At 68.2% G+C, this 57671-nt stretch carries 46 protein-coding genes and 1 pseudogene (2 of these 47 cut by a window edge); 35 read left to right on the top strand and 12 right to left on the bottom strand.

Annotated elements, in window-relative coordinates; all coding sequences use genetic code 11:
• The 3 genes in view from IR212_RS15440 to IR212_RS15430 are tightly spaced (at most 46 nt apart) and all read left to right on the top strand, a layout consistent with a single transcriptional unit that may run on beyond the window.
• Positions 1–22, top strand: the 3' portion of a protein-coding gene (locus IR212_RS15440) for an enoyl-CoA hydratase/isomerase family protein (RefSeq protein WP_194396735.1). The gene continues 755 nt to the left of window position 1, outside the view; only the last 22 of its 777 coding nucleotides appear in the window; its start codon lies off the left edge, out of view; it ends in the stop codon at positions 20–22.
• Positions 23–38: 16 nt separating this feature from the next.
• Complete coding sequence (locus IR212_RS15435; RefSeq protein WP_194396734.1) at positions 39–878, top strand: SDR family oxidoreductase; 840 nt, start codon at positions 39–41, stop codon at positions 876–878.
• Between the two features lie 46 nt (positions 879–924).
• Positions 925–1335: a VOC family protein gene (locus IR212_RS15430; RefSeq protein WP_194396733.1), complete on the top strand. Its 411-nt coding sequence runs from the start codon at positions 925–927 to the stop codon at positions 1333–1335.
• A 39-nt stretch (positions 1336–1374) separates the two neighbouring features.
• On the opposite strand, the gene IR212_RS15425 is transcribed toward IR212_RS15430, so the two are convergent.
• The 3 genes from IR212_RS15425 to IR212_RS15415 are packed head-to-tail and all read right to left on the bottom strand — an operon-like array spanning position 1375 to position 3420.
• The gene (locus IR212_RS15425) at positions 1375–2265 is read right to left on the bottom strand and encodes a Cof-type HAD-IIB family hydrolase (RefSeq protein ID WP_194396732.1); all 891 of its coding nucleotides are present in this window, start codon (positions 2263–2265) and stop codon (positions 1375–1377) included.
• Between the two features lies 1 nt (position 2266).
• Positions 2267–2905, bottom strand: a complete 639-nt coding sequence (locus IR212_RS15420; RefSeq protein WP_194396731.1) for a LysE family translocator — start codon at positions 2903–2905, stop codon at positions 2267–2269.
• A gap of 44 nt (positions 2906–2949) precedes the next feature.
• Positions 2950–3420, bottom strand: a complete 471-nt coding sequence (locus IR212_RS15415; protein ID WP_194396730.1) for a GNAT family N-acetyltransferase — start codon at positions 3418–3420, stop codon at positions 2950–2952.
• A 213-nt stretch (positions 3421–3633) separates the two neighbouring features.
• On the opposite strand from IR212_RS15415, the gene rlmN reads away from it, so the two are divergent.
• The 6 genes from rlmN to IR212_RS15385 all read left to right on the top strand — a co-directional run bounded on the left by rlmN (position 3634) and on the right by IR212_RS15385 (position 12174).
• Positions 3634–4875: a dual-specificity RNA methyltransferase RlmN gene (gene rlmN / locus IR212_RS15410; RefSeq protein ID WP_194396729.1), complete on the top strand. Its 1242-nt coding sequence runs from the start codon at positions 3634–3636 to the stop codon at positions 4873–4875.
• Between the two features lie 87 nt (positions 4876–4962).
• A complete protein-coding gene (locus IR212_RS15405; protein WP_194396728.1) occupies positions 4963–6573 on the top strand; it encodes a DUF4407 domain-containing protein in 1611 nt (536 codons plus the stop codon).
• Between the two features lie 154 nt (positions 6574–6727).
• Positions 6728–8461, top strand: a complete 1734-nt coding sequence (locus tag IR212_RS15400) for an ABC transporter ATP-binding protein (RefSeq protein WP_194396727.1) — start codon at positions 6728–6730, stop codon at positions 8459–8461.
• Complete coding sequence (locus IR212_RS15395; protein WP_194396726.1) at positions 8458–10572, top strand: ABC transporter ATP-binding protein; 2115 nt, start codon at positions 8458–8460, stop codon at positions 10570–10572. Before IR212_RS15400 ends, IR212_RS15395 begins: the two co-directional genes overlap by 4 nt.
• A 94-nt stretch (positions 10573–10666) precedes the next feature.
• Positions 10667–11677 (top strand): aldo/keto reductase family protein, encoded by a 1011-nt coding sequence (locus IR212_RS15390; protein WP_194396725.1) that lies wholly within the window; start codon positions 10667–10669, stop codon positions 11675–11677.
• A gap of 17 nt (positions 11678–11694) precedes the next feature.
• Positions 11695–12174: an NUDIX hydrolase gene (locus IR212_RS15385; RefSeq protein ID WP_194396724.1), complete on the top strand. Its 480-nt coding sequence runs from the start codon at positions 11695–11697 to the stop codon at positions 12172–12174.
• A 33-nt stretch (positions 12175–12207) separates the two neighbouring features.
• Here IR212_RS15385 and IR212_RS15380 read toward each other — a convergent pair whose 3' ends face one another.
• The 4 genes and pseudogenes from IR212_RS15380 to IR212_RS15365 form a co-directional block, all read right to left on the bottom strand.
• Positions 12208–12738 (bottom strand): ribonuclease H family protein, encoded by a 531-nt coding sequence (locus IR212_RS15380; protein WP_194396723.1) that lies wholly within the window; start codon positions 12736–12738, stop codon positions 12208–12210.
• A 160-nt stretch (positions 12739–12898) separates the two neighbouring features.
• Positions 12899–13081, bottom strand: a pseudogene (locus IR212_RS15375) (ATP-binding cassette domain-containing protein); the annotation flags it as partial.
• 65 nt (positions 13082–13146) lie between these two features.
• Positions 13147–14970 (bottom strand): glycoside hydrolase family 2 protein, encoded by a 1824-nt coding sequence (locus IR212_RS15370; protein WP_194396722.1) that lies wholly within the window; start codon positions 14968–14970, stop codon positions 13147–13149.
• Positions 14971–15048: 78 nt separating this feature from the next.
• Positions 15049–16038, bottom strand: coding sequence for a LacI family DNA-binding transcriptional regulator (locus tag IR212_RS15365; RefSeq protein ID WP_228479367.1), 990 nt, complete (start codon positions 16036–16038; stop codon positions 15049–15051).
• A 153-nt stretch (positions 16039–16191) separates the two neighbouring features.
• Here IR212_RS15365 and IR212_RS15360 point away from each other — a divergent pair, with 153 nt between their 5' ends.
• The 8 genes from IR212_RS15360 (at position 16192) to IR212_RS15325 (ending at position 24427) form a co-directional block, all read left to right on the top strand.
• Positions 16192–17502 carry an ABC transporter substrate-binding protein gene (locus IR212_RS15360; RefSeq protein WP_194396720.1) on the top strand — a complete coding sequence of 437 codons (1311 nt, stop codon included), beginning with the start codon at positions 16192–16194 and terminating at the stop codon, positions 17500–17502.
• Between the two features lies 1 nt (position 17503).
• Entirely contained in the window at positions 17504–18508 is a 1005-nt protein-coding gene (locus IR212_RS15355) for a carbohydrate ABC transporter permease (RefSeq protein WP_194396719.1), read from the top strand.
• Positions 18505–19410, top strand: a complete 906-nt coding sequence (locus tag IR212_RS15350; protein WP_194396718.1) for a carbohydrate ABC transporter permease — start codon at positions 18505–18507, stop codon at positions 19408–19410. The genes IR212_RS15355 and IR212_RS15350 overlap by 4 nt, the downstream gene beginning before the upstream one ends.
• 164 nt (positions 19411–19574) lie before the next feature.
• Complete coding sequence (locus IR212_RS15345) at positions 19575–20210, top strand: GntR family transcriptional regulator (RefSeq protein ID WP_194398719.1); 636 nt, start codon at positions 19575–19577, stop codon at positions 20208–20210.
• A gap of 16 nt (positions 20211–20226) precedes the next feature.
• Entirely contained in the window at positions 20227–21753 is a 1527-nt protein-coding gene (locus IR212_RS15340; RefSeq protein ID WP_194396717.1) for an MmgE/PrpD family protein, read from the top strand.
• Positions 21754–21865: 112 nt separating this feature from the next.
• Positions 21866–22765 (top strand): methylisocitrate lyase, encoded by a 900-nt coding sequence (prpB, locus tag IR212_RS15335; protein ID WP_194396716.1) that lies wholly within the window; start codon positions 21866–21868, stop codon positions 22763–22765.
• A gap of 22 nt (positions 22766–22787) precedes the next feature.
• Positions 22788–23978: a bifunctional 2-methylcitrate synthase/citrate synthase gene (locus tag IR212_RS15330; RefSeq protein WP_194396715.1), complete on the top strand. Its 1191-nt coding sequence runs from the start codon at positions 22788–22790 to the stop codon at positions 23976–23978.
• The gene (locus IR212_RS15325) at positions 23975–24427 is read left to right on the top strand and encodes a hotdog fold thioesterase (RefSeq protein WP_194396714.1); all 453 of its coding nucleotides are present in this window, start codon (positions 23975–23977) and stop codon (positions 24425–24427) included. Before IR212_RS15330 ends, IR212_RS15325 begins: the two co-directional genes overlap by 4 nt.
• A 191-nt stretch (positions 24428–24618) precedes the next feature.
• Here IR212_RS15325 and IR212_RS15320 read toward each other — a convergent pair whose 3' ends face one another.
• Positions 24619–25425, bottom strand: coding sequence for a hypothetical protein (locus IR212_RS15320; protein ID WP_194396713.1), 807 nt, complete (start codon positions 25423–25425; stop codon positions 24619–24621).
• Positions 25426–25625: 200 nt separating this feature from the next.
• Between IR212_RS15320 and IR212_RS15315 the strand changes: the two genes are divergently transcribed.
• Complete coding sequence (locus IR212_RS15315; RefSeq protein WP_194396712.1) at positions 25626–26804, top strand: thiolase family protein; 1179 nt, start codon at positions 25626–25628, stop codon at positions 26802–26804.
• A gap of 10 nt (positions 26805–26814) precedes the next feature.
• On the opposite strand, the gene IR212_RS15310 is transcribed toward IR212_RS15315, so the two are convergent.
• Entirely contained in the window at positions 26815–27450 is a 636-nt protein-coding gene (locus IR212_RS15310; protein WP_194396711.1) for a type I restriction-modification enzyme R subunit C-terminal domain-containing protein, read from the bottom strand.
• Positions 27451–28002: 552 nt separating this feature from the next.
• Here IR212_RS15310 and IR212_RS15305 point away from each other — a divergent pair.
• Complete coding sequence (locus tag IR212_RS15305; RefSeq protein ID WP_194396710.1) at positions 28003–29442, top strand: HNH endonuclease signature motif containing protein; 1440 nt, start codon at positions 28003–28005, stop codon at positions 29440–29442.
• Positions 29443–29575: 133 nt separating this feature from the next.
• A complete protein-coding gene (locus IR212_RS15300; RefSeq protein ID WP_194396709.1) occupies positions 29576–30472 on the top strand; it encodes an Ltp family lipoprotein in 897 nt (298 codons plus the stop codon).
• 391 nt (positions 30473–30863) lie between these two features.
• On the opposite strand, the gene IR212_RS15295 is transcribed toward IR212_RS15300, so the two are convergent.
• The gene (locus tag IR212_RS15295) at positions 30864–31766 is read right to left on the bottom strand and encodes an HsdM family class I SAM-dependent methyltransferase (RefSeq protein ID WP_228479580.1); all 903 of its coding nucleotides are present in this window, start codon (positions 31764–31766) and stop codon (positions 30864–30866) included.
• Positions 31767–31819: 53 nt separating this feature from the next.
• Here IR212_RS15295 and IR212_RS15290 point away from each other — a divergent pair, with 53 nt between their 5' ends.
• From IR212_RS15290 to IR212_RS15275, 4 genes are read left to right on the top strand one after another with little or no spacing between them, the layout of a single operon-like run.
• On the top strand, positions 31820–33232 hold the full coding sequence (locus IR212_RS15290; protein WP_194396708.1) for a tyrosine-type recombinase/integrase: 1413 nt from the start codon (positions 31820–31822) through the stop codon (positions 33230–33232).
• Positions 33229–35043: a hypothetical protein gene (locus IR212_RS15285; protein ID WP_194396707.1), complete on the top strand. Its 1815-nt coding sequence runs from the start codon at positions 33229–33231 to the stop codon at positions 35041–35043. The genes IR212_RS15290 and IR212_RS15285 overlap by 4 nt, the downstream gene beginning before the upstream one ends.
• Complete coding sequence (locus IR212_RS15280; RefSeq protein WP_194396706.1) at positions 35040–37145, top strand: hypothetical protein; 2106 nt, start codon at positions 35040–35042, stop codon at positions 37143–37145. Before IR212_RS15285 ends, IR212_RS15280 begins: the two co-directional genes overlap by 4 nt.
• On the top strand, positions 37138–37554 hold the full coding sequence (locus tag IR212_RS15275; RefSeq protein WP_194396705.1) for a hypothetical protein: 417 nt from the start codon (positions 37138–37140) through the stop codon (positions 37552–37554). Before IR212_RS15280 ends, IR212_RS15275 begins: the two co-directional genes overlap by 8 nt.
• Before the next feature lie 21 nt (positions 37555–37575).
• Here the strand turns inward: IR212_RS15275 and IR212_RS15270 are convergent, their stop codons facing one another.
• A complete protein-coding gene (locus tag IR212_RS15270; RefSeq protein WP_228479366.1) occupies positions 37576–38217 on the bottom strand; it encodes an NYN domain-containing protein in 642 nt (213 codons plus the stop codon).
• 200 nt (positions 38218–38417) lie between these two features.
• On the opposite strand from IR212_RS15270, the gene IR212_RS15265 reads away from it, so the two are divergent.
• The 10 genes from IR212_RS15265 to IR212_RS15220 all read left to right on the top strand — a co-directional run bounded on the left by IR212_RS15265 (position 38418) and on the right by IR212_RS15220 (position 53091).
• Positions 38418–38699: a helix-turn-helix domain-containing protein gene (locus IR212_RS15265; RefSeq protein ID WP_194396704.1), complete on the top strand. Its 282-nt coding sequence runs from the start codon at positions 38418–38420 to the stop codon at positions 38697–38699.
• A 95-nt stretch (positions 38700–38794) separates the two neighbouring features.
• Complete coding sequence (locus IR212_RS15260) at positions 38795–39169, top strand: hypothetical protein (RefSeq protein ID WP_194396703.1); 375 nt, start codon at positions 38795–38797, stop codon at positions 39167–39169.
• A gap of 46 nt (positions 39170–39215) precedes the next feature.
• Positions 39216–39623, top strand: a complete 408-nt coding sequence (locus IR212_RS15255; protein WP_194396702.1) for a hypothetical protein — start codon at positions 39216–39218, stop codon at positions 39621–39623.
• Between the two features lie 34 nt (positions 39624–39657).
• The gene (locus IR212_RS15250; protein ID WP_194396701.1) at positions 39658–40425 is read left to right on the top strand and encodes a metallophosphoesterase family protein; all 768 of its coding nucleotides are present in this window, start codon (positions 39658–39660) and stop codon (positions 40423–40425) included.
• 49 nt (positions 40426–40474) lie between these two features.
• Positions 40475–40657 carry a helix-turn-helix domain-containing protein gene (locus IR212_RS15245; protein WP_194396700.1) on the top strand — a complete coding sequence of 61 codons (183 nt, stop codon included), beginning with the start codon at positions 40475–40477 and terminating at the stop codon, positions 40655–40657.
• 70 nt (positions 40658–40727) lie between these two features.
• A complete protein-coding gene (locus IR212_RS15240; protein WP_228479365.1) occupies positions 40728–44327 on the top strand; it encodes a helicase-related protein in 3600 nt (1199 codons plus the stop codon).
• Entirely contained in the window at positions 44293–47154 is a 2862-nt protein-coding gene (locus IR212_RS15235; protein ID WP_228479364.1) for a DUF1156 domain-containing protein, read from the top strand. The genes IR212_RS15240 and IR212_RS15235 overlap by 35 nt, the downstream gene beginning before the upstream one ends.
• Before the next feature lie 6 nt (positions 47155–47160).
• Positions 47161–50553 (top strand): DUF499 domain-containing protein, encoded by a 3393-nt coding sequence (locus IR212_RS15230; RefSeq protein ID WP_194396698.1) that lies wholly within the window; start codon positions 47161–47163, stop codon positions 50551–50553.
• 67 nt (positions 50554–50620) lie between these two features.
• Positions 50621–52639, top strand: a complete 2019-nt coding sequence (locus IR212_RS15225; protein ID WP_194396697.1) for an AAA family ATPase — start codon at positions 50621–50623, stop codon at positions 52637–52639.
• A 23-nt stretch (positions 52640–52662) separates the two neighbouring features.
• Positions 52663–53091 carry a hypothetical protein gene (locus IR212_RS15220; protein WP_228479363.1) on the top strand — a complete coding sequence of 143 codons (429 nt, stop codon included), beginning with the start codon at positions 52663–52665 and terminating at the stop codon, positions 53089–53091.
• Between the two features lie 40 nt (positions 53092–53131).
• Here IR212_RS15220 and IR212_RS15215 read toward each other — a convergent pair whose 3' ends face one another.
• Positions 53132–53794 carry a type I restriction-modification system subunit M N-terminal domain-containing protein gene (locus IR212_RS15215; RefSeq protein WP_228479362.1) on the bottom strand — a complete coding sequence of 221 codons (663 nt, stop codon included), beginning with the start codon at positions 53792–53794 and terminating at the stop codon, positions 53132–53134.
• Between the two features lie 245 nt (positions 53795–54039).
• Between IR212_RS15215 and pulA the strand changes: the two genes are divergently transcribed.
• On the top strand, positions 54040–57671 hold the 5' portion of the coding sequence (gene pulA / locus IR212_RS15210) for a pullulanase-type alpha-1,6-glucosidase (protein WP_194396696.1). It continues 2083 nt past the right edge of the window; 3632 of the gene's 5715 nt are visible here — the first part of the coding sequence; it begins with the start codon at positions 54040–54042; the stop codon falls past the right edge of the window.

The following is a 57671-nucleotide window of genomic DNA, read 5'->3' as shown; positions in this document are numbered from 1 at the left end:
CTCCGCCAAGTCCCGAGCCTGAGCAAGAGGAGACCCCCATGAGTGACAAGCCCCTCGCCGGCAAGACCATCCTGATGTCGGGCGGCAGCCGCGGCATCGGCCTCGCCATAGCCCTGCGCGCCGCCCGCGACGGCGCGAACGTGGCGCTGCTGGCGAAGACCGACACCCCCCACCCGAAGCTCGAGGGCACCGTGCACTCGGCCGCGGAGCAGATCCGCGAGGCGGGCGGGCAGGCGCTGCCCATCGTCGGCGACGTCCGCAACGACGACGACGTCACCGAGGCGGTCCTCAAGACCCAGGGGGAGTTCGGCGGCATCGACATCGTCGTGAACAACGCCTCGGTCATCGACCTGTCGCGATCGCTCGATCTCGACGCGAAGAAGTACGACCTCATGCAGGACGTGAACGTCCGGGGCACCTTCATGCTCACGCGCGCCGCAGTGCCGATCCTGAAGGATGCCGCCAACCCGCACATCCTCTCGCTCTCACCGCCGCTCAACCTGTCGCCGCGGTGGCTGGGCGGGCACACCGGCTACACGCTGGCGAAGTACGGGATGACGATGGCGACGCTGGGCTTCGCCGCCGAGTTCGCCGAGGCGGGGATCGCCGCCAACACGCTGTGGCCGCGCACGACCATCGCGACGGCGGCCGTGAAGTTCGCCCTGGGCGGGGACCGCATGATGAAGGTCAGCCGCACCCCCGAGATCTACGCCGACGCCGCGTACGAGATCCTCACCCGGCCCGCGCGCGGGTACACCGGCCAGACGCTCATCGTCGAGGACGTGCTCGAGGCGGCAGGCGTCACCGACTTCTCGGGGTACGCCGCCGTCCCCGGCACCCCCGACTCCGAGCTCTTCCCCGACATCTTCCTCGACTGACCCGGCGCTTCCCCGCGGGCGGGAGGAGCGGCGTAGCCTGGCGGCCATGACCGTGCGCTCGCTGTTCCCGATCCTCGCCACCCCCGGTCTCGCGCGCCTCGCCGGCTTCTACGAGGCGGCGCTCGGCGCGACGCTGGCGTACCGGTACCCCGCCGAGGACGGCAGCGGCGACGTGTACGTGTCGCTCGCCCTCGGCGGCGGCGCATCGCTGGGTATCGGGCTCGACCCCGAGGTATCCGTGCCTGCGGCCCACGACCGCGTGGCCCTCTGGTTCTACGTCGACGACGTCGACGCCGCCTTCCGGGATGCCCTCGCCGCCGGGGGCACGGCCGAGCGGGAGCCCACCGACATGCCGTGGGGCGAGCGTGTCGCGCAGGTGCGCGATGTCGACGGCAACCTCGTCAATCTCGGCGCCGAGCCGCCCGAGCCGTCGGCGCCGCCGGCGCCGCCGAGTTGACCCGGCCGCCCGACGGCGCCGCCGAGCTGACCCGGCCGCTCAGATGAGGCCGAGCCGGCGGAACGCGTTCGCGATGCCGTCGTCGAGCACGTCGGTCGTGACGAAGTCGGCGAGGGCCTTCAGCTCGGCGTGCGCGTTGCCCATCGCGACCGCGACACCGCACACCTGGAACATCTCGATGTCGTTCCAGCTGTCGCCCACGGCGATCGCGTCGGCGACGTCGATGCCGAGGTGGTCCAGCAGCAGCTGGATCGCGGAGCCCTTCGTCGTGTCGCGCTCGTTGATCTCGCCGTTCGAGCCGCCCGGCAGGGGCACGCTGCCTGGCACGACGAGGAACGCGTCGCCGAGGTCGGTCCGCAGCTGCTCCAGCCCGTCCTCGTGGTCGCTGACGAACACGGCCTTGTCGATGCGGCTCAGGTCGGCCTCCTCGACCGGGGGGAACGTGCGCTGCGCGAGCCCCACGAGCGAGTCCTCCGGGCGCACCTCCTCTCCCGCCGCCTCGCGGGCCTGCACGACGGCGGCATAGTCGCGCATCAGCTCGGCCATGTCGTCGCTCGCGTAGACCCCGTCGCGGGTCTGCAGGAAGAAGCGGATGCCGCGACCGCGCATCGCTGCGAGCAGCCGCTCTGTCGCCTCGCGGGGGAGCGGGCGCTCGATGACGACCTCGTCGCCGGCGACCACCAGCGCGCCGGAGTTCGTGATCGCGCCGTCGAAGCCGATGTCGGCCACGTTCGGATGGATGTCGGCGGCGGAGCGCCCCGTGCTGAGGTAGACGAGGTGGCCCGCGGCCCGAGCGGCCCGCACGGCCTCGCCGGTCGACGGGGCGACGTGGGATCCGTGCTCGACGATGGTGCCGTCGACGTCGAGGAAGACGATCCGCCGCCTCTGTGCGGACCGCGTCGTCGCTGCGCCTGTCGTGTGGTCTGTCATCTCAGTGCTCGTTCCCGGTGAAGAGGAGGAGGCCGCCGAGCCCGATCATCAGCCCGCCGCCGGTGGCCGTCAGCGTCGCGATGCGCTTCGGGGAGCGGCCGAACCACTCGCGGGCGCCGGCTGCCACCAGCGCCCAGACGGCGTCGGACACCAGGGCGATGGCGAAGAACACGAGCCCGAGCTGGATCATCTGCCAGGGCACGGCGCCGGCGCCGAGGTCGACGAACTGCGGCAGCACGGCCACGAAGAAGGCGATGGTCTTGGGGTTGGTCACGCCCACGACGAAGCCCTCGCCGAGCTGCCGCCACGCCGAGCGCGGCAGCCCCGCGCCGGTCGCCTGCGCGGCGGCCCGGTTGCGGTGGCGGATGGCCTGGACGCCGAGGTACATCAGGTAGAGGGCGCCGGCCACCTTGAGGATCGTGAACAGCACGGCCGACCTCGCCACGAAGCCGCCGACGCCGAGGGCGACCAGGCCGATGACCGGCAGCAGCCCCAGCGCGTTGCCGAGCACGCTCAGCAGGCCCCCCATGCGCCCGAGAGCGAGCGCGCGCCCGATCGTGAAGAGCACGCTGGGGCCCGGGATCACGATCAGCACGACCGAGGCCAGCGTGAAGGCGAGGAGGTTGTCGAGCGGGACCACGGAGCAACCCTAGTCGCGGCATCCGTCGTCCCGGGCGGTCGGGCTCACCCCAGCGTCTTGCGCAGGAACACCTGCTCGATCCCGTCGTCGCCGCGCACCCGCTCGGACTCGACGTAGCCCTCGCGCTCGTACAGGCGCAGATTGGCCTCGCTGAGCGATCCGGTGAACAGCTCCGCCTCGGTCGCACCGGCCTCGGCGCCGCGTCGCTCGACCGCCGCAAGCAGCGTCGTGCCGATGCCCTCGCCGGCGCGGTCGGGGGCGATCGCGAGGCGTCCGACGAGCAGCAGCGACCCGTCCAGCCGGGCGCGCACGACGCCGACCATGCGCGAACCGTCCAGCGCGACGCAGCCGAGGTTCTCGTGCAGCTCCGACTCGACCTCTTCGAGGGTCTGGGTCAGCGGCGGCATGTCGGGGGTGCCGTAGATGAGCGCCTCCTGCACGAACGCCGCCCGCTGCAGCGTCATCACCTCGCCGGCGTCGTCGGGACGGATGGGGCGGACGGTGACCTCGCTCATGACGCCACGGTAGCCGTGCGCCCCCGCCCGCGCTCCGGGTTGACCACGGTGCGTCCTGCATGCTCGATCGCGGCGACACGCCGGTGACGGATGCCGCGCCCCGGCGTGTCGCGTCGCCGACCAGGTTTCCTTGCCCGGCGGGGCGAAGCGGTCCCCGAAGAGCGGCGCCGGGCCACGGCATCCGTCCAGCCGCCGGCGCGTACCCTGGAATCCATGACCGATTCGCCTGTGCGCGCCACGAAACCCCGCCAGGTGCGTCCGGCGACCGAGGGCTGGACCCAGAAGAAGGATGCCGAGGGCCGACCCCTCCTCCAGTTCGCCAGCCCCAAGCGCGGCAAGCCGCCGGTCCACATGGCGGACCTCAGCCCCCAGGAGCGCGTCGCGAGGGTCACCGAGCTCGGGATGCCGGGCTTCCGCGCGAAGCAGCTCGAGAAGCACTATTTCCAGCACTGGACGCACGACCCCGCCGACATGACCGACCTCCCCGCGGCGGGCCGCGAGGACTTCGTGCACGGCATGGTCCCGTCCCTGCTGACCGAGGTGCGCCGCCTCGAGACCGACCGCGGCGACACCATCAAGTTCCTGTGGAAGCTGCACGACGGCGCCCTCGTGGAGTCGGTGCTCATGCGCTACCCGGGCCGCATCACCCTGTGCGTGTCGAGTCAGGCCGGCTGCGGCATGAACTGCCCGTTCTGCGCCACCGGCCAGGCCGGCCTCACGCGCAACATGTCGGCGGCCGAGATCGTCGAGCAGGTCGTGCGCGCCAACCGCCTCATCGCGAACGGCGGCCTCGGCGGCAAGCGCAAGGGCGACCACTCGGCCGAGCGCGTGTCGAACATCGTGTTCATGGGCATGGGCGAGCCGCTCGCCAACTATGCGCGCCTCATGCAGGCGGTCCGCGTCATGGTCGACAAGGAGCACGGCCTGGGCATGAGCGCCCGCGGCATCACCGTCTCGAGCGTCGGCCTGGTTCCGGCGATCACCAAGCTCGCGAACGAGGACATCCCGGTCACGTTCGCGCTGTCGCTGCACGCGCCCGACGACAAGCTGCGCGACGAGCTCATCCCGGTCAACTCCCGCTGGAAGGTCGACGAGGCGCTCGACGCCGCGCGCGCCTACTTCGACAGGACCGGTCGCCGGGTCTCGATCGAGTATGCCCTGATCAAGGACATGAACGACCACGCCTGGCGCGCGGATCTCCTCGCCGAGAAGCTCAACGCCCGCGGCCGCGGCTGGGTGCACGTGAACCCCATCCCGCTGAACCCGACGCCCGGCTCGATCTGGACGGCGTCCGACGTCGACGTGCAGAACGAGTTCGTGCGCCGGCTCAACGACGCCGGCATCCCGACCACCCTCCGCGACACCCGCGGCAAGGAGATCGACGGCGCGTGCGGGCAGCTGGTGGCCACCGAGGAGGACGCGGCCGTCGCCGCGGTGACCCCGCTCGAGGTCTGACGATCACGGATGCCGCGGCCCGCGGCATCCGCTCTCCGCCGCCGTCCACCCACCAGTCGCTCAGCTTGCGTTGTCTAGGGTGTCGGGATGTCTTTCTCCGCTCACCGGCCGGGCCGGTTCGGCTCCGACGGACGCATCGAGTTCGACGCGCCGGCCGATCAGGCCGAGGAGCTGTACCTCGACGACGTACGCGCGCAGCAGGCGGCCGGCGAGCCGACCGACGGGCGTCGCGACGACGGCCCCGCCGACCCGTTCCCCGAGACGCGGCTGCTCGAGGACGCCTTCGCCCTGGATGCCACCGAGCCGGTGCGCGTCGCGTCGGCGCCGGAGGAGCAGCCCGCCGTCGGCGAGTGGGGAGCCGTGCAGGAGCCGGCGTCCGACGAGGCTTCCGCGCCGCGCGACGCCGAGGCCGAGGAGCCGGTCACGACCGAGCCGGCCGCGCCGGAGCCCGCTCCCGCCCCTCGGCCGAAGCGCGCCGAGCGCCGCCGTGAGCGGGCGTCGGCCACACGGCGCCTCGCCGTGCTGGGCGGAGCCGAGGGCTCGGTGCTCGACGAGGTCCCCACCGAGACCCCGCGGTTCGTGCAGATGTTCTTCGTGCTCGCCGGGACGGCGCTGGTCTCGGCCATCTCGATGTACTTCGCGCTCGTGACCGGGGTGCGGATCGCCGCCTTCGTCGCGGTGCCGCTCGCACTGGTGTGGGCGCTCATCATCTTCAACCTCGACCGCTTCCTCACCTCGACGATGCGCTCGACGCACAACGTGTGGCGGCTGATCGGGCTCGCGATCCCTCGTGTGATCATGGCGGCGGTGATCGGCATCGTCGTGGCCGAGCCCCTCGTGCTGCAGATCTTCCAGAACGACATCGCACGCGAGGTGAACGCGACCAACATCACGCAGGCGCAGTCGGATCAGGATGCCGTCACCTCGGGCCCGGAGAGGCAGGCGCTCGACGCCGCGAGCGAGCGGGTCGCCGCGTTGGAGAGCCAGGCGGCGACCGGCGTCGTCGACGGCGCCGAGACGACGACCGCGTCCGCCGCGGCGGCGCAGGCGTCCGTCGACGACCTCACCGCCAAGCTCGCCGAGCAGCAGCAGGTGATCGACCAGGCGCGGGCGATCTACCAGTGCGAGATCAACGGCCAGGGCGCCGGCGAGGTCGAGGGCTGCAGCGGCGTCGCCGGCGAGGGGGCGAGCTCCGAGGCCGCCGAGGCGCAGCTGGCCGCCGCGCAGGCATCCTACGACGACCTCGCCGCGAAGCTGCGGTCGGCCCAGGCCGACCTCGCCGACGCCCAGGCGTCGGGCACGGCCGCCGCGAGCGCGTCGGAGGAGCAGAACAAGCAGCAGGCGCGCGACGAGCTGCCGGCCGCCCGCGAGCAGTACCAGGCGGCGCTCGCCGCGTACGACGCCCGGGCGGCGGAGATCGCGAGCGGCAACGCCGGCGCGGTCGGCCTGCTGAGCCAGATCGGCGCCCTGGAGCGGCTGGGGGAGCGCGAGCCGACGCTGAAGTGGGCGCACCTGCTCATCTCCGTGCTGTTCTTCATGATCGAGCTGCTGCCCGTGATCGTGAAGGTGCTCACCAGCTACGGCGATCCGTCGCTCTACGAGAAGGCCGACGCGCTGCGCCGGCAGGTGGCCCTCGACCGGGTCACGGCGCGCAGCTGGCGCGAGCGAGCCGGCATCGCGCAGGGCGCGGAGGCCTGAGCGCCGCGGCGCGCGATCCGGCGGGCCCGTTCCGCTCTCGGTGAACGCGAATGCGCGATGTCGGCGGCCCGTGCCAGGGTGGGAGCCGCATCCATCCATCGCATGAGCCGGGCTTCGCCATGCCCTGCCGTGCCGCCGCATCCGGGAGACCTCCGTGCTGGCCAAGCTCCTCGTCCGCTACCTGAAGTCATCCGGGTGGCTGCTGCTGGGCGTGCTGGTGTTCCAGTTCGCCTCCGCTCTGGCATCGCTCTACCTGCCGAGCCTCAACGCCGACATCATCGACAACGGCGTCTCCCAGGGCGACACCGACTACATCTGGCGCACCGGCGTCGTCATGCTGACGATCTCGCTCGGCCAGATCGTCGCCGCCATCATCGCGACGTACTTCGCGGCCCGCGCGGCGATGAAGCTCGGCCGCGACATGCGCGACGACATCTTCGAGCGCGTGTCGGCCTTCTCCGAGCGCGAGGTCACCGGCTTCGGCGCGGGCTCCCTCATCACCCGCAACACCAACGACGTGCAGCAGGTGCAGATGCTCACGATGATGGGCGCGACCTTCCTCGTCTCCGCGCCGCTCCTCGCCGTCGGCGGGATCATCCTGGCGATCGACCAGGCGGCGAGCCTCGCCTGGATCCTCGCCATCGCGGTCCCCGTGCTGCTGCTGGTCGCCGGCGTCGTGATCGCCCGCATGGTTCCGCTGTTCCGCAGCCTCCAGGGCAAGCTCGACGGCGTCAACCGCATCATGCGCGAGCAGCTGACCGGCATCCGCGTCATCCGGGCGTTCGTGCGAGAGCCCATCGAAGAGGAGCGCTTCCGCGTCGCGAACACCGACATCATGGTGGTCGGCCGCAAGGTGGGCTCGCTGTTCGTGCTGCTGTTCCCGGCCGTGATGCTCATCCTCAACGTCACGGTCATCGGCGTGATCTGGTTCGGCGGCATGCAGGTCGACAGCGGCGAGATCCAGATCGGCACGCTCTTCGCCTTCATGCAGTACGCCATGATCATCCTCTCGGGCGTCCTCATGGCGAGCTTCATGACGCTGATGATCCCGCGCGCGGCCGTCTCGGCCGAGCGCATCGGCGAAGTCCTCGACACGCGCTCCACGCTGGTGCGCCCGGCGGACGCCGTCGCCGCGTTCCCCGAGCCGGGGGCGGTCGAGTTCCGCGGCGTCACCTTCACCTATCCCGGCGCCGAGCACCCCATCCTCGCGGACGTCACGTTCCGAGCGGATCCGGGTGAGACGGTCGCCGTCGTCGGCTCCACGGGTGCGGGCAAGACGACCCTGGTCTCGCTCATCCCGCGGCTGTTCGACGTCACCGACGGCGCGGTGCTCGTGGGCGGCGTCGACGTCCGGCGGGCAGACCTCGACGCCCTGTGGCGGACGATCGGCCTCGTGCCGCAGCGCCCGTTCCTGTTCACCGGCACCGTCGGCTCCAACCTGCGGTTCGGGCGGGAGGATGCCACCGACGCCGAGCTCTGGCGGGCGCTCGAGATCGCCCAGGCCAGCGACTTCGTCAGCCAGATGGACGGCGGGCTCGACGCGCGCATCGCGCAGGGCGGCACGAACGTGTCGGGCGGCCAGCGCCAGCGCCTCGCGATCGCGCGGGCGATCGTCCACGACCCGCGCGTGCTCGTGTTCGACGACTCGTTCTCGGCGCTCGACCTCACGACGGACGCGAGGCTGAGGCAGGCACTGTGGCGGGAGCTGCCGCACGTCACGAAGATCGTCGTCGCGCAGCGCGTCTCGACGATCATCGACGCCGACCGCATCGTCGTGCTCGACGACGGCGGCGTGGTCGGGCTCGGCACGCACGAGGAGCTGCTCGAGAGCAGCCAGACGTACCGCGAGATCGTCGAATCCCAGCTCGGAGCGGAGGTCGCCCGATGAGCGAGCAGCAGCCCAGGTCCCGCCGCCGCGTTCAGGACGCCGTCGCGGAGCTCAGCGCCGAGGAGAAGGCCGAGATCGAGCTCGGCGAGCAGGCGCGCATCGCCGCAGACGACTGGAGCGGCGCGGTCGCCCCCGGCAAGGCCGCCCACTTCGGTCCGTCGTTCCGTCGCCTGCTCGGGCTGCTCAAGCCGCACGCGGTCGCGTTCACGCTGGCGACGGTCCTCGGCGCGGCGGGCGTCGTGCTCGCCGTGCTGTCGCCGAAGGTGCTCGGCGAGGCGACGAACATCCTCTTCGAGGGCGTCGTGTCGTCGATGACACCGGCGGGCACCACGAAGGAGCAGGTGGTCGCCGGCCTCGAGGCGCAGGGACAGCAGGATCTCGCGAACATCGTCCAGGCGATGCAGCACTTCGTGCCGGGCGCCGGCGTCGACTTCCTGGCGCTGAGCCGCGTGCTGCTGATCGTGCTCGCACTCTACTTCGCGTCGGCGCTGCTGATGTGGCTGCAGGGCTACGTCATGAACGTCATCATGGTGCGCCTCATCTGGCGCCTCCGCGAAGACGTCGAGGCGAAGGTCAACCGCCTTCCGCTGCGGTACTTCGACCGGGTGCAGCGCGGCGAGCTCATCTCCCGGGTCACCAACGACATCGACAACATCACCCAGATGATGCAGCAGTCGCTGTCGCAGGCGCTCACCGCGGTGCTGACGGTCGTCGGCGTGCTCATCATGATGCTGTCGATCTCGTGGCAGCTGACGCTCGTGGTGCTGGTGAGCTTCCCGCTCATGGGCGTGCTCTTCGGCGTCATCGGGCCGCGCTCGCAGAAGGCGTTCGGCACGCAGTGGCGCAAGGTCGGGCGCCTCAACGCGCGCGTGGAGGAGTCGTTCTCGGGGCACGCGCTGGTCAAGGTGTACGGCCGCGAGCAGAGCTCGCGCGAGGCGTTCCGGGCCGAGAACGAAGAGCTGTACCAGGCGTCGTTCATGGCGCAGTTCCTCTCGAACACGATGATGCCCGCCATGATGTTCATCGGGAACCTCACCTACGTGGGCATCGCGGTCTTCGGAGCGCTCATGGTCGCCGGCGGCCAGCTCCGGCTGGGCGACGTGCAGGCGTTCATCCAGTACTCGCAGCAGTTCACCCAGCCGCTGTCGCAGCTCGGCGGCATGGCTGCCGTGGTGCAATCCGGCACCGCATCCGCGGAGCGGGTCTTCCAGATCCTCGACGAGCCCGAGCAGGAGCCGGATGCCTCCGACGCGCCGGCGCCGGTGGACGGCGACGGGACGATCGAGTTCCAGGACGTGGCGTTCTCCTACTCGGCCGACCACCCGCTCATCCACGACCTGTCGTTCCGCGTCGAGCCCGGGCAGACGGTGGCGATCGTCGGCCCCACGGGTGCCGGCAAAACGACGCTGGTCAACCTGCTCATGCGGTTCTACGAGCTGGACAGCGGGCGCATCCTGCTCAACGGGCAGGACATCTCGCTGCTCACCCGGCGCGACATGCGGGCGAAGACGGGCATGGTGCTCCAGGATCCGTGGCTGTTCGCCGGGACGATCCGCGAGAACATCCGCTATGGCCGTGCCGACGCCACCGACGACGAGATCCTCGCCGCCGCCCGCGCGACGTACGTCGAGCGGTTCGTGCACTCGCTGCCCGACGGCTACGACACGCTCCTCGACGAGGAGGCGTCCAACATCTCGGCGGGCGAGAAGCAGCTGATCACGATCGCGCGCGCGTTCGTGGCGCAGCCGTCCGTGCTGATCCTCGACGAGGCGACGAGCTCGGTCGACACCCGCACCGAGCTGCTGCTGCAGCACGCGATGGCGGCGCTGCGAGAGGGCCGCACGTCGTTCGTGATCGCACACCGCCTGTCGACCATCCGCGACGCCGACCTCATCCTCGTGATGGAGAACGGCGGGATCGTCGAGCAGGGCACGCACGACGAGCTCATCGCCGTCAAGGGCGCGTACTTCCGGCTGTACAACTCGCAGTTCCAGCAGGCCGCGACCGACGTCGACGACGAGGCGCCCGCCCTCGCCGACGCCGGCCAGCCCGATGCGGCGCGCGTCGTGCCGGACGACGCGACCGAAGGGGAGACGGCCTCGGTGAGCTGAGACCGCGGGGTCGACAGCAGTCGAGCCCTCGGCATCCGTTCGCAAACGGACGCGCGCGCGCCGACTGCATGGCGCGGGCGGGTAGCGTTTTCTCATGGTCAATTACCGGTACCTCGGAAACAGCGGTCTCAAGGTCAGCGAGATCACCTACGGCAACTGGGTCACCCACGGCTCGCAGGTCGACGACTCCGCTGCGATCGACACCGTGCACGCGGCGCTCGACGCCGGCATCTCGACGTTCGACACGGCGGACACCTACGCCAACACCCTCGCCGAGGAGGTGCTGGGCAAGGCGCTGAGCGGGCAGCGCCGCGAGTCGCTCGAGATCTTCACCAAGGTGTACTGGCCGACCGGCCCCAAGGGGCCGAACGACACCGGGCTCAGCCGCAAGCACATCCTCGAGTCGATCAACGGCTCGCTCAAGCGGCTCGGCACCGACTACGTCGACCTCTACCAGGCGCACCGCTACGACTACGAGACCCCGATCGAGGAGACGTTCCAGGCGTTCGCCGACATCGTCCGTCAGGGCAAGGCGCTCTACATCGGCGTCTCGGAGTGGACGGCGGAGCAGCTGCGCGAGGGTCACGCGCTGGCCAGGAGCTACGGCATCCAGCTCATCTCCAACCAGCCGCAGTACTCCGCGCTGTGGCGCGTGATCGAGGGGAAGGTCGTTCCCGCCTCGGAGGAGCTCGGCATCTCGCAGATCGTCTGGTCGCCGATGGCGCAGGGCGTGCTGTCGGGCAAGTACCTGCCCGGTCAGCCGCTGCCGGAGGGCTCGCGCGCGACCGACGACAAGAGCGGCGCGCAGTTCATTCAGCGCTTCCTCCGCGACGAGGTGCTCGAGGCCGTGCAGCGGCTCAAGCCGGTGGCCGAGCAGGCGGGGCTGAGCCTGCCGCAGCTCGCGATCGCGTGGGTGCTGCAGAACCGCAACGTCGCCTCCGCGATCGTCGGCGCCTCCCGCCCGCAGCAGCTCGCCGACACCGTCAAGGCGTCGGGGGTCGTGCTCGACGCCGACACCATGTCGGCGATCGACACCGCGCTGTCGGGTGTGGTCTACGACGACCCGGAGGACACCTACACCGTCTCCCCGAAGTCCCGGGTCTGACCCGCGGGAGAGCGGAGATGGTGACGACCAGCGCCGGCATCCTGCTGTACCGGATGCAGCCTCGACCCGAAGTGCTCATCGCGCACATGGGCGGGCCGTTCTGGGCGGGCAAGGATGCCGGCGCGTGGTCGATCCCCAAGGGCGAGTTCACCGCAGGCGAGGAGGGCGCGCTCGACGCCGCGCGCCGCGAGTTCCGCGAGGAGCTCGGCATCGAGCCGCCCGAGCCGCCGTACGCCGAGCTCGGCACATTCGCCTACTCGTCCGGCAAGCGCGTCACGGTGTTCGTCGCCGACGGTGCCGGGCTGTCCCTCGACGGCCTGGAGTTCGGCGAGTTCGAGCTGGAGTGGCCGCCCCGCTCCGGGCGGACGGCCCGGTTCCCCGAGGTCGACCGTGCCGAGTGGATGTCGTTGGATGCCGCGCGCGAACGTCTCGTGAAGGGCCAGCGTCCTGCCGTCGATGCGCTGGAGCAGCACCTGGTCGAGGCCGCGTCGGACTGACCGGCGATCCGGCACGCAGGGGACCGCGCCGGATCAGCGGCCGTTCTTCGGGGGCGAGGAGACGTCGATCCGCTCCTGGGCGCCCAGCGACGACCACGCGCTCGCGGTGCCCTTGGCCGCATGCTCCGACGCGCGCACGGCGCGCTCGTCCGCCCACGCGTTCAGCACATGCCCGGAGTGGCCGCGCACGTGCTCGAGCACGACGTCCGGCAGGCCGGCGGAACGGCGGGCGTCGCGCGCCGCGATCAACTGCTCGAGGATGTCGACGTTCTTCGTCGGGGCCCCGGTCGAGGTCTTCCAGCCGCGCCGGCGGTGGCCGTCCATCCACTTCGTATAGGTGTCGATGGCGTACTTCGAATCGGCCTGCACGACGAGGTGCGGGACGTCGGCGTGGTCCTCGATGGCTTTCAGCAGCCCGGTGAGCTCCCCGATGTTGTTGGTGCCGAGGGGGATCGAGCCGGCGGCCCAGTGCCCGTCCTCGCCCACCCACGCCCAGCCCGTCGGCCCGGGGTTGCCCTTGCAGGCGCCGTCGGTGGCAACGATGTAGCGGGGGGCGTCGGTCACTCGGGCAAGGCTACCCGGCCGCGGCCCCGCGATCGTCCGCGGCGGGGCCGGGTGCGGCTCGGCCGGCTCGCCATTCGACGGCGAGCTGCGGCATCCGCTCCGCCAGGTACCGCAGGAAGTCGGCCGTCTCGTGCGCCCGGGCGGCGGAGAGCGGCGCACCGGCGTTGTCGTCCGTCTTGCGCGCAAGTCCGAGCAGGATGCGGATCGTGGTGGACTTTCCGGCGCCGTTGGGGCCGAGGAAGCCGTGGACCTGTCCCTCCTCGACGGTGAGATCCAGGCCGTCGAGAGCGTGGACGCGGCCGTAGTGCTTGGCGAGGCCGCGGATGCGGATGCCGCTGGTCATGGCGCCGACGGCACGCTTGTTTCACAGTTCTGTGAAGATTCCTCACGCTTTCCTCATGGCACGGATCAGCCGCAGCCGGTCGATCCCGTGACGATCGCGCGGATGCGCTCGATGGGGATCTTCGGACGCCGGTGCTCGTCGGTGAGGCCGTTGGTCTCCTGCTCGGTGTCGGTGAGCTGGGTGTAGCAGAAGCCGGCCAGCCCGCCCGCGTCGCGGACAGCGCCGATCACGTCGTCGAGCCGTCGTTCGAAGTCCTCCTCCGAGTCCGCGACGCTGTATCCCCAGGAGTCCGCGGGCGCTCCGGGCGCGAACGAGATCCCGCCGAACTCCGTGACGAGGATCGGAAGCGTCCTGGTGTTCGTCGGCAGCAGCGTCAGGCGACGGCCGGCCGGGCCGATCTCGTCCGCGATGGTGTCCAGGGCGTCGGCGGCGTACCGGTCGGCCAGCACGGCCCCCGAGTCGGCGTAGTCGTGGATCGTCAGCAGATCCGTGTCGGCGTGCTCCCATCCGTCGTTCGAGACCGTCAGACGGGTCGGGTCCAGCGCCTTCGTCAGGTGATAGAGCGCCTGCACGTAGTGGCGCTGCGACGGATCGTGCGCGACGTGCTGAACGCCCCAGCTCTCGTTGACGGGGACCCACGTGACGATGGACGGATGCGACGCATCGCGCGCGATGATGTCCATCCACTCGCGCACTGTGCGCTCCACGGCGCGGGGCGCGAACTCGAACGCGCTCGCGATCTCGCTCCACACCAGCACGCCGAGCCGGTCGGTCCAGTACAGCAGGCGGGGGTCCTCCGCCTTCTCGTGGAGTCGCACCGAGTTGAATCCCAGCGCGCGGATCAGCTCCACTTCGGCTCTCAGCGCCTCGGCGCTGGGCGCGGCGAGGTGGCTCTCGGGCCAGTACCCCTGCTCGAGGACCGAGCGCAGCACGACGGGGCGGTCGTTCAGCAGAAGGGAACGGCCGGACGTCGCGATCGATCTGAGGCCGAGGTACGAGCCCACCTCGTCGAGCACGCGCCCCGCCCCGTCGACGAGCCGCACCACCGCGTCGATGAGCCGCGGGTGATCGGGCGACCACAGCAGACCCTCGTACGACTGGCCGTTGCGCTGGCGCGCGAGGTGCAGGGTGACCGTCTGCTCGAGGTCGGCGGCGGGCACCGACGCGGACGCCAGCGGTGCGCCGTCGTAGGTCAGCTCCACCTGGAGCTGCATCGTGTCCACGGGCCGGCGGGCGAAGCGCACCGTCAGATCTACGGTGGCCCCCGGCACGTCGGTGCGCCAGGTCAGGCGCTCGAGGCGATCCGGTGCGACCGCCTCCAGCCACACGGGCTGCCAGATTCCGGTGGTGCGGTGGTACCAGATGACGTGCGGGTCTTCGAGCCAGTCCTGCTTGCCCCGCGGCTGGGCGACGTCGGCGGGATCGTCCTGGACGCGCACGACGATCGCGACCTCAGGGCGCGCAGCGAGGTCGGCGGGCAGCTCGAAGGCGAACGGGGTCTGGCCCCCTTCGTGGCGGCCGAGCAGGCGCCCGTCGGCCCACACCTGCGCGCTGTAGTCCACGGCGCCGAAGCGAAGCACCACGAGGCCGCGCTCGTCGGACCGGCCGGTGGCGTCGAGCTCTGCCTGTGAGATGACGCGGCGGTACCACGCGACGTGGTGGAACCCGGGATCGCCGATCCCCGACGCCCGCGACTCCGGCGGGAACGGGAGCTGGATCTCTTGTGCGAGGGCGGTGGCCCCCAGATGCCAGCCGGCTTCCAGACCCCGGTCCTCGTCGTCGAAGGCGAACTCCCAGCGGTCGGTCACATCCACCCAGTGGGAGCGCACGAGCTGAGGCCGCGGGTACGTGCCGTCCTGCTGGGAGGCGCGCGTCAACGAAATCTGCATGTAGGGATCATCGCGCATTCTTACAGCGCTGTAAACCCACCGGAAGAGATTTCCCGCCGGCCCGCTTCGGGCACCGGCCTACGGGGCGCTTTCGCGCACGGTCACGCCGTGGCCGACGACCAGGTGACGGCCGGGCCCGTGGTAGCCCGACATCCGCTCCTCGAGGAGCTGCCAGGCGCGGGTGGCGAGCTCGCGCTTGTCGGGCGCGATGGAGCTCAGCGTCGGCGTGGTGTAGCCGGTGACAACCGTGTCGTCCCAGCCCATGACCGCCACATCGCCCGGCACCGACAGGCCGGCCCGCCGCAGCGCCCGCAGCGCCCCGACGGCGAATCGGTCGTCGCGGCACAGGATCGCATCGAACCGGACGCCGCGCTCGAGGGCGCCGGCGACCGACGCCTCCGCGTCGGCAGCCGCGAACCCCTGGCATTCCAGCACGAGCTCCGGTCGCAGCGGGAGGTGCGCGTCCAGCAGCGCCTCCTGGTAGCCGAGCAGTCGCCGCCGGTTCGTCGAGGTGATGTCGCCCGACACCAGCCCCACGAACGCCACCTTCTCGCGCCCGAGCGCCAGCAGGTGCGCGACGCCGTCCGCGGCGGCGGCGACGTTGTCGATCATCACGTGGTCGGTCGTCACCGGGGCTTCCACCTCGCCGAGCAGCACGAGGGGCTGGTCGTCGTGGAGCCGCGCGATGTCGAGGGTGGCGATCCGGGTCGGCTGGAAGATGACGCCGTCGACGAGGCCCGCCTCGCGATCCCTCAGCACCGCCTGCTCGGCCGTGGGGTCGCTGAGGGTCTGCTCGATGATCACGCGATAGCCGGCCTCGGCTGCGATGTCGGCCAGATGGCTGGACATCTCCGAGAAGTAGGGGTGGTCGATCTCGGGCATGGCGAGCGCCACCATGCCGGTCCTGCCGGTCGCGAGGCGGCGTGCCGTGAGGTTGGGGCGGTACCCCAGCTCGTCGATCGCCTGCTGCACCCGGGCCCGCAGCGCCGGCTGGACGTGCACGTAGTCGTTCACCACGTTCGAGACCGTCTTGAGCGAGACGCCCGCGCGCTCCGCGACGTCGACCATGCGAATCCGAGCCATGCGACCCTCCCGCCAGTGAGTGTAGACCGCGAGAAGGGGGATGGACATCTGCTTTACAGCGCTGTACATTCGATCCAGCGCGCACTCAGCAGCGCCGACGCCGGCTCGGGCCGGTCGTTTTCAACGAGGAGGACGCAAGTGAGCAAGAGGCTTCGGTTCACGCGAGGATTTGCAGCCGCGGCGGTCATCACCGCCGGCGCGCTGGCCTTGACGGCATGCGGCGGGAATTCCGGCGGCGGCGACGCCGGCGGGGAGTTCACCGGCGAGTACGACGGCCCGGAGGTCACCCTGCAGTACTGGAACGGCTTCACCGGCGGTGACGGTCCGTTCATGCAGTCGATGGTCGACCAGTTCATGGAAGAGCACGACAACATCAAGATCGAGAACACCACACAGGAGTGGAGCGACTTCTACCAGAAGCTCCCTGCCGCCGTGACCGCCGGTGAAGGGCCGGACGTGGGCGTGATGCATCTCGACCAGCTCGCGAGCATGGCGGCGCGCAACGTCATCATGCCGCTGGACGACCTGGCCGACGAGCTGGAGCTGTCAGCCGGCGACTTCACCGAAGAGGTGTGGGACGCGGGAGTGTACAACGACGCGCGATATGGCATCCCGCTGGACGTGCACTCGCTCGCGATGTACTACAACACCGACCACTTCGCCGCCGCCGGCATCACCGAGCCGCCCACCGACCAGGCCTCGTTCGAGGACGCGCTGGCGAAGCTGCAGGCTGCCGGGTACGAGACCCCGTTCTGGATGCCGGCCCTGTGGCCGGGGCACCTCATGGATCTGTCGCTGCTATGGCAGAACGGCGGCGAGCCCTACTCGGAGGACGGCTCGGAGGCGACGTTCGATTCGCCGGAGGGCGTCGCGGCCCTCGAATGGATGCGATCGATGGTGGATGAGGGCTACAGCCCCGCCGACATGGCGATCGACGCACAGTACGTCGCGTTCAAGAACGGCGAGACGTCGATCACGTGGGACGGCATCTGGCAGATCAACGACCTGACGGAGTCCGGACTGCCGTTCGCGGCAGCACCGGTGCCCACGATCGGCGACACCCCCGCAGTCTGGGCGAACTCGCACAACTTCTTCCTCCCGCGCCAGCGCGACGCCGACGCGAACAAGGTCAACGCGGCCAAGGTCTTCATCGCCTGGATGAGCGAGAACTCGGCCGAGTGGGCGGGGGCGGGCATGATCCCCGCGCGCGAGTCGGTCCGTACCGGCGGAGCCCTGGACGGCACGATGCAGGCGCCGATCGCCGAGCAGATCGACAACATGCGGTTCCTGCCGGCCGTCCCGGGCCTCGGGCCGGTGCAGGCCGAGACGCTGGAGATCGCGGTGTCGGATGCGATCCTCGGCAAGGCCACTCCGGAGGAGGCGCTGACCCGCGAGGCGGAGCGCGCCACCACCCTCATGCAGGAGAACCTGGAGAAGTTCGGCGGCTGACATGACCAGCGACATCCGTTCGGGCGTCCTCTCGACCGAGAGGGCGCCCGGCGGGGCCGCGGGCCCCGCCGACCGCCCGCGCCGACGCGGCGCGCCGACCAGGCAGGGGGCACTCACGCCCTGGCTCTTCCTCACCCCCTACCTGCTGCTGTTCGTCGTCTTCGTGGTCGCCCCGGCCGTGTTCGGTCTGTGGATCAGCCTCCACGAGTGGGACTACACCCTCCCGAACAAGCCGTTCGTCGGCCTCGAGAACTACACCGACCTGTTCGATCCGAACTCGGTGAGCTCCGAGCCGTTCTGGACCTCGATGCGTGCGACGGCGATCTTCACGCTGTTCAGCGTCCCGCTGCTGCTGGTGCTGCCGCTGCTGGTCGCGCTGCTGATGAACCAGCGGTTCCCCGGACGCAACTTCTTCCGCGCCGTCTACTTCGCGCCCTACGTGCTGGGCGTCGCGGTGGTCGGACTCCTGTGGCGGTACCTGCTCGACAGCAACATCGGGCTCGTGAACTACTACATGGGAGTGCTGGGGCTGCCCGATGACGTCGCGTGGACGACGTCGCTGCCCGCCGCCTGGTTCGCACTGGTCGGGGTCACGGTGTGGTGGACGCTCGGGTTCAACGCCGTGATCTACCTCGCCGCGCTTCAGGACATCCCCGCCGAACTGTACGAGGCGGCCGCCGTGGACGGCGCCAATGCGTGGCAGCGGTTCACCGCAGTCACCCTCCCCGGGCTCCGGCCGATCCTCACCTTCGTGACGATCAACACGCTGATCGCGTCGGCGAACATGTTCGGGCAGTCGTACATCATCACGCTGGGCGCGCCGGGCCGCGAGACGCGGACGGCGATCTACCAGATCGCCGAGACGGGCCTGCGCAACTTCCAGATGGGGGATGCCGCGGCGATGAGCTACATCCTCACACTGTTCCTGCTGCTGGCGAGCCTCATCGTGTTCCGGGTGCTCCGCGAGAAGTCGGACGCGCCGCGCAGAAGGGGGAAGGTGCGATGACCACTCCGGTGACGACCGAGGCGTCGACGTCGGCGATCGTGCAGCCCGGCGGCGCCGAGACGGCCCATCGCCGCACTCGCCGCTGGGTGCAGCCGGTCCGGTACGTGCTGCTGGTGGTGCTGGCGTTCATCTACATCAGCCCGATCCTCTTCATGATCTCGACGTCGTTCACGACGCGGGCCGGAGCGACCAAGATCCCGCCGACGTGGCTGCCCCAGCCGTTCAGCACCCAGGCGTACGAATCGATCCTGGCCCCCTCCAGCGGGACGCCCGTGCTGCTGTGGTTCGCCAACAGCCTCATCGCCGCGACGCTGCATGCGCTGCTCGTGGTGGTGACGGCGTCGCTCGCGGCGTACCCGCTGGCCCGCATGGCGTTCCGCGGCCGCGGCGTGGTGTTCGGCGTGATCATCGCGACCCTGCTGATCCCGCCGGTGATCCTCATCATTCCGAACTATCTCATCGTGGGCGAGCTGGGCTGGCTGAACACCCTGACGGCGATCATCATCCCGACGGCGGCGGGCGCTTTCGGCGTCTTCTTCATGCGACAGTTCTTCCTCAGCCTCCCGGCGGAGCTCGAGGAGGCGGCGCTCCTGGACGGGGCGAACCGCCTGGACATCTTCTGGCGGATCATCCTGCCGTTGTCGCGTCCGGCGCTGGCGACATTGGCGCTGCTGGCGTTCCTCACCAACTGGAACGACTTCCTGTGGCCGGTGTACGTGCTCTTCAGCGCCGACGTGCAGACACTGCCTGCCGGACTCAGCACGCTGCAGTCGGCCAACGCGGTGCGCTACGACCTGCTCATGGCCGGCGCCGTGATCGCGTCGGTCCCGGTGCTGGTGCTGTTCGTGTTCCTGCAGCGCTTCATCATCGAGGGGGTGTCCCGTTCGGGGCTGAAGGGCTGACCCGAACCGATGCGGAGGGATGCCGCGGCCATGTGCCGCGGCATCCCTCTCCTGTGGGGGGGTGTCCGTTTGTATACTCACCGACCCCAGAGCTCGACCCAGGATGCGCCTCAGGCCGCTCTTTGTATACACTGGCCGGGATGCCGGACGAGGAGGTGGTGCGCATGCGGGCCAGTGACCGCGCCTACGCGACGCTCCTCGACGAGATCCAGTCCGGTCGGCTGCGACCCGGCGCCGTGCTCGGCGAGGTCGAGCAGGCCGCCCGCCTCGGGGTGAGCCGCACGCCGCTGCGTGAGGCGCTCGGACGCCTCGCCGCCGACGGGCTCGTCGCGCAGCAGTCTCCCCGCGTCACCGTCGTGACCGCGATCGACGCGGGCGACATCCGCGAGATCTTCGAGGTGCGCCGCGCGCTCGAGGAATCCGCCGCCCGTCTTGCCGCCCAGCGCGGCGACGCCGGCAGCTTCGCCGACCTCGCCCGCGACTTCGCGGGCGTCGACCTCGCCGGCGGCGACGGCACCGACGCCTACTACGGGCTCATCGCGCGCTTCGACCTGGCCCTGGACGCCGCGGTCGCCAACGACTACCTCACCGCGGCGCTGCGCACCGTGCGCACGCACCTCGTGCGGGTGCGGCGACTGGCGCGCGACAATCCGGGCCGGCTGGCGGCATCCGTGTCCGAGCACCGGCTCATCGCCGCGGCGATCGCGGCGGGAGATGCCGATCTCGCCGCGCACGCCACGCACGTGCACCTGCACAACGCCCTCACCAACATCCTCGACTCCCTGAAGCAGACCCCCTGAAGCAGTAAGGACGACCATGACCGTGATGCACCACCTCCGCGTCCACCGCAGCGACGAGCACCTTCCCCGCGAGGGTCAGCTGGCCTGGCACATCGCCGAGGTCGCGGCCGACCCCGTCGAGGTCGACGCCGACGTCGTCGACATGATCATCAACCGCGTCATCGACAACGCGGCGGTGGCTGCGGCATCCCTCACCCGTGCGCCCGTGAGCGCGGCCCGCCAGCAGGCCCTCGACCACGCGGTGTCGGTCGGAGGCTCGGGCGCGACGGTGTTCGGCTGTGCGCTCGACCGCCGGACCAGCCCGGAGTGGGCGGCGTGGGCGAACGGTGTCGCGGTGCGTGAGCTGGACTACCACGACACGTTCCTCGCCGCGGACTACTCGCACCCCGGCGACAACATCCCGCCCATCCTGGCGGTGGCACAGCACGTGGGCGCCGACGGCCGGGCGCTGGTGCGGGGTCTGGCGACCGGGTACGAGATCCAGATCGACCTGGTGCGCGCGATCTGCCTGCACAAGCACAAGATCGACCACGTCGCGCACCTCGGTCCGTCGGCGGCAGCCGGGATCGGCACGCTCCTCGGCCTTCCGGTCGAGACGATCTACCAGGCGGTCGGCCAGGCCCTCCACACCACGACCGCGACGCGCCAGTCGCGCAAGGGCGAGATCTCGACGTGGAAGGCGCACGCGCCGGCCTTCGCCGGGAAGATGGCGGTCGAGGCCGTCGATCGGGCGATGCGCGGCGAGACGTCGCCGAGCCCGATCTACGAGGGCGAGGACGGCGTCGTCGCGTGGATGCTGGACGGCCCGGATGCCGCGTACGAGGTGCCGCTGCCCGGTGCGGGCGAGCCCAAGCGCGGCATCCTCGACTCGTACACGAAGGAGCACTCGGCCGAGTACCAGGCGCAGGCCTGGATCGACCTGGCCCGCAAGCTGCACGGCGAGCACCCGCAGCTCGCCGACCCGGCGAACGTCGAGTCGATCGTGCTGCACACCTCGCACCACACCCACTACGTCATCGGCTCGGGCGCCAACGACCCGCAGAAGTACGACCCGGCGGCCTCGCGCGAGACGCTCGACCACTCGATCCCGTACATCTTCGCCGTCGCCCTGCAGGACGGCGGCTGGCACCACGTCGACTCGTACACGCCCGAGCGCGCCGGCCGCGAGGACACCGTCGCGCTGTGGCACAAGATCACCACCGCCGAAGACGCGGAGTGGACGCGCCGCTACCACTCCGACGACCCGGACGAGAAGGCGTTCGGCGGCCGCGTCGAGATCCGCCTGACGAACGGCGAGATCATCGTCGACGAGATCGCCGTCGCCGACGCGCACCCGCTCGGTGCGCGGCCGTTCGCGCGTGAGGATTACGTCCGCAAGTTCCGGCTGCTCGCCGAGCCGGTGCTGTCGGCCGGCGAGATCGAGCGCTTCCTCGGGCTCGCCGAGCGCCTGCCCGAGCTGACGCCCGAAGAGGTGCAGCAGCTGACGATCGTCGCCGACTTCGGCGTCCTCGCCGCCGCGCCCGCGCCGAAGGGGCTGTTCTGATGCCGGTCTGCAGAACTCCACGGATCACCCGACGCAGGGCCCTCATCGAGCGGCTCAGGCGCCGATCCGACTCGAGTCCGTGGAGTTCTGCAACAAGAGAGGACGCCCGCTGATGCTGTACTCCACCGTGCCGGCGCACGAGAAGCGGCGGCTGCTGCGCGAGCGGCTCGCCTCGGGTGAGCTGCTGCGGTTCCCCGGTGCGTTCAATCCTCTCTCGGCCCGGCTCATCCAGCGCAAGGGCTTCGAGGGCGTGTACATCTCCGGTGCGGTGCTCAGTGCCGACCTCGGCCTCCCCGACATCGGGCTGACGACGCTCACCGAGGTGGCCGGCCGGGGCCAGCAGATCGCCCGCATGACCGACCTGCCGGCGATCATCGACGCCGACACCGGCTTCGGCGAGCCGATGAACGTCGCGCGCACGATCCAGACGCTCGAGGACGCGGGCCTTGCCGGCACCCACATCGAGGACCAGGTCAACCCCAAGCGCTGCGGCCACCTCGACGGCAAGGCGGTGGTCGACGAGGACACCGCCGTCAAGCGCATCCGCGCGGCGGCCGACGCGCGCCGCGATCCGAACTTCCTCCTCATGGCGCGCACCGACATCCGCGCGGTGGAGGGACTGGATGCCGCGACCGACCGGGCGAAGGCCCTCGTCGACGCCGGCGCCGACGCGATCTTCCCGGAGGCCATGCGCACGCTCGACGAGTTCGCCGCGATCCGTGCCGCCGTGGACGTGCCGATCCTCGCCAACATGACGGAGTTCGGCAAGTCCGAGCTCTTCAGCGTCGACCAGCTGCAGAGCGTCGGCGTCAACATCGTGATCTGGCCGGTCTCGCTGCTGCGGATCGCGATGGGCGCGGCATCCCGCGCTCTCGATACGCTCTCAGGCGAGGGGCACCTCACCTCCAAGCTCGGCGAGATGCAGCACCGCGCCGACCTGTACGACCTCATCGACTACGAGCAGTACAACCACTTCGATCAGGACGTCTTCAACTTCCAGATCGCGCGCTGAGTCACGACCCGAAGGAGCAGTCATGACCGAACCCGACATCAAGAAGGGGCTCGCCGGCGTGGTCGTGGACTACACGGCCGTCTCGAAGGTGAACCCCGAGACGAACTCGCTGCTGTACCGGGGGTATCCGGTGCAGGAGCTCGCCGCCACCCAGCCGTTCGAGGCCGTCGCATACCTGCTGTGGCACGGTGAGCTGCCGACCGATGTGCAGCTCGCGCAGCTGCGCGCCACCGAGCGCGCGTACCGCGCGCTCCCCGCCGACGTGCGGGCGGCGATCGACCTCGTGCCGATCGACGCGCACCCGATGGACGAGGTGCGCACCGCGGTGAGCCTCATCGGTGCGCGCGACCTCGCGGGCACCGGCTCGGTGCTGGACGTCAGCGGAAGCGTCGAGGAGAACCTGGCCCGCAGCATCCGCCTCTTCGCCGTGCTGCCGGCCATCGTGGCGTACGGGCAGCGCCGTCGTCGCGGCCAGCAGCCGATCGCGCCGCGCGACGACCTCGACTACGCCGCCAACTTCCTGTGGATGACCTTCGGCGAGGAGGCCGACGAGGTCGTGGTCGATGCGTTCAACCGCTCGATGATCCTCTACGCCGAGCACTCCTTCAACGCCTCGACGTTCACCGCGCGCGTCGTGACCTCCACGCTCAGCGACCTGTACTCGGCCGTCGTGGCGGCGATCGGGGCGCTCAAGGGCCCCCTTCACGGCGGCGCGAACGAAGCCGTGCTGCACATCTTCGACGAGATCGGCTCGGCCGAGAACGTGGGGCCCTGGCTCGACCAGGCGCTCGCCGAGAAGCGCAAGATCATGGGCTTCGGCCACCGTGTCTACAAGCGCGGCGACTCGCGCGTGCCGACGATGAAGGCGGCGCTCGACACCCTCGTCGAGCACTACGACCGCCCCGAGGTCGCGGCGCTCTACGACGCGCTGGAGTCGCAGTTCGTCGAGCGCAAGGGCATCTACCCCAACCTCGACTACCCGTCGGGTCCGGCGTACAACCTGATCGGCTTCGACACGCTCACCTTCACTCCGCTCTTCGTGGCGGCGCGGGTCACGGGCTGGACGGCGCACATCATGGAGCAGCTCGCCTCGAACGCCCTCATCCGCCCGCTGTCGGAGTACAACGGTCCCGACGAGCGGCACATCGAAGGCTATGTTCCGGATGCCGCCACCCTCGAGGCCGCGGAGCGCGCGGAGGAGTCCGCGGGGTGAGCCTGTGGCACGACCTCGAGGGCATCGACCTCGCCGCGATGGCGCCGGGGACGCTCATCGAGCACCTGGGCATCGAGATCGTCGAGCTCCGGGAGGACGCGCTGGTGGGACGGATGCCGGTGGACCACCGCACCGTCCAGCCGGCGGGCGTGCTGCACGGCGGGGCATCCGTCGCTCTCGCCGAGACGCTCGCCTCGTGGGCCGGGTATCTCGCGGTCGACCGCGAGCGGTTCCACGTCGTCGGCATGGAGATCAACGCCAACCACCTGCGTCCGGTCTCGGGTGGCTGGGTGACGGCCACGGCGGCGCCGATCAGCGTCGGCCGCCGGGCGCACGTCTGGGAGATCCGCATCGTCGACGACGCCGGCAGGCTCGTGTGCATCTCGCGCTGCACCCTCGCCGTCATCGAGCAGCGCTCCACGTACGCGACCCCCGACGCGCGGGGCTGACGCTTTCGCGCGCGCCCCTGGTCTTCGCGCGCGCCCCGGTCTTCGCGCGCGCCCCTGGTCTTCGCGCGCCCCCCGGTCTTCGCGCGCGCCCCCGCGCTTCAGGTGGCACGAATGGCGCCATCGAGCCCGCCGGCGCGGCGTGTCGTGACAGCCGAAGCCGCGACGCGCCGGGCCCGGCCGCGGGAACCGCCTCAGAACGGAGGGTGGGTGTAGAGCGTCGTCGAGCAGCCGACCTCGCCGGGTTCCAAAGAGATGCGGCGGAACTCGGGGAAGCTGACCTCGCCCGAGGCGTCGCGGAACACCAGCACGCAGTCCCGCTCGGCCGGGATGCCGACCGCAGCGACGATGCCGCCGCCGGCGGCGGTCGTTTCGATCCGCATGAACTCCTGGGGGTAGGCGGCGCGGAGGGCGCGGTCGGCGGCCTCCACCGTGCCGGCGGCCGCGACGATCCCGGCGACGTGGTCGCGATCGACAGACGTGAGCTGCGGCCGCGGAGCGGGGGTCGGGCGAGGGGGTGCCGCGGCGACCGGGCACGTGATCTCGGATCGCCGCGCCTCCTCGTACTGCACCCATTCTAAGCGGAAGCACCGCGTCGCCGAGCCCGGACCCCACGACTCCCCGAAGATCTGCGTCGAGGTCGACCCTTCCACCTCGACGGCGACGCGGATGTCGATGGTCGCCTGGCTCCCCGCCGACTCGCCCGACCACGACAGCGGCTCCACCATCGCCGAGCCCGACTCCACGGGCACGGGGGTCTCGGGCACCCACCACGCGACCATCTCCGACAGCGTGATCTCTGGTGCGTTGGCGGAGTGCGAGCCGATCTCGGCGGCGATGTCCTCGGCCGCATCCCGGGCACGTGCGTCGCCGCTGCTCAGCGGCTGCGTGGCGCAGCCCGAGAGCAGGAGCACCAGCCCCACGGCGAGGGCGGTGCCCGCCGACAGCGGTCGCGACGGCGACGGCTCGCGCGAGTGGCGTCGACGGCCAGGATGGTTCATCGCGCCGATTCTGTCGTGAACCATGCGCGGATGCGTCAATCCTTGTCGAGAGCCGACAAGCACGCGTCGCCCTCACCCGGGCCGGTGGCTTCACGTGGCACGAATGGCGCCATCCAGCCCGCCGACGCGGCGTGTCGTGACAGCCGAAGCCGCGACGCGCCGGCTCGGTGGGCGCAATAGGCTCGAAGGAGGAGGATTCCATGCCACACGCCGTCATCGTGGACGTCGTCCGCACCCCGTCCGGGCGGGGCAAGCCGGGCGGAGCGCTGAGCGCCGTGCACCCGGTCGACCTCGCCGCGGGGGTGCTGCGCTCGCTGCTCGAGCGCAACGGCCTCGCCTCCGAGCAGATCGACGACGTGCTGATGGGGTGCGTGAGCCAGATCGGCGACCAGTCGATGAACGTCGCCCGGCAGGCGGTGCTCGCCGCGGGGTTCGACGAGACGGTGCCCGCGGCGACCATCGACCGGCAGTGCGGCTCGAGTCAGCAGGCCGCGCACTTCGCCGCGCAGGGCGTGATCGCCGGCGCCTACGACGTCGTGATCGCCGCCGGCGTCGAGTCGATGAGCCGGGTCCCGCTCGGGTCGTCGCGCACCGGGGGCAGCCTCCCCGACGGGATCGCCCGTCGCTACCCCGACGGCCTGGTCAACCAGGGCGTGTCGGCCGAGCTGATCGCCCAGCGCTGGGGCCTCGAGCGAGAGCAGCTCGACGCGTACGCCGCAGAATCGCATCGACGGGCGGCGGATGCCTGGTCCCGCGGTGCCTTCGATTCGCAGGTGCTGCCCGTGCTGGCCGGCGGGGAAGACGCGGTGGCGTTCGACGAGACGGTGCGCTCCGGCACGACGGCGGCCGGACTCGCGGGTCTAGGTCCGGCCTTCCGCACGGAGGAGCTCGCCACGCGCTTCCCCGACCTCGACTGGCGCATCACGGCAGGCAGCTCGTCGCCCCTCACGGACGCGGCATCCGCTGTCCTCATCATGAGCGAGGAGAAGGCGCGGGAGCTCGGGCTCACACCGCGCGCCCGGTTCCACGCGTTCGCGGTCGTCGGCGACGACCCGATGCTCATGCTCACCGGCCCGATCCCCGCGACCCGGCGCATCCTCGAGCGCAGCGGACTGTCGATCGACGACCTCGACGCGTACGAGGTCAACGAGGCGTTCGCGTCGGTGCCGCTCGCGTGGCAGCACGAGCTCGCGGCGGACCCTGCGAAGCTCAACCCGTGGGGCGGCGCCATCGCGCTCGGGCACGCCGTCGGCGCGTCGGGCACACGGCTGCTCGGGACGCTCGTCGCGTACCTCGAGGCCACGGGCGGTCGCTACGGCCTGCAGACGATGTGCGAAGGCGGCGGCATGGCCAACGCCACCATCGTCGAGCGGCTCTGACGGGTTCGGCTCAGGCGCTGACCGAACCGGCGACCGGGTCGGCGCTGTCGTCGACGCGGCGGATGCGGGCGATCAGGTCGGTCACCTGCGCGTCGCTGAAGATCGCGTCAGGTCCCTCGGGGGCGACGCCATCGAAGGGGTCCTCGTAGAGCCGTCGCGGGTCGAGGTAGCCCGCAAGGGTGAGCTGCTGCACGACGAGATCGACGAACGCGTGCTGGCGGTGGGTGAATCCGGGCGCCGAGACGAAGTCGGCGAGGGCTTCCTCCACGGCGGAGCGTTCCATGCCGACGATCGAGCGCACCAGGCGCCCGAGTCCGCCGGCGCCCGCGGCCTCTGCGTGCAGCTGCGCGGCGTCGACCCCGCCGGCCGACGTGAGCGCCTCCTGCAGCTGATCGAGGTCGACCTGGGTCAGCGGGCGACCGGTGCGCAGCTTGTGCAGCGCCACGTCGGACCGCCCGTCGAGGAACCCGAACAGCCTCTCGCGGAACGCCCGCCGGTCGAGCCCCGGCACCACGCGCGCGAGCGCCACGTCGCGCACACCGTCGAGCGTGTCCTCGAAGTCGGTGTACACGATCGCCTGGCCCTCGCGCCCGGTGAGGCGCACCAGGCCGCGCAGCGCCACGCGGACGCGCTCGAGCGACGGCACGTCGGCGTCATCCCACCATGCCGGGTCCGAGACTGCGTCCAGGAGCGCCGCGTGGGCCGCGACCGCGGGGATGCTCCGCTGGTGCGCCAGCGCCCGAGCGATCTCGGCTGCTGCGCCGTGAGGTTGGCGAAGGAGTCGTCGTACGGGCGCCGCAGGTTCTCAGCGACGTAGATCCACTCGGTGAACATCTCGCCCGCGCGTCTCGCGTAGGTCGCGGACGCCCGCGGGTCGCTGCGCAGGTACGCCTCGGCGCGGGACGCGGCCTCCCAGACTTTCGGCCAGCGATCCCGGACGAAGTCGAAGTTCCCCACGAACGGCTCCCGGCGGCAGGAGCGGCCCCTGCCCTCGCGCCATGCTAGCGAAGCGGGGCGACACGGCTCGGATCTGTGGGGGCGGGGTGTCGCCGGGTGGCCGTCGCGGTGCTGCCCCCGGATGCGTCGAGCCTTCTCCACAGCGTGGGCGACGAGCGCTCGCAGCTGAGTTCTCCACAGGTGGGGAACTCTGCTTTGATCTGGGACTTTGGATGTCGGAGGTCCTCGGCACAATGGGGGTATGACGAACTTCGCCGCAGCCCTCGCCGATCTCGGCGAAGCGCTCGCCGGAGTGGTCGCTGGGGCGTTCGCCGACGACGGGCTCCGGGCGTGCGATGACGCCGAGGTGCTGTCGGCGCTCGCAGCCGCCGGGCGTGTGCAGCGTGGCATCGAAGCGGTCATGGTCGAGGCCGTGGCGCAGTTGCGTGAGCGCGATGAGGTGCGGGCCCATGCCGACCGCGCGACGACGCGGTACGGCTGCCGCAACCTCGGCGAGCTCGTGCAGCGGGCGACCCGCATGTCTGGGCGCAGCGCCGCCGACCTCGCCGTCGCGTCGGGTGCCGTCCAGCGCAGCACCGCGCCGTCGTCCGGCGAGCTTCTGCCGCCCGCCTTTCCCGCGATGCGCCAGGCCCTCGCGGCCGGGCAGGTCGGAGTGGACGGGGTGGTCGCTGTCGCCGCGGCGTTCCGTCGTGGCGTGGGGCGCAGCGAGCTGCTGGCCGCGGATGAAGAGCTGGCAGCGGCGGCGCGGGGTGAGGGCGAGGCGTCCGGCGCTCCCGCGACTGCGGACGAGCTGCGTGCCCTCGCCCAGGTGTGGGCGGCGTTCCTCGACCCCGACGGCGCCGAGCCTGCAGAGACGCGGGCGCTGCGCCGGCGGGGCTTCACCCTCGGGCGGCGCGATCGTGACGGGCTGGTCCCGGTGCGCGGGGGCCTGCTGCCGGAGGTCGCCGCGCAGCTTCGACTGGCGTTCGACAGCGTGCTCAATCCTCGGGTCGACGGCGCGCGGGCAGCGTCCGGGCCGTGCTTCACCGAGGCAGAGACCGAAGACGGTGGGGGCTCCGACGCGCCGTCCGCGGCGGCGGCCGACCCGCGCTCCCACGCGCAGAAGCAGCACGATGCACTGGCGGTGCTGGTGTCGGTCGCGGCTGCGTCCGGTCAGCTGCCCACGCTCGGGGGAGCAGCGCCGACGCTGGTGGTGTCGGTGCGTGCAGAAGACCTCGAGTCCGGCCGCGGGTATGCGCATCTTCCCGGCGACGACGAGCCGATCTCGCTCGCCGCGGCGCGGCACATCGCGTGCGCGGGCGCGGTGCAGCGGGTGGTGATGGGCAAGGACGGCAGGATCGTGTCGCTGCAGACGCTGGATCGCGTGTTCAACCACCACCAGCGCCGTGCGATCACCCTTCGTGACGGCGGATGCGTCATCCCCGGGTGCCATGTGCCGCCGCAGTGGTGCGAGCTGCATCACGTCGAGGAGCATTCGCGGGGTGGGCCGACGCACACCGACAACGGGGTGCTGCTGTGCTGGTTCCACCATCGCACCATCGACACCGGCGGCTGGAAGGTGGCGATGTTCGACGGGGTGCCACACGTGAAGGGGCCCTACTGGTGGGACGCCGAGGTCAGGTGGCGGCCGGCCACCACGTCGCCGACCCGACGCCGCGATCAGATCGCCATGCGGATCTGATCGAGACGGCTTCAGCGGGAACGGATGCCGCGAGCCGGTGCGATGTCGGAGGTCCGGTGTGTCCTGATCTACTGGCCGTCGGCCGGTGGCGCACACCTGGGGGTATGCGCCTCGAACGACCAGAAGGTTCGTCATGTCCGAGAACATCAACGTCAACGCCTCACCGCAGCTGCCGCCGCGGGGATGGTATCCCGATCCGGGTGACGCCACCGTGCGGCGCTACTGGGACGGTACGCAGTGGACCGAGCACACCGCGGTGCCCGACGCGGGGGCGGCGGCCACCGGAGGCACCGGTGAGTCGGCGTCTCCCGTTGCCGGGGTGGTCGCCGCCGGGGGCGGCGTCGCGGCGGATCGCGGGCGCGGTCTGCCCTCGCTGAAGTGGTGGCAGTGGGCGCTCATCGCCCTCGGTGTGCTCGTGCTGATGGGCGTCCTCATCAACGCGGTCAACGGGGGGAGCGCGTCGAGCGACTCCTCCGCCGACAGACCGACGGTCGTCGAGGAGGCAGACGTCGCGCCGGCGGAGAAGCCGGCGCCCGTGGATGACCGCAGCCAGGTGCCCGGACTGGTGGGGGCCACCGTGGCCGAGGCGCGCGCCGCCCTCGAGGCCGCAGGCTTCGTGCTGGCCACGCCGGCGGGAACCGGCGAGGACTGGGTGGTGGTCACGCAGACCCTGAGCGAGGGGCGCAAGGCGGATGCCGGCACCGAGGTCTTCGTCACCGCCGAGGCGCCTGCGCCGGTGTACACGCTCGCGCAGCAGAACGCGATTCGCAAGGCGCAGTCCTATCTCGACTTCTCGGGCTTCTCGCGCGTCGGCCTGATCGACCAGCTCGAGTACGAGGGATTCTCGACCGAGGACGCGACGTTCGGCGCCGACAACGCCGGAGCCGACTGGAACGCGGAGGCGGCCGAGAAGGCGGCGAGCTACCTCGAGTTCACGTCGTTCTCGAGGGAGGGCCTGTACGACCAGCTCGCGTACGAGGGCTTCACCGACGCCGAGATCCAGCACGGGCTCGCCGCTGTGGGCTACTGAGACGGTGGGCGGCCGTCGCTTCGGGGGCGGCCGCCCGGCTCACAGTTCGCCGCGGAAGGCGCGGTGCTGGAGGGACGCGAAGAGGGAGTCGAGCTGTGCAGAACCTGCAAGTGCCCGATCGCGCGTGCTGTGGAGGCTGTCGAGCTTCCCGAGGAAGTCCGCTGTGTGCTCCGAGGAGGGCACACGGACGGGGAAGGCTGATCGCCGAAGAGGATGACCGGGCGGTCGACTCTGGTAGCAGCGGATGCATCGTCCCAGAACCCGGCGATATCTCGTTCACCTTGATCGTGGACGGGGAATCGCCCCGCCGTAGCGAACTCGCTTTGCTTAATTCGTGGGCTCTTGGCCGTGACGTCGGTGAAGGCCTGGGCAAAGGGGACGGTCTCCCACCTCACGCGAGCAACTCCCGCAACCGCTTCAGGCCGTCCTGGATCTCGACCTCGAGCGCGTCGAGTTCGTCGAGGATCTCCAGGGGCGACCGGTGCTCGACCTCTTCAACCTCGATCTCCTTGTAGCGGTTGAGGCTCAAGTCGTAGCCGTTGTCGACGATCTCCTGCTTCGGCACGAAGAAGCTCTGGTCGGTCCGCGCACGGCTGGTCTCGGCATCCCGATTCCGCCAGCGAGCGAGCACGTCGGGGAGGTCGTTCGCCTCGATCGGCGTGCGCTTGTCGTCGAGCGTCATGCCGTCGGCACGCACGTCGTAGAACCACACGTTGTCGGTGCCGCCGGACGACGTCTTCGTGAACAGCAGGATCGCCGTCGACACACCCGTGTACGGCTTGAAGGTTCCCGAGGGGAGCTTGATGACGGCGTCCAGCTTGTGGTCGTCGACCAGCAGCTTCCGCACGGCCTTGTGGGCGTTCGACGAGCCGAACAGCACGCCCTCCGGAACGATGACCGCGGCGCGGCCGCCATTGCGCAGCATCCGGATCATGAGCACCACGAAGAGCAGCTCGGTCTTGCGTGTCTTCACGACCTTCTGCAGGTCCTTCGAGACCGTCTCGTCGTCGAGCGACCCGGCGAACGGCGGATTGGCGAGCACGAGCGTGTACTCGTCGAGCCCCGGGTGCCCTTCCGACAGCGAGTCCGCACGCTCGATCGTCGGGTTCTCGACCCCGTGCAGCAGCATGTTCATGCTCGCAATGCGGGCCATCGCGGCGTCCGAGTCGTATCCGGTGAACATCGGGCCGTTGAAGTGGGCTCGGGTGGCGGCATCCGTCCAGATCTCGGGATGATGTGCGCGCAGGTGCTCCTCGGCGGCCACGAGGAAGCCCGCCGTGCCGACGGCCGTTATGTGTACGTTCAGTCAGTGTCTCAACCATCCACCCGACTGCACCCCGGAGCACGATGCATCTTCGTTTCGTCGACCACCAGCTCGCTATCCCATCCGACCTCGACGAGCGCGCCCGAGACAGCTATTCGCACCCCCGATCGTTACCCGATGGACTGCCGATCCTTCTTGACGATCGGTGGCGGCCGGTTGAGCCGTGGTTGACGTACTTCCGGATCGTCGCAGCGTCGACAGACCCGGCGACGCTGCGCGCGTACGCATACGACGCCAGGCGGTTCGCTTCGTTCCTCGCCGCGCGACAGACCGACGTCATCCATGCGTCGAGCGACGACATCGTCGCGTTCCGCGAGTGGCGGCTGAGCGGCTCTGAGCGCCCAGTCTCGCCGGCGACGTGGCAACGCGATGTGGTTGTGATCCGCGGGATCTATCAGCTACTCACTCAGATCGGACAGATCCAGCGCGAACCGTGGATCACCATCGGAAGGTCGTCGCCGCTCCGGATTCGTTGGAGGAGCGAGCCGGACATTCGACCGCTGACGCAGGCGCAGTGGCGCACGTTCCTCAACGTCGGTCTCGGCGGACGAACCGCCGCGGGTGGCTTGGACGAGAGCTGGCGGGGCACAACCAGCCTGCGCTCGAAAGCGGGCGCACAGTTGGCCGTAACGACGGGGATGCGCCTCGGTGAGTTCTCCACGCTGCTCGACGCCGAAGTCCCGCTACCATCGAGCACTGGCACCAGCGTCTTGCTCGAGGCCTGCGCCAAGTATCAGAAGCGTCGCCGCGTCCACGTCCCCCTCACGACGCTCCGGGCCGTCGATCTGTACCGGCAGACGGAGCGCCGAGCAGTCGTCCGCGCGTCTGCTGCCTCCCTCTGGCGGCGTCGCACCGAGCTGTTCATCGTGGACGAGATCGATGTGTCGGCGGGCCTTGTGCGAGGGCGGGTTGACGGGAGGCGATCGAGGTGGCGGCTGCATCAGCTGCCTCCGCACCTGCGAAGGATTGCTGTCATCGAGGGGGACCAGGGGCTGGAGGCACTGGGCCTCTTTGTAGGGCGAGGCGGTTTGCCGATCAGCCGCAGGCAATGGCACGCAACGTTCGAGTCTGCGAGCCGGCGCACTCTCGAGCTCGCTCAGGACGAGATGGGCGGTCGCCGTACACGGATCACTCCGCACGATCTACGCCACACCTTCGCTGTGGTGCTCCTGAAGTCGCTTACCGAAGTGGCACTGGCCCGCGAGACGGAGCGACGAGCCGGCAACGTCGGACCGGCCACGCTTTCCGAGCACATCGCCATCAACCCGCGACTCACAGTTCAGCGGCTGCTGGGTCACTCGAACCCTGCGACGACCATGGTCTACCTGCGCTACATCGAGGACACGGATGCCCTCATTCAGGATGTATTCGAGAGCTGGAGCGACGAGGGCATGACCTACGCCGCCGCAGTCCTCGCCGATCGGAACGCCGCGTGACCGACATCGATCTCGCCCCGCGTCCAATGCTGTTCGTCCTGCCGACGGCGAACCTCGATGGAACACTGGCTCCGCTCGACTTCGCGCACCCCGTCCTAGCCGCCGAGCTCGCGGACGCACTGATCGATATGCGGCGCGCTATGGGCCACTCTGACGGCACCGCCTACCAATACCGCAGGGCCCTCATGAGCCTTCTGCTCGGCCTGCCTGATGCCTTACCGCGAACGGCGGGTTTGGAGTCGCCGGGCAACGCGATGATCGATGCTCTGCACGTCTGGGAGTCCGCGTTGGCAGGCGCCTACCCACCCCAGAGCACGATCCCCTATAGGTACGGCAGGCAGATACGCGCTCTCATCCGAGTCCACGCAGCAAACGGTCGTGCCATCAGCGAAGCAGTCCTCCGCTGGGCGCAAGCACGCGTGTTGCACCAGGGCGGAGAGTCCACGCCACTCGACGAGTTCTCGAACGCGGAACGCATCGCGATACGCGACGCCTGCCGCGCCCGAATCCGCGAGTTGGAGACTCGTCTGGCAACAGGCCGTCGTTTGCTCGCCAGCGGCGTCGACCCGCGGCTCACAGGATGGACGCGCAGCGCCGATGTGCTGTGGGGCATTCGCCATCTCGGACGCCGGCCTCAGACCACGATCGAGGGCGACATCCTGGGGGCGTGCGCTATGGGAGTGCTTGACGACCTTGACGCTGATTTTGCAGACGAGCGAGCTGTGACCCAGCTTGATGCCGGTCGAATCACGCGCCGCCTGCTGTCCTACCTCTACCCGACCGGCGAAGACCTCGTCGCATTTCGCTCGCTGTTGCAGTTGGAGACCGGCGCGGCGCCGGAAGAATGGTCAGGAGTGCGATTGACGGACATCGAGCACTCGACCGGCGTTCTTCGCGTGCGGCTCCGCAAGGCGCGGGCGCACAGGACTCGGACCGTGCGCTGCGCACTGACCGCGGCAGACGACCACAGGGGGTGGCGTGCAGGAGATCTCATCCTCCGCCTCATCGCCGTCACCGAACTCGCTCGATCCGAAGCGACGGAAGCCTCTGTCGCGGACGCAGATGTCCTGTTCCTCACGGTGCAGCGCACCACGTCCAGGCACCTCATCGCGCGTCGAGAGTCGTTCTCTCGATATCCATTCACTTCGTTGTTGACGTCGATCTCGCCTGAGATATCGAAGCCGTACGACTCCCGTCGCCTACGCAAGACAGTGAAGAGCGTTCGGGCAGCCGTACTCCGTAGCGCGGACGCCGCCGCTGGAGACGACCACAGCATCGCCGTCTACCAACGCCACTATGCGCAGTCGACGACTGTGCACGTTCTGGCGGGCAACGCAGTCAACGCGGCCCAGAACCAGGTGTTTGATCGCGTGCGCGGACCAGTCTTCGTTCATGCCGCGGCCAGCACGGTCAACGATGTCGCGGGTGACCTGGGTACCGCCGCCGCAGCCGAGCTTGCCTCGAGCACCACAGAGCATGGAATGAACGTGACTCAGTGCACGTCCCCATACGAGTCACCGTTCACGCCGGCGGGGCGGCTCTGCGAGCATCGGCCATCGATGTGCTTCGCGTGCCCGAATGCCATCGTGTTCGCTGACCACCTCCCGCGAGTCCTCGCGTACCGAGAGATTCTCCGCGGTCACGAGAACGAGATGCCTCCAGCCCAGTTCGCGGCCGTCCACGGCCAGCAGCTGGTGAACGTCGAGCGCATCCTCGGCGAGTTCTCCCCGGCGGAGATCGAGAATGCGCGGACTGCGCACGAGACCGTCGCGGTCCACCTGCCCCTCCCCCAGAGAGGAGTCCACCTATGAGCGTCGAACGCGGGTACTCTGCGGAGCGGGTGAAGCCGTTCGCAAGCGACCACTGGGCAGGCGATACGCCGGTCCTCGCCGATCACCGTCTCGAACACGACTACCCCATCCCTCGGTTCGGAGATGAGGATCGCTGGGATCTGGGTGCGTTGGGATGGAACCCCGCTGCCGGGCGCCACTCAGCGGTCCTCTTGTTCACCTCGTTCAGCGGTGACTGGAACCTTCGCGCTCGCGAACTCGCGATCGCCCTTCTCAACCCGGTACACCCCGTGCTGCGCGGTCAGCTGATCTACCTACGCGCAACGCCCGCTCACGTAAAGACGATCCGCTCCAAGCTCGAGGGCCTGAAGCGGTTCGCCGCCTGGCACGCGGAAACCCTCCCTGACATCCAACTCCGACAGCTCCATCAGGTGCACCTCGACCGGTTCCTCGCTGATATCAAGGCGATGGGGATCCGCTCCAGAACGAGGCAGGCCGTCGATGCACTCCGTGACCTTCACACCTATGCGGCAGTCCTCACCGGCGGTGGGCTCCGGTTCCGCCCTTGGGGCGAAATCACGACGATCGCGCTCAGCGGGCAGAAGTCGAGCACCGAGCTGAGCACCCCGGTCATCCCGCCGGACGTCTGGTGGCCGTTGCTGCGTGCGTGCTGGCAGTACATCGACGTGTTCTCGCACGACATCTTTGCGGCTGGCGCAGAGTGGTCGGCTCTCGACCGACCCAACAACGAGCGCGTGAAGGTTCAGCGCCCTGAGGAAGTCCTCGCGCGATGGATCGAAACGCCAGGAAATCGCGTGCCCCTGCACCGGATGACGTACGGGAGATTCCGTGAAGGAGAGATCCACTGGACGCTCCTTTCGTTGCTCGTGTCCGACGGGCACAGCAAGCAACTGTTCGCGGAGCTTGATCGTCCCGACGTCGTCCGCCGACGACGGAACATCACCGATGCGATCGCCACCGGCATGCTCTCGACCGCTCCCGGCGGCCTCGCCACGCAAGCGACTGCTATCGAACGCGCCGATGGATCCGTCGGGCCGTGGATCGACGGATTCGACCCGGCGACGATCCGAGTCCAACTGAAGCTCCTCCGTAACGCGTGCTACGTCTTCTGTGCGGCTCTCACGATGATGCGCGACTCGGAACTGCTGAGCATCAAGAAGGGGGCGCTCACCACGTCGTACGGCGCGCCCGCCGTCACTTCCCAGCTCCGGAAGGGGCGACGCGGGATGCAGCGGCGCAACTGGTGGATCATCGAACCTGTTGCGCAGGCAATCGCTGTCGCGGAACGAGTTGCTCTTGGCGACGACGTCTTCAGCTCCGTTCGTCGTGAGCATCGAGCGGAGGATGGTGCAGGTCGGTTCGATCGTCACAGTGAGCTGAAACAGTTCATCTCGCAACTCAATGGTCAATCGCCGGATGCCGGCCTTGAGCCGATCCCCGCGTTTCATCTCGCTCCGCACATGTTCCGGCGGACGATGGCTGTGATCACCGCGCAACAGCCGGACGGCGAGATTGCGCTCGGCATCCAGCTCAAGCACGCTGCGCGACGCGCCGTTGCGAACGGCACGACGTCCGGGTACGCGAGCGAGACGCCGGAGTGGGCTGCGGAGTTCGAGCATGAGCTCCAGGAAGCTGTCGCGTCACGGTTGGTCGGCGCCTGGTCTTCCCAGAAAGACCACGAGATGAGGCTCGCAGGTGCAGGCGCCCAACGCTTCCGAGATGACCTCGAGAAGGCCGACTCAGTCTCAAGCAACGAGGTCAAAGTCGGCGACGAGCGCACACTGCGCACTCTCCTCCGCGACCGGTTCAGCACGCTCCGATGGGGAACCGTCAACCACTGCCTCGGCATCCCTGATCAGGCGGCGTGCTTGAAGGGGCTGCCCGCCGAAGCAGCCGCAGGAGGCGTCATGCCAAATCGCTGCCAGCCCACCACTTGCGGTAACTCCGTCATCACCGAGGAGCACGCGCCGATCTGGATCGCCGAAGAACGCGACCTCGTCGCGAAGCTACGCGACCGAAAGATGGCACCACACAATCGCGAACAACTCGAGACAGAGCTTGAGGACGTTCGCCGCATCACGAGGAAGTTCACGGATGCCTGACATCACTGCCGCGACCGAACGCAAACTGCGCGACGCGATGGAGCGGCTCCTCAACGGGGCAGCCGTCCGCACCGACGGTCGGATCATTAAGGAGAACCTCTATCGCGAAGCCGGCGTCAGCCGCGCCACCATGAACCGCGCGACTGCGGTGATGGACGAGTGGGCACGTCGCGTGGACGGAACTCAGCCCAGAGATCGCGAGATCGAGTCATTGCGGAGTTTGCTGGCTGATCGTGCAGCCCAAATCAAACAGCTCCGCGAGCGAGTGAGCAGCCTCGAAGCACAGCTGACGATCGCCGCGACCGCTGTCGCCGAGCTACATGTCGAGAACCAGCTGTTGAGTGGCGACGACCCGAGCCGCAACGTCACTCCGATGAAGCGCCCGAACGTGGACTCACGCCGCAGGTGACGGGGGGCTACCTCGCTCGCATCATCGCCACTTCGGAGGTCGGGTGTAGGTGGTTGCGCCGACGGTGAACCTTTCGGGCAGAAGAGCCTGGCGGATCTTGTCGCGACCGATCTGCGACGAAGCGGGCATCAGTTGCTTGAGTTCGCTCGAGAAACGCTTTGGCGGGAAGGCGGCACCGATGAACATGTGCGGGCGGAACTGTTTTGCGGCCCTGACCGCGGGCGCAAGATCGCTGTCCGCGCTGATAATCAGTGCCGAGTCCATCGCGTTCGCCGCGGCGTCGCCGACAAGAGCAACTGCGATGTTGACGTCGGTCTCCTTCTCCTCGTGCACCGTACGCGTTGCGCGACAGTTGAAGCACGTCACGGTCTTCGCTTGATATCGGCCCTGCGTGACGCTGAAAATGTTGATGTGACGCGCGGCGACGGCTGCCTGATGGTAGGCCTGACGACTGGCCGCGCCCGCATCGCCCAGCACAGGTGCGGTGAAGTACTTCACCGCGACTATGTGGCTGCGCGGGCGCAGGCTCTGCGCGAGTGCGACGAAGTCGATCCAGAGGGTCGAGCGTCCGAACTTGTCGTGCATGCCGTGATAGAAGTTGAAGCCGTCGATGTAGACGATGAGGCGCTCGTGCGGCGGTCCAGGAACGGGTGAGGCTGACAACAGACGACTCCAAATCGGTGCACGAGGTGATCACCTTCCTACCAGCGATCGTGTGTATAGTGTGGATACACCCCGCCCGGTTGTTCATCCCAACCGTGGCCCGACGCCCTCCCTCGTGGAGGGCGTCTTTGTGTCCGGACTGTGCAGATTGCCATACGAAATAGGCCTTTTCGCAGAGGCCTAATCGCAACGCTTGAGGTGTGCCGTCCCCCGCAAATCTCCCTGATGCGTGGGACCGTTATGCTCGCGAGCTCGGCCAGAACATTCAGCGTGAGCGTGCGCGCGTCCGGTATAGCCAGGATCGTGTCGCCTACGAGTCAGGGCTGAGTCGGTATACGTACCAGAAGCTTGAGAAGGGCGAGTCGCGGCCTGGCACTCCAGCGAACCCGACTGTCAAGACGCTGCTCGCCGTGGCCCAGGTGCTCGGCGTCGACCTGACTGATCTCCTGCCTGCGCGCGCGCCAGATCTGACGCTCAGATAAGTCTGAGCCGCCCCGCCGCCCACTCGGTCCGCACGCAGTTCGGAACGCCGCGCCACTACAGTGCTGTGCCTAATCCGTATGGCATCCTTCAATCTATGGAAGCGGTCGCGATCGAGCACGAACCGTTTGCCTTGGCAGCCGATGACCCGTACCTCAGCGCTCTGATCGGCACCATCGAAGAGCCACATGGTAGGTCAACCGCCGAGCTCGCGGGCCAGCTGACTGTGTCGTGGTGGGACCGCCATGGCACCGGCCCATCGCGGGCTGAACTCTTCGACGAAATGTTCTCAACCCCCGACTGGGAGCACGTCATCGATGATCCCGGGCGCTCATTGCTCCAGCGGAAGGAGCAGCGCGAGCTGCTACAGCGTTGGCTCGTCAGCTACTGGTCACGGCTCGGGACGATCACATTAGTTCCAGGTCACGACGAGGTCATCCGACCGGGCCGCCTTCGTCCTGAGGCTGGGTGACAGAGGGCTCGCCCTTGTAGCCTGATCTGTTCGGGAGGGAGGGCGCGTGAGAGAGATCATCATCAGCGGACGCCGCCTCACGGTCACTCACGTCGGAGTCGAGTCGACCGAGCACGGCGACATCCAGCGCTACCGCGTCGACGTATCTGACTCCGATGCCACCACCCGCCTGTCGATCCTGCGCGCGTCGCGCACCGTCGATGCATGTGTCCTGGCCTCGGTGATCGAGACCGAGCTCCTGCTCGACTACCCGGGCAGCAGTGAGGACGGCGTGCTCCGCGATCGGAGTGTTCGCGAGTGGCGCGACGAGAACCGGATCGCAATCGAGGCCGCTCTCGGTCGGCTTCGGGCCGATACCGCCCAGATGCAGCCGGAGCCCGTGAGTGACATCGAACGAGCGTTGCTGCGCGCATACGACATGGATCCCGACGCCCCGGATTCTCACGATGCGTGAGTACCCGTGGTTCGACTTCGACCAGGTCGACTTCGTGACCTCCGACACCCACTTCAGTCACGCCCGCATCAGCGAACTCGCTGGCCGCCCGTTCTCGACGGTCGAAGAGATGGACTCCACGCTGATCCGCCGATGGAACGACGCCATCGCGCCCGACGATGTCGTTTTGCACCTCGGCGATGTCGCACTCGGACCGATCGAAGAGTCGATCCGGCTCACCGCGCGACTCAACGGGCGCCGGCTTCTCGTCCCCGGCAACCACGATCGTGTCTCACCAGCAACACAGAGCAAGCGCGCCATCGAGCGATTCGCACCTCAATACGAGGCGGCCGGGTGGGAGATCCTGCCGGAGGTGATCGAAGGCACGCGGCACGGGTACCGGCTCCTCGCCTCGCACTACCCGTACGCCGGCGACAGCCAACCCATTGATCGCCACACATCGCATCGCCCACGCTGGGACGACGGTATCCCGCTCCTTCACGGACACACGCATGCACGCGATCACGGCCCGAACGACCATCAGTTCCACGTCGGCGTCGACGCCCACGGCTTCGCCCCGATCCCGTTCAGCGTGATCGACGCCTGGCTCCGCAGCCTGCCCGGAATAGAGACTCGGCTGCAGACAGCGGTCCGCGAGGCGCGGGAGATCCTCGCCCACCTGGACGACACAACTCCGTCCAACATGGATTTGATGTTCTTCATGCAGGCGTACGACGAACTTCACATGCACCTCGAAGAACTCCTGGCTGCCGTTGACGAGGTCGGGCACGCCAACAGCGACGACGACGAGGGTTCCCGATAGGATCGGCCCATACCCGGACACATCCGGCTCAATCCGCATGGGGGCGTGAATGTCAGAGCCATGGCTCTCTGCCGACGACATCGCTGAGCACTTGGGTGTCACCAAAGACACGATCTACGCGTGGATCTCCGACAAAGGGATGCCGGCGCACAAGGTCGGGCGTCTGTGGAAGTTCCAGGCGAGCGAGGTTGACGACTGGGTGCGCAAGGGAGATGCCGGATCCCCGGGCTGACCCAGTCAGCCGCGATGTCGGCGGCCCGACGTATCCTGAGCGACTTGCCATTTTCCAGGGGAGGAACCACGTGGACGCACCTGCGGTGACGCTCGCCTCGCTGCGCGCGGGACAACGCCTGCGCGGCGTCCTGCCCGGGCAACCGGTGACGCTCGTCGGCGTGACGCCGCTGGACGATGCGCTCGTCGAGATCTTCTTTCGCGACGACTCCGGCCGCACCGGCGAGCGGATGATCACCGATGCGGATGCCGGCAAGCTTGAGCTGGTCACTGAGCTCGGCAACGCACCCGCGTTCGACGGCGACCCCGACGAGTTCCGCCTCGCGGCTGAGGCGCTGCGCATCAAGTACGCCGCACTCTACGACCCGATGGCGGCGGTGAACAGCTCGGACGTCGACCCTCTGCCGCACCAGATCCGCGCAGTGTACGAGGAGCTCCTCCCGCGGATCCCGCTTCGGTTCCTGCTCGCCGACGATCCGGGCGCCGGCAAGACGATCATGGCCGGCCTCTATCTGAAGGAGCTCATCCTTCGCGCCGACTGCGAACGAGCACTGATCGTCGCCCCCGGCGGCCTCGTCGAGCAGTGGCGAGAAGAGCTGTCCCAGAAGTTCGACCTGTCGTTCGAGATCTTCAACCGGCAGATGGTCGACGACGCGCAGGGGCGCAACGTGTTCGCCGAACACCCGTTCCTCATCGCACGGATGGATCAACTCTCCAGGAGCGATGACCTGGTCGAGCAGCTGTCGGACGTCACCTGGGACGCTGTCGTCGTCGACGAGGCGCACCGCATGTCGGCGCACTACTCGTCGTGGGCCGGCCAAGTCGACGAGACGAAGCGATTCCGGCTTGGCCGACTGCTCGCCGAAACCGCGCACAACTTCCTCCTCATGACCGCGACCCCTCATGCGGGCAAAGAGGAGGACTTCCAGCTGTTCATGTCGCTACTGGACCGCGACCGATTCGAAGGCCAGTTCCGCGCCGGCGTGCACCGCACCGACACCCGCGGCCTGATGCGACGCATGGTGAAGGAAGAACTCCTCACCTTCGAGGGCAAGCCCCTGTTCCCTGAGCGTCGTGCCTACACCGTCGAGTACGAGCTGAGCGACCCCGAGCGCGAGCTATATGAGCTGGTGACCGGCTACGTCCGCACCGAGATGGGGCGGGCGGAACGCCTCGCGCAGGCCGGCGACAAGAAGCGTGGCAACAACGTCGGCTTCGCGCTCACGGTGCTGCAGCGACGCCTCGCCTCGAGCCCCGAAGCCATCCTCCGCTCACTCGAGCGACGCCAAGTGCGACTCGAGACGCGCTTGCGGGAGTGGCGACGCGCGACCGACGAGGCCCGGTACAGCACCTCGATGACCGCGGCGATCGATGAGTGGTCGACGGGCCGCGTGACGCTCGACTTCGCGGACGATTCCAACTCGACGCCAAGCTTCGACCCCGACTTGTTTGATGACCTTGATGAGGAGGTCGCTGAAGACGAGCGCGCGCAGTTCGAGGCGCGTGTAGACGAGGTCGTCGACCTCGCCACCGCCTCCGAGTCGATCGGCGAGCTTCGCGCAGAGATCGCGATCCTCGAAGACCTCATCCGCGTCGCCCGCCGCGTGCGGCTGCTCGACGACGACAAGAAGTGGGTGCAGCTACGCACGATCCTCGACGAGCAGCTCCTCGTCCACGACGACTCAGGCGAACCGCGCAAGATCATCATCTTCACCGAGCACAAGGACACCCTCGACTACCTGCGCCAGAAGATCACGACGCAGCTGGGTCGCCCCGAGTCGGTCATCACGATTCACGGAGGCACCCGCCGCGAAGACCGCAAAGCGGCACGCGAGCAGTTCACGTACGACCGCAACACTGTCGTGTTGCTGGCGACGGATGCCGCGGGCGAAGGCCTCAATTTGCAGCGTGCCCACCTCATGGTCAACTACGACCTACCGTGGAACCCGAACCGCATCGAGCAGCGCTTCGGCCGCATCCACCGCATCGGCCAGCGCGAGGTGTGCCACCTGTGGAACATGGTCGCGAAAGACACCCGCGAAGGGGACGTATTCACCCGGTTGCTGTCGAAGATCGACCAGATGTCGATCGCGTACAACGGCAACCTCTTCAACGTCCTCGGCGATGCGGATGCCTTCCAGGAGAAGTCGCTTCGCGATCTGCTGATCGAGGCGATCCGGTACGGCGACGAGCCCGAACGCAAGGCCGAGCTCAACCGCGTCATCGACGCGAGCGTCGCCCACGGGCTCGACGCCATGGTCGCCGAGCGCGCACTGCACCCCGAGATGTACTCCTCACTCAACCTCGAAGAGATCCGCGAGCGGATGGAGAAGGCCCGCGAGCGACGACTGCAGCCGGGATACATCGCGGCGTTCTTCCTCCCCGCCTTCGAACGCCTCGGCGGTCGCATCCGCCGGCGCGAGAAGGGCCGATACGAGATCACGCGGGTACCGGAGCGCGTCATCGACATGGCCCGCAGGCTCAACAGGTGGGCGCCCGTGCCGGAACGGTATGAACGAGCCACGTTCGAAACCGCACTCGTCCGCCCCGAGAATCAGACGCAGGCGGCACTTCTCGCCCCCGGCCACCCGCTACTTCAAGCCGTCATAGACCTCACCATCGAAGACCTGGGGTCAGTACTCAAGCGCGGAACGGTGTTCGTCGACCGACGCGAACAGCAATCCGAGCAAACTGCGCTGCTGTACGCCGTCGAGCAACGAATCCAGAACGCCACCCCCGACGCCGACACCGTGTCGCGCCACTTCGACTACCCGGTCCTCGACGCCGCGGGCACAGTCATCCTCGCCGCGGCCCCGCCCTATCTCGACTACGACGCGCCACACGCTCGTGAGGCTGCAACGATCGCAGAGGTTCTCGCGGAGGAGTGGGCGAAGAGTGACCATGAGCGCTCCATCCGCGCCTGGGCGTATCGCGACGGCCTCGCACCCCGCATGGACGAACTCGCCGCGCGCATCGCCGTGGACGTCGACCGCACCCGTGTTCAGGTCAAGGAACGACTCCTCGCCGAAATCAACCACTGGGACCGCGAACACAATCGCCTCGAAGCACTCGAACGCGCCGGCACCATTGGCCGCATCCGCGCTGACGTCGCGCTCCATCGGGCGCGCCAACTCGACGAACGGCTCGACAAGCGACTACGCGCGCTCGACGAAAGCACACGACTCGTCGCACTTCCCGCTGTCGTCCGCGGATCAGCACTCGTCGTGCCGAGCCGACGACTGTCGACTGGCGACGAGGATGCCGCGCCCCAGACCTTCGCGCGCAACACCGAGTTCGTCGAACGCCGAGCCGTCGAGGCCGTTCTCGCCACCGAACGCGCACTCGGCCGCACGCCACACGAGATGCCTAGGAACAACCCCGGATATGACATCCAGTCCCTCGATCCCGACGGGCGCATTCATTACATCGAGGTGAAGGGTCGGATCCAGGGATCCGACACCTTCACCATCACGACGAATGAGGTCACCTTCGCCCAGACGCAGGGCGACCGCCACCGCCTCGCCCTCGTACTCGTGTCGCCGGATGGCGAGAAGCGGGACCGGCTCCGCTACGTGCTCGACGCGTTCACGCACATCGAGCCGTCCGCGACAACCCGGTCGTACAACGAGGAGTGGCGTGACTACTGGGATCGCGGTGGGCCGCCGCGATGACGCAGTCCAACGTATCCGCCACACCGAGAGAGACATTGTGACGCACACATCGACGAAGAAGAAGCTCATCGAGGTGGCGCTTCCCCTTGAGGCGATCAACTCCGCCGCTGAGCATGAAAAGTCAGTGCCTCGCAAGGGGCACCCCGCGACGATGCACCTTTACTGGGCACCGCGCCCTCTCGCGGCGGCGCGCGCAATCCTGTTCGCCCAGTTGGTCGACGACCCGTCTTCGCGACCCGAAGAGTTTCCCACGACAGCCGAACAGGACGCTGAGCGGCAACGTTTGCACCGGCTACTAGAAGAGCTTGCCAAGTGGGAGAACTCGAGTAACCAGGACCTGCTCGCCCAGGCCCGAGCAGAGATTGCGCGGTCCACTGGACGTAGCGAACTGCCGTTCATCGACCCATTCTCCGGCGGCGGAGCAATTCCCCTCGAGGCGCAGCGGCTCGGGCTCCAGCCACACGCCTCCGACCTGAATCCCGTCGCAGTCTTGAAGACCAAAGGCCTCATTGAGATTCCGCCGAGATTCGCGGATGAGCCGCCCGTCCATCCCCAGGCTGAGTCGCGTACGACTCCTTGGCGCGGAGCTGAGGGCCTCGCAGAGGATGTTCGTCGATATGGCGAATGGGTACGAGATAAGGCTGCGGAGCGGGTCGGCCACCTGTACCCCGAGGCCATCGCTCCAGGTGGCACCGAACATCGGGTGATCGGGTGGCTCTGGGCGAGAACAGTGACGAGCCCCAATCCGGCCAACCCGATCGAAGTGCCGTTGGTGCGAACATGGTGGCTCAGCAAGAAGAAGGGCCGCGAGACATACATCGTCCCTCACGTCGAGGACGGTCGGATTCGATACGAGATTCGCCGGGATCGCAACGGCCCGACAGGCGCGCAAGACGGGACCGTGGGGCGAAGCGGAGCAGTATCGATTGCCGACGGAACCCCCATCGACCTCAAGTACGTGCGCGCTGAAGCTCAAGCCGGGCGGATGGGGGCCCATCTGATTGCCGTCGTGGCCGAGGGTCAGCGCGGTCGCCTATACGTGGAACCAACCCAGGTGCACGCCGAAGCAGCAATGGTGCCCAGGCCGGCGGGTGCTCCAGAGGCAGATCTTCCCCCGGTGGCACCCAGCTTCCGCGTGCAGGCCTACGGCTTCAAGCAGTGGTCAGACTTGTTTACCAATCGTCAATTGATGGCGCTTACGACCTTCAGCGACTTGGTGGGGGAGGTTCGTGGCCGCGCAGTTGCCGACGCGAATCAAAGGGGCATGGTCGACGGCGAGCGACTGGAGAACGGCGGTGATGGCGCCCTTGCATACGGGGATGCCGTCGCGACCTATGTGGCGTTCGCAATTAGCAAGCTCGCGGACTGGTCGTCGTCCCTATGCAGTTGGATCAACGTGATCGAAGGAGTCCGCGATACTTTCGCGCGACAGGCCCTACCCATGGTCTGGGACTACTTTGAGATCAATCCCTTCTCTGGCTCTGTCGGGAACTTTCTGGCACATGTGGAGTGGGTCGCGGCGGGTATCGCGGCGATGCCGGCCTCCGGCACCCACCCCGGCGAGGTGAGGCAGGCGGACGCCGCCTCGCGCAAGTACGACGGAATGGTTGTATCCACGGATCCGCCCTACTACGACAACATCGGCTACTCGGATCTCTCCGACTTCTTCTACGTGTGGCTGAGGCGATCACTTTCTGACATCCACTCGAAGACACTCGCTACGGTGCTGACTCCCAAGACGGACGAACTAGTGGCTAACCCGCACCGTCATGGAGGAAAGGCAGGCGCCGAGAAGTTCTTCGTGGAAGGCTTCAACGAAGTCTTCAGGCGTATCCGAGAGGGAGCCGATCGAAGTGTTCCCATGACGGTGTACTACGCGTACAAGCAGCAGGACACGCGCGACACCGGAACGACTTCTACCGGTTGGCATACACTCCTCAGCGGCTTGATCGATTCCGGTTGGGAGATCACGGCAACCTGGCCAGTGCGGAACGAGCGCACCGGCCGCATGATCAGCATCGGCACAAACGCTCTTGGATCGAATATTGTGCTCGCCTGCCGCCCACGGGCTGCGGAAGCAGAGTCCACTACTCGGCGAGCATTCATCGCCACGCTGAGATCCGAGCTTCCGAGCGCTTTACGCAGCATGCTTCAGGGGAGCATTGCTCCAGTTGATTTGGCGCAGGCGACAATCGGGCCCGGAATTGCGGTGTTCTCACGCTACTCGCGAGTGCGGGAAGCGGACGGATCCGACATGAGCGTGCGAGATGCTCTACTGCTCATCAATGCAACGTTGGACGATGTGCTCGGTGAGCAGGAGGCGGATTTCGATCCAGACACGCGCTTTGCGGTCAAGTGGTACCGACAGTTCGGTTGGGACGAAGCAACGTCAGGTGAAGCCGACCAACTCGCTCAAAGCTCGGATACAACGGTAGGTGGCCTTGAGCGAGGCGGAATATTCCGCGCCAAGGGCGGTCGCGCCAATCTGATTGCGCCTAGCGATCTAGATGGCGACTGGGATCCTGAGTCCGACGCCCGAGTGAGCATCTGGGAAGTCACAGTTCGGCTCGCTGCGATTCTGGACACGACCGGCGTTGACAAGGTGGTTCAGCTGCTTCCGCGGGTTCAGACACGAGTCAGCCTGGACGCAGTCAAGGAGCTCGGGTTCCTGCTCTTTCGCGAAGCGGAGAAGAAGTCAAGCGCTCGCGACGCGGGCCTCTTCAATGCCCTAGTGAGCGTGTGGAGTGACGTCGCGGAGATGTCGCGACACCAGAGCCGCAAAGGCTCCAAAGGAATCCAGCAAGCATTCGACTTCGACGAGAACTGAGTCACCATGGCATTGAATAACCGCGACCGCGTCAGCAAGGGATTTGACCTCCTGTCCGAAGGTCTCCTCGACACCGTTGACGACGTGATGACAAACGCCTACGGCACAAAGGACTGGCCGATTCGATGGGCTGAGGAGGACGCTCAGCGTCGTGGTGGGCCTGCTCGAACGCTGACGAAGCATGACGTTCAGGTGCAGCTTCGTGCGATTACCGAGCAGGGCTACCGATTCAAGGATGTGTTGTCGCGGGCACAGCAGGGGTTCGGGTCCGAGCTCCGCGAGACGCGAAACCTGTGGGCGCACAACGAGCCGTTCAGTTCTGATGACGCGGCGCGCGCGCTCGATACGATCGAGCGACTGCTCCACGCGGTCGGCGCGGTCGACTCTGCCGAGGACGTCCGCAAGCTCCGCGTCGACCTGCAGCGCACGGTCTTCGAGGATCAGACGCGCAAGCAGGTCAAGCGGACGACGGTGTCCCTCGACCCGGGTTCGGGTTTGCGGCCGTGGCGCGAGGTGATTCGCCCGCATGACGATGTGGCACGTGGCGAGTTCACGGCATCCGAGTTTGCTGCCGACCTGCATCTCGTGCGAACAGGTCAGGCGACGAGCCCTGAGTATGGCGATCCGGTCGAGTTCTTCACCCGCACGTACCTCACGGAAGGTTTGCGGGATCTGCTGTCGCGCGCGCTCAGACGCGTGGGCGGAGGGGACGGGAACGCGAGCCCGGTCGTCAACCTGCAGACGAACTTCGGTGGCGGCAAGACGCACTCGATGCTCGCTCTATACCACCTCTTCAGCGGCACGCCCGCGAAGGACTTGCCTCAGGAACTCCAGGAGCTCATCGCTGAGAGCGGGAACCCGGATCTTGGTGCCCTGGGAGTGAGGCGCGTCGCGCTCGTCGGCACGTACTTGAAGGCGGGGTCACCGCTCATCAAGGACGACGGGACGGAGGTGCGCACACTCTGGGGTGAACTTGCATGGCAGCTCGGCGGCCGCGAAGCGTATGACCTGATTGCTGAGGACGATCGAGCCGGGACGAACCCGGGCGAGGCCTTGCGGACGCTGATCGCGAAGTACTCGCCGGCGCTGATCCTGATCGACGAGTGGGTCGCGTACGCGCGGCAGCTCGTCACGGACAAGGAGCTTCCGTCAGGCTCGTTCGAGACGCAATTCACGTTCGCCCAGTCGCTGACCGAAGTCGTCCGGTCGGTGCCTGGCGCGATGCTCGTCGTCTCGATCCCGGCATCCGATACCGGTGATGCGGGCAGTGGAAGCGACATCGAGATCGGCGGCGCGAACGGCCAACTCGCGCTGGAGCGCCTGCAGAACGTGATCCGTCGTGTCGCTGACCAGTGGCGGCCGTCGAGCAAGGATGAGTCCTTCGAGATCGTCCGCCGCCGACTCTTCCAGGCACCTGATGCCGAGGGCCTCACCACGATCTCCGCCGTGGCGCGCAGCTTCGTCACTCTGTACCGGAGCAACACCGCCATGTTCCCGCGGGACGCCGCGACACCAAGCGACGACTACGAACAGCGCATCCGAGCGTCGTACCCGCTCCACCCCGAGCTGTTGGACCGGCTGTACGAAGATTGGTCCACACTTGAGCGCTTCCAGCGCACTCGTGGTGTGCTCAAGCTGGTGTCCTCGATCGTGCACGAGCTGTGGGCATCCAACGACACGTCGCCGCTGATCCTCCCCGGCAACGTGCCACTGGAGGCAACGACTGTTAACACCGACCTCACCCAATACCTCGAGGACCAGTGGAAGCCGATCATCGACTCGGACATCGACGGTCCGGGGTCCATGGCGCAACAGATTGACCTCGACCGCCCCAACCTGGGGCAGCGGTTCGTCACGCAGCGGATCGCGCGAACGATTTTCATGGGAGCTGCCCCGCGGATCAAGGCGTCCCGGAAGGGGTTGGACAAGCAGTACGTCTGGCTCGGAACAGCGGCTCCCGGTGACACGCTCGGTAACTTCGGCAGTGCGATCGAGTTGCTTGCGCAGCGGTCGACGTACTTCTACGAGGAGCAGGGGCACTACTGGTTCGACACTCAGCCTTCGGTGACGAAGACGGCAAACGACTATGCCGAGCGACTCCGCGAAGACGTCGAGACCGTGTGGAATGAGATCACTGAGCGACTTCGCAGCGAGGAACGTGCGCGCGGTGTTTTCGATCGAGTGCACGTCGCACCGGCATCCAGCGCCGATATCCCCGACCTCGAAGACGCGCGACTGGTGATCGTCCACCCGCGCCACTCGCGGCGGAAGTCGGACGGTGCCGACGCCGCAGCCCACCAATGGGTGCGCGACGCGATCGAGACCAAGGGCGCGAGCCAGCGCGTGCACCGCAATACCCTCGTCTTCCTCGTCGCTGACAAGAGCGAGCTCGAGAGCCTCGAGGCCGCTGCCCGCAGCTACCTCGCGTGGAAGCGTGTGCAGGCGACCAGCGAGAGCCTCAACCTGTCGGTGCAGCAGCGCAAGCAGACCGACGACTGGGTCACGCGTCTCGACCGGACCGTGTCGGACCGAATCCGCGACACATTCGTGTGGGCGGTGTACCCGGAGCAGTTCGACGCCACCAAGCCATTCGAACTGATCACGGACAAGGTGCCCGACTCGAGCGGCCGCTCCCTCGCGGAGCGCGTCGCCGCGAAGCTGACCCGCGACGATCAGCTCGTCACGGAGTTGGGTGCGCCGATCCTCGGTGCCACGCTTCACCAGGAGCTGGGACAGCTGTGGCGTGACAAGGGCGAGATCAGCGTCGGCGAACTGTGGGGCTATTTCACCCGGTACGTCTTCCTGCCGCGCCTCGTTCGCCGAGAGACTCTCGACTCGGCCATCGAACGGTCACTCAATTCCGTCCTCGTCGACGGCGAGAAGTTCGCGATCGCGACGGCAAAGGACACCGAAGCTGATCGCTACCGCGGGCTGATCGTGCCGCCTGCGCACAACACCGCGATCCAAGTCACCGACAGCACGCTCCTCGTCGACTGGAACAAGGCTGACGAACAGGCGTCCGCCGATCGCGCCGCCGCCGCTCGGGAAGCCGCCCGGGGCGCAGCCGAGGAAGGCTCCGCAGAGCTCGGCCCGGTCGACATCGTCCTGATCGATCACGGAGCAGACGAGTCGGAGGGAACGAGCGAAGAGAGTTTCGCGCCGCGACGCCCGAGCCGGTACTTCGGCGCCGTGAAGGTCGACCCCGATCGGTACTCGCGCGACATCGGGAACGTGACTCGCGAGATCATCGATCGCCTCGCGGGCGCCGGCGCCAGGCTCGAGATCACGATCGACATCCAGGCCAGTAAAAGCGACGGCTTCGACGAGGGAGAGGTGCGCACCATCAGCGAGAACGCACGCGTGCTCAAGTTCGACGCGAGCTCCGGTTTCGAGAGTTGACCACACAGGCCGCAACGGCGCATGAGCTGTGCGTCGAACGAGCATCAGGACGGAAGGAGCCTCAGGGATGAGGATCGAATCAGCAGTCGTAACCAACTACCGCTGCATCGTCGATAGCGGAGAGTTCGGCGTTGAAGCCGACAAAACGATCCTGGTGGGGATCAACGAAGCAGGTAAGACAGCATTGCTGAAGGCGATCCAACTCGTCAGCCCGACGCCAGATACTCCAAAGCTTGACTGGCTCTTCGATGCGCCGGCGCCGATGGTCGACGACATCCGACGCGGGAACCTAGATCGTGCGCGGATGGCGATCGCGAAGGTCGTCCTCAAACCCGATACGTCCGATGTCGACGGGCTTGCCCTCGCGAACAGCGAAGACGTTCGGCTTGAGATGACTGCGTGGCTCAGCGGTAAGCGCACCTATCGAGTCACTGGCTTGCCTGCGTCACCCACGCTCGGAGACGTAGACAAGAGCATCGTTCGCCTAACTAGTGCAATGTCGAAGCAATCGAGCGAAGACGCGAAGGCTGCGGCCCAAGCACTGACGTCGTGGAGGGCGAGCCACGGCCAAGCGGACTCGATCAGTGGAGAGATCGCCGAAGAGCTCCGCGGGCATCTTGATGCACTGTTGCCGCTGTTCGCGGACGGTTCCGCCGCCGAAGGCCATTGGGACGCCCTGGACGCCATCGTGAAGGAGGCGACAGGCCGCGACGAGATCGGCAACCACCTTCTGTCGAAGTTGCCCCCGTTCGTCTACTTCTCCTCTTACTTCTCGGTTCGACCGAGAATTCACTTGAACCGGCTCGCGGAAAGGGAGGAGTCAGGCGAGATCGACCTTGACTACGACTTTGGCAATCTGCAACTCCTGAAGTTTCTCGGCTTCACCGCGCGTGAACTATCGAATATGGACTCGGAGGCTCCTGAGAAAGGCGTCAACTACGACACCGATGTTCAGGAACAGGAACGATACAAGGCCGCGCTTGCCGCGCATGAACGCAGGCTCACAGAACGCAAGCGGGCGCTTCAGACAGCCGGTGCGCGTCTCACGGCTGAGATTCGTCGCGTCTGGAACGACGACTCCCTGACCCTTCGCCTCGACGTCGACGGACAGTACCTCCAGACGCTCGTGGAGGATGAGCTGGGGATTCCGGTCGAGCTTGATCAGCGTAGTGAGGGCTTTCGCTGGCTCGTGTCGTTCTTCGTCGTCTTCCACGCTCAGGCAAAGGACGATCTCCGAAACGCCATACTGCTCCTGGATGAGCCCGGCCTCAGCCTTCACGCGCTCAAACAGCAGGAGTTTCGCAAAACCGTATCCGCTCTGGCCGAGGGGAACCAGATCGTCTACACGACGCACTCTCCCTTCATGGTGGGAGCCGACGAGCTGGATCTGGTCCGGGTGGTGGAGATGGTGGACCGCAAGGTCGGTACAAAGGTCCACACTCGCTTGGCCGTCGACGATCCGAAGTCGATCTACCCGCTTCAGGCAGCACTCGGGTACGACCTCGCGCAGAGCATGTTCACGCACCAACGGAACCTGGTCGTTGAGGGCATCACCGACCTTCTCATCATCGAGGCGCTGAACGCTGCATTCTCCTCGGAGGGCGGACCAGCAGTGGACAGCGACATCGCGATTGTTCCAGCCGGAAGCGCAAGCAAGGTCGTCTACTACAGCACGATCCTGACTAGCCAAAGCCTCAAGGTGGCCGCTCTCCTGGATTCGGATTCCGCTGGCGATCAGGCTGCGGAGCAAGAAGCACTCTGGCAACTGTTGAGTACAAAGAGGATCCTCAGAACTGGCGATCACATCGCCGGAGTGCAGCGAGCTGAGATCGAAGACCTGTTACGTCACACACTGGCTCAGATCGCTCGGGACGACCTCGGTTGGGACAGCGTTGCGACTGTGCAGAGCCAGCCCGCGCGCCCGCTAGTGGAGATCCTCGTTGCCGAGCACCCCGAAGCATCGAAATGGAAGCTCGCACGCGCCTTCGCGAAGTGGTTGAGCGCGAACGGAACCGCGGCGCTGGATCCCTCGGAGCGGGCGTCGTGGAGTTCGCTCTCGGCGGCGGTCAACAAGGCGCTCACCTAATGGACGCCCGAGCTGACGTACCTATGGCCGGCGTCAATGACGTGACGTCCCCCATCGAACCGGCGACCGACGGCGTCGGTGACACGACGACTGTCCCGATGGGCAAACCCGGCAATCTCGGCTTCGATGGACGCGTCTTTCTCACGGAGGCCGAGCATCAGACGTATCTACGCCGTAAGCCAGTCCGTTTTGTCCGAAAGGTGATCGCGGCGTCCAACTCGTGTTCGGTCTGTGGAGAAGACGGATCGGGCGAGAACCCGCTGCAAGTAGCGCACATCGTTCCGTTTGGGCTTGGCGTCGTTCATTTCAAGCTCACGCCGGAGTGGTTGGACAGCCCGGCGAACCTGCGCTGGGCACACCGTCGCGTCTGCAACAAGGCCGCCGAGTTGAGCGTCGATCAGACGCGGGCGCACCTAATCGAACTCGGCGTCCTGCCCGCCGACAGTGCCTGACCCCGCGCTGGACGTCGGTCGCGGACGACCTAAATGATGTCTACGCGGCCAGGCCGAAAGGGTCCAGCGACTTCGACTCGATGTCTCGTGAGACACCCGACTTGCGCATAAACGCCGGATCGATGATGCGGTCATCAGGTCGCGGCTCGGCCATGTCGACCATGAGCTGGATGATGTGGCGCGCGGTGCGGAACTGGCCGTTCGTGCCGCTCGTCGCGAGCTTCGACAGCATGTACTCGTAGATGTCGCCCTTGGTGTCGCGATCCTCCATCGGAATCTCGCCCAGCAGGTCCACCACCTTCGTCAGCAGCGCCGGCGTCGGAATCGTGAAGCGCGCGTCCTTCATGTTGCGGGCGTAGCTCGAGCCCTCGGCGCCCAGGCGCCGCAGCCACGGGAAGACGTGCTCCGACACGACCTCGAACATCTCGGTGGGGGAGAAGTTCGTGAACACGCCCCACCGCAGATCGCGATAGGGGCGCCTTCCCGGCAGATCGCTGTCGTAGCCGTCGGGGAAGATCGGGTTCTCGATGGGGTCGCCGAACCGCGCCGCCTTCTGCTCCTCTTTGGTGTGCAGCTCGTCGAGGCGCTTGATGAAGAGCAGGTAGGTGATCTGCTCGATGACCTCGACGGGGTTGGCGATGCCCCCCGACCAGAAGGCGTCCCAGACCCTGTCGACCTGACTTCTCAGCGGACCCGTGACCACACCGTCTCCCCTCGCGTGCAACGGCTCCGCGACGGGCCCCTCAGGCCGCGACGACTGCGTGCCCGCGCCCTGCAAGCGGTTGCGAAACGACGCGGCGATCGGATGCCTCAGCCCGCGGCATCCGCAAGATGAAAGCGTTCTCATCCTGTAAGCGCTTGCAACATGTCCCGGTCCATTGCTAGCGTCGGCCGCACACCTCCCCACCCCGGCACGTCGCCGTGCCACCGCCCCACCCTTGGAGCCCCGTGTCGAAGACGACCTCCGCACGTGTCCGCCGCGCCGCCGCGACTCTCGCCGCGGCCGCCCTGATCCTCGCCGGGGGAGTGGTCGCCACCGCTCCCGCCGCGGCCGCCGAGCGCACCTTCGCCCTCGTCGGCAGCCTGCAGTCCGAGCTCGGCTGCAGCGCCGACTGGCAGCCCGAGTGCGCGGCCACCGAACTCGTCGCCACCGCGAACGCGGGCATCTATGCGGCCGAGTTCGAGGTGCCCGCGGGCTCGTACGAGTACAAGGTGGCGGTCAACGACACGTGGGACGAGTCCTACGGCCGGGACGGCGAGAACATCCCGCTGACGATCGCCGGTCCGGCGACGCTGCGCTTCCTCTTCGACGACACGACGCACCGCGTCGGCGTCGAGGCCGTGAGTCTCAGGGCCGGTTACACCGACGACGACGACGCGCTCGTCGCCGAGCCGGTCCGCCAGCCGGGCAGCCAGGAGCAGTTCTACTTCGTCATGACCGACCGGTTCGCCAACGGCGACACCTCGAACGACCGCGGCGGCCTGGACGGCGACCGCCTCGCGACCGGCTTCGACCCGACCGACAAGGGCTTCTACCACGGGGGCGACATCGCCGGCCTGCGCAAGAAGCTCGACTACATCGACGGCCTGGGCACGACGGCGATCTGGCTGACCCCCAGCTTCAAGAACCGGCCCGTGCAGGGCGAGGGCGCGAACGCCAGCGCCGGCTACCACGGCTACTGGATCACCGACTTCACGCAGATCGACCCGCACCTCGGCACGAACGCCGAGCTCGAGGCGCTCATCGCCGAGGCGCACGCCAAGGACATCAAGGTCTACTTCGACATCATCACGAACCACACCGCCGACGTCATCTCGTACGCCGAGGGCCAGTACTCGTACATCGACCAGGCCACCAGCCCGTACCGCGACGCCGACGGCGCGACCTTCGACCCGGCCGCCTTCGCCGGCACCGGATCCTTCCCGTCCCTCGACGCCCAGACGTCGTTCCCCTACACGCCGGTGCTCGCGGCGGGCGACGAGGACGCCAAGACCCCGGCGTGGCTGAACGACCCGACGCTGTACCACAACCGCGGCGACTCGACCTGGTCGGGCGAGTCGGTCACCTACGGGGACTTCTCGGGGCTCGACGACCTCATGACCGAGCACCCCACCGTCGTGGACGGCTTCGTCGAGGTGTACCAGGACTGGATCGACCTGGGCATCGACGGCTTCCGCATCGACACCGCCAAGCACGTGAACTTCGAGTTCTGGGAGCAGTGGTCGGCCGAGGTGCTCGACTACGCGCACAACGTCGCGAAGAAGCCGGACTTCTTCATGTTCGGCGAGGTGTACGACGCCGACCCGGTGAAGCTCGCGCCGTACGTCCGCGACAGCGACATGAACAGCGTGCTCGACTTCGCGTTCCAGTCCTCGGCCACCAGCTACGCCGCCGGCAACAGCGCGAAGGGCCTGCAGAGCCTCTACGCCGGCGACGACTGGTACACCACCGCGGACTCCTCGTCGACCGCGCTGCCCACCTTCCTCGGCAACCACGACATGGGCCGCATCGGCCACCTGCTGCAGAACACCTCCGACGCCCTCGCGCGCGACCTGCTCGCGCACGACCTGATGTTCCTCGGCCGGGGCCAGCCGGTCGTCTACTACGGCGATGAGCAGGGCTTCGCGGGCACCGGCGGCGACAAGGACGCCCGCCAGAGCCTGTTCGCCAGCCAGGTCGCGTCGTACCAGAACCAGAAACTCATCACCGGGGCGGACGCCGGATCGGTCGACCGCTACGACACCGATGCGCCGATCTACGCGCACATCGCCGAGCTGGCAGCCCTCCGCACGGCGCACCCCGCGCTCGTCACCGGCGCCCAGATCGAGCGCCACGCCGACAGCGGCGCCGGCGTCTACGCGTTCTCGCGCGTCGACCGCACCGAGAAGGTCGAGTACCTCGTCGCCCTCAACAACACCGTCGCCGACAAGACGGTCGCGCTGACCACGCTCACCGAGGGCGCCGCGTTCGCGCCGGTGTACGGCACTACGACCGGGATCTCGACGGATGCCTCGGCTGCGGCATCCGTCACCGTCCCGGCCCTGTCGGCCGTGGTCTACCGCGCCGACCGTGCCGTGACCGCCCCGCAGGCGCCGCTGAGCGTCACGGTGTCGGCGCCGGCGCCGGGCGCCGGAGTGAGCGGCTCGACGCCGGTCTCGGCCGACGTCGACGACGCCACGTGGGTGGAGACGAGCTTCGCGTGGCGCGTCGTCGGCGCCGACGAATGGCACGCGCTCGGCACCGCCGAAGACACCGACCCGCGTGTCTTCCACACCGTCGACGGCCTCGCCGACGGCACGCTCGTCGAGTACCGCGCCGTGACGACGGATGCCGCGGGCGGCCACGCCGCCGCCTCGACCTTCGCCTCGGTGGGCGACCCGGTGACGCTCGACGTCCCCCAGGCGCCGGAGTCGCCGATCTCGATGGTCACCGTGCCTGGCTCGCTCAACTCCGAGATGGGCTGCGCCGGCGACTGGGCACCCGGATGCGAGGCGGCGAAGCTCACGCTGCGCGCCGACGGCATCTGGGCCGGCACCTTCGATCTGCCCGCCGGCCAGTACGAGTACAAGGCCGCGATCGACGGCTCGTGGGCGATCAACTACGGCGCGAACGGCGTGCGCGACGGCTCCAACGTCGCCATCACGCACGCGGGCGGCGCGATCTCGTTCTACTTCGACCCGCGCACGAACATCGTGCAGTCGACGGCCGAGGGACCCATCGTGACGGTGCCCGGCTCATACCAGAGCGAGGCCGGCTGCGCCGGCGACTGGGCACCCGACTGCCTCAAGAGCCTCATGGCCGACGGTGACAAGGACGGCGTCTACGAGCTCGCGGTCGACCTTCCCGCCGGCGCCTACGAGGCGAAGGTCGCGCACGGCATGAGCTGGAACGAGAACTACGGCGTCGGCGGCGCTCCCGGCGGCTCGAACTACTCGTTCACCGCCGAGGAGGGCACCCCCGTGGTCTTCCGCTACACCCTGGCCACCCACGTGCTGGAGATCGGCGGCGAAGGGCTCGCCGGCCTCGGCGAGGAGCGCGCGCACTGGATCGACGAGCGCACCATCGCATGGCCGGCCGACCTCGGCGGCGATGCCGGCGACGCGACGTGGCAGCTGCACGCCTCACCCGACGCGAGCCTCGTGCTCGAGGACGACGCCGTGCGGGGCGGCGAGGCGATCGACCTCGTGGCCGTCGACGGCGGCCTGACCGACGGCCAGAAGGCGCGATTCCCGGCGCTCGCCGGCTTCGTCTCCCTGCAGGTGGCCGAAGGAGCGGATGCCGCGACCCTCCTGCGCGGGCAGCTCATGGTGTCGCAGCGCGACGCCGAGGGCACGTTGCGCGCCGTCACGGGCGTGCAGATCCCGGGCGTGCTCGACGACCTCTACGCCGACGCGGTGGCAGACGCCGATCTCGGCGTGAGCTTCAAGGCCAACAAGCCGACGTTCCGCCTGTGGGCGCCGACGGCGCAGGCGGCGACGCTGCTGACGTGGGACGCCGGGACCGACGGCGACCCCGTGCGACACGAGGCCGCGTGGGACGAGGCATCCGGGATCTGGACCGTCGCCGGCGACAAGAAGCT

Origin of the sequence: Microbacterium atlanticum, assembly GCF_015277815.1 — a bacterium.
Taxonomy (GTDB): Bacteria; Actinomycetota; Actinomycetes; order Actinomycetales; family Microbacteriaceae; genus Microbacterium; species Microbacterium atlanticum.
The sequence above is the reverse complement of the archived record's forward strand: the minus strand, read 5'-3'. Positions and strand labels throughout refer to the sequence as shown.

Coding starts and splice junctions, on each gene's coding strand:
- IR212_RS15290 (WP_194396708.1), top strand. CDS start 31,820: ATGCATCTTCGTTTCGTCGACCACCAGCTCGCTATCCCATCCGACCTC.
- IR212_RS15435 (WP_194396734.1), top strand. CDS start 39: ATGAGTGACAAGCCCCTCGCCGGCAAGACCATCCTGATGTCGGGCGGC.
- IR212_RS15340 (WP_194396717.1), top strand. CDS start 20,227: ATGACCGTGATGCACCACCTCCGCGTCCACCGCAGCGACGAGCACCTT.
- IR212_RS15345 (WP_194398719.1), top strand. CDS start 19,575: ATGCGGGCCAGTGACCGCGCCTACGCGACGCTCCTCGACGAGATCCAG.
- IR212_RS15350 (WP_194396718.1), top strand. CDS start 18,505: ATGACCACTCCGGTGACGACCGAGGCGTCGACGTCGGCGATCGTGCAG.
- prpB (WP_194396716.1), top strand. CDS start 21,866: ATGCTGTACTCCACCGTGCCGGCGCACGAGAAGCGGCGGCTGCTGCGC.
- IR212_RS15280 (WP_194396706.1), top strand. CDS start 35,040: ATGAGCGTCGAACGCGGGTACTCTGCGGAGCGGGTGAAGCCGTTCGCA.
- IR212_RS15230 (WP_194396698.1), top strand. CDS start 47,161: ATGGCATTGAATAACCGCGACCGCGTCAGCAAGGGATTTGACCTCCTG.
- IR212_RS15245 (WP_194396700.1), top strand. CDS start 40,475: ATGTCAGAGCCATGGCTCTCTGCCGACGACATCGCTGAGCACTTGGGT.
- IR212_RS15300 (WP_194396709.1), top strand. CDS start 29,576: ATGTCCGAGAACATCAACGTCAACGCCTCACCGCAGCTGCCGCCGCGG.
- IR212_RS15220 (WP_228479363.1), top strand. CDS start 52,663: ATGGCCGGCGTCAATGACGTGACGTCCCCCATCGAACCGGCGACCGAC.
- IR212_RS15260 (WP_194396703.1), top strand. CDS start 38,795: ATGGAAGCGGTCGCGATCGAGCACGAACCGTTTGCCTTGGCAGCCGAT.
- IR212_RS15315 (WP_194396712.1), top strand. CDS start 25,626: ATGCCACACGCCGTCATCGTGGACGTCGTCCGCACCCCGTCCGGGCGG.
- IR212_RS15430 (WP_194396733.1), top strand. CDS start 925: ATGACCGTGCGCTCGCTGTTCCCGATCCTCGCCACCCCCGGTCTCGCG.
- IR212_RS15305 (WP_194396710.1), top strand. CDS start 28,003: ATGACGAACTTCGCCGCAGCCCTCGCCGATCTCGGCGAAGCGCTCGCC.
- IR212_RS15415 (WP_194396730.1), bottom strand. CDS start 3,420: ATGAGCGAGGTCACCGTCCGCCCCATCCGTCCCGACGACGCCGGCGAG.
- IR212_RS15330 (WP_194396715.1), top strand. CDS start 22,788: ATGACCGAACCCGACATCAAGAAGGGGCTCGCCGGCGTGGTCGTGGAC.
- IR212_RS15405 (WP_194396728.1), top strand. CDS start 4,963: ATGTCTTTCTCCGCTCACCGGCCGGGCCGGTTCGGCTCCGACGGACGC.
- IR212_RS15425 (WP_194396732.1), bottom strand. CDS start 2,265: ATGACAGACCACACGACAGGCGCAGCGACGACGCGGTCCGCACAGAGG.
- IR212_RS15385 (WP_194396724.1), top strand. CDS start 11,695: ATGGTGACGACCAGCGCCGGCATCCTGCTGTACCGGATGCAGCCTCGA.
- IR212_RS15365 (WP_228479367.1), bottom strand. CDS start 16,038: ATGGTCGACGTCGCGGAGCGCGCGGGCGTCTCGCTCAAGACGGTCTCG.
- IR212_RS15275 (WP_194396705.1), top strand. CDS start 37,138: ATGCCTGACATCACTGCCGCGACCGAACGCAAACTGCGCGACGCGATG.
- rlmN (WP_194396729.1), top strand. CDS start 3,634: ATGACCGATTCGCCTGTGCGCGCCACGAAACCCCGCCAGGTGCGTCCG.
- IR212_RS15390 (WP_194396725.1), top strand. CDS start 10,667: ATGGTCAATTACCGGTACCTCGGAAACAGCGGTCTCAAGGTCAGCGAG.
- IR212_RS15355 (WP_194396719.1), top strand. CDS start 17,504: ATGACCAGCGACATCCGTTCGGGCGTCCTCTCGACCGAGAGGGCGCCC.
- IR212_RS15320 (WP_194396713.1), bottom strand. CDS start 25,425: ATGAACCATCCTGGCCGTCGACGCCACTCGCGCGAGCCGTCGCCGTCG.
- IR212_RS15370 (WP_194396722.1), bottom strand. CDS start 14,970: ATGCAGATTTCGTTGACGCGCGCCTCCCAGCAGGACGGCACGTACCCG.
- IR212_RS15225 (WP_194396697.1), top strand. CDS start 50,621: ATGAGGATCGAATCAGCAGTCGTAACCAACTACCGCTGCATCGTCGAT.
- IR212_RS15395 (WP_194396726.1), top strand. CDS start 8,458: ATGAGCGAGCAGCAGCCCAGGTCCCGCCGCCGCGTTCAGGACGCCGTC.